The sequence below is a fragment of the Winogradskyella psychrotolerans genome (assembly GCF_018860545.1).
In the GTDB taxonomy this organism is placed as follows: Bacteria; Bacteroidota; Bacteroidia; order Flavobacteriales; family Flavobacteriaceae; genus Winogradskyella; species Winogradskyella psychrotolerans_A.
On sequence record NZ_JAHKPN010000005.1, the window covers coordinates 1 to 57671 of the forward strand.

The window sequence follows — 57671 nt, forward strand, 5'->3', positions numbered from 1 at the left end:
CGAAGGCAGGAATCCATAATTAGCAAAAAAAAGTAGATTCCTGCTTTCGCAGGAATGACAGAAATGAGCAAAAAAAAAGTACTAATCGTAACCTATTATTGGCCACCAGCTGGAGGTCCAGGCGTACAGCGTTGGTTAAAATTTGTGAAGTACTTGCCTGAGTTTGGTATTGAACCTGTAGTCTATTGCCCTGAAAATCCAAACTATCCTATAAGGGATGAAAGTTTGGTGCATGACATCCCGAAAGCTATTACCGTTTTAAAACAACCGATAAATGAACCTTATGGTTTAGCGAGTCTGTTTTCAAAAGAGAAATCTAAAAAAATAAGTTCTGGCGTGATTCCTAAAGCTAAAAAGCAATCTTTTATAGAAAAAGCGATGCTTTATGTACGAGGGAATTTCTTTATTCCCGATGCTCGTAAAAATTGGATACAACCATCGGTTAAATTTCTTTCAAGTTATATAAAAGAGCATCAGATTGAAACGATAATTACGACTGGTCCACCGCACAGTTTACATCTTATAGGTTTACAATTAAAGGCAGGATTAGGTGTCAAATGGTTTGCTGATTTTAGAGACCCTTGGACAACGATTGGCTATCATAAAGAGTTAAAACTTACGAAGGCTTCAAAAGCAAAACATATCGATTTAGAACATAAGGTTTTAAATGCTGCTGATGACATTATAGTAACGAGTAATCATACCAAAAACGAGTTTCAAACTAAAACGCGTCAACCTATTTCGGTTATTACTAATGGTTATGATGTTCATAGTATAAGCGTAAAAGAAAAAGACGAGAAGTTTACGTTATCACATATAGGCTCGTTATTATCGGAGCGAAATCCTGTAGTGCTATGGAAAACACTTTCAGAATTAATACAAGAAAATGAATCATTTTCAAAAGCTTTTAAATTACAATTAATAGGAGTTGTGAGTGATGATGTGATTGAGTCTATACATCAGAACGGGTTACAAAGTCATGTGGATGTAGTTGGCTACGTTAGCCATGATGACGCGTTAAGGTTTCAAATGAAATCACAATTATTATTGTTAATTGAAATTGATTCAGACGACACTAAAGCCATCATTCCAGGAAAAGTTTTTGAATATCTCATTTCTGAAACACCAATTTTAGCCATTGGCCCAAGAGATTCAGATGTAGAACAAATTATCAAATCCACCAATACAGGAACGTATTTTAATTACCATCAAAAAGCGGAATTAAAAACGCAACTCGTAAGCTATTTTGAAGCGTTTCAAAACAATACACTAAGAGTACATGCTATCGGTTTACAACCATATAGCAGAAAAGCTCTGACGCAAAAATTAGCTCAGAGGATTTTAAACACTTAAATGACTTTTAATAAGGTTGTTAATGTAAAAATCTTTAGAGTAATTATTAGCAAATGTGAGGTTGTCCCCTTGAAGATTAGTGAGAAATAAAATGTTTTTTAGTTTGATGCTACCGAACGAAACTCTTAGGGTTGTGTATTCTAAAATCATTTTGGAATTTGATATTTTAAAGTTGTTATTTGTAAAGCTATGGGAATCGTATTAAACCAATCATTTAAAAACACCATCACAACCTATTTGGGTTTTGGGATTGGAGCTATTAATACACTCTTTCTTTACACCAATTTTTTATCAGATCAATATTATGGTTTAGTTGCGTTTTTATTGTCTGCAGCTAATATTATGATGCCGTTTATGGCCTTTGGTGTTCATAACGCGATTGTTAAATTCTATTCGTCTTTTAAATCTAAGAGCAGTATCAATAGTTTTTTAACGCTGATGCTGTTTCTGCCATTGGTGTTTATAATTCCCACAGGATTTATAGGTTATTTTGCCTATGATTCCATTGTCCGTTGGCTTGCTGGAGAGAACCAAATTGTAGAGAATTATGTCTGGCATATTTTTATTCTAGCCATTGCTATGGCTTATTTCGAAATCTTTTTTGCGTGGACAAAGGTGCAAATGCAAACGGTTTTTGGAAATGTAATGAAAGAGATATTTCACCGTGTAGGTATTATGATATTACTTTTTGCGGTGTATTTAGAGTGGTTAACAGTAGACAATTTTATAGTTGCAATGGTTGGAGTTTATGTTTTACGACTTCTAATTATGAAACTATATGCGTATTCGGTAAGATTCCCAACCTTAAAGTTTCGGAGATTAGAAAATCGTTTTTCCATATTAAAATATTCAGCCTTAATGATTATTGCTGGTTCTGTGGCGATGCTTATTTTGGATATTGATAAGTTTATGATCGGATTAATAGTACCCGATATTGAGCAAGTGGCTTACTATAGTGTAGCCATTTTTATAGCTACAGTTATTGCTGTTCCGCAACGCGCTATGCATCAAATTATGCTGCCACTAACGGCTAAATATCTTAACGAAAAGGACAATTTCGCTTTAGAAGATTTATACAAGCGAAGTTCTATGACGCTTTTAGCAGTGAGTGGTTTTATTTTTTTACTTATTATTTTAAATATCAATCAGCTTTATGAAATCCTTCCAGAAGAGTTTACAGGAGGACTTTTTGTAGTACTCATAGTAAGTCTAGCTAAGCTTTACGATAATGGTTTAGGAAATAATAATGCCATCCTATTTAATAGCGATTATTATAGAATGGTTTTATTTTTTGGAGTTATATTGGCACTAATGGCTATTGTACTGAATGCTGTTTTTATTCCTATTTATGGTATTGAAGGCTCCGCTTTTGCTACATTTTTGGCAGTATGTATTTACAATACAATTAAAATTATATTCGTAAAACAGAAATTTAATATGTTGCCATTTACTATAGGCTCAGCTAAAGTTATGCTAATATTAGTTGTATTATCTATGGTGTTCTACTTTTGGGAATTTCCATTTCATCCCATAGCTAATATCATTTTAAAATCTTTATTAATTGGTATCGTATATCTCATTCTTATTTATAAACTGAATGTGTCTGAAGATATTTCAGAACAAATAAAAAAGTACCTAAAACTTTAGGTACTTATAAAAACAAGAAATTCCCGTAAGGTGCTTTGAGGCATACGACAAACGGGAACTTCTAACCAACCAAAAAAACTTTTTATCCTCTAGATCGACTTGAGCTAGATCTTGTAGAACTTTGATTGCTAGTTCTACTACTTGCGTTTGATCTTGCTTTTACAGCCGACGACTTTGCTTTAGTAGATATACGAGAATTAGTTGTACTCGGTTTTCTAACGGATGAACTATTTCTTGTTACTGTTCTATTAGACACAGAAGAACTGCTTCTGGTCACATTAGAATTTGAACTTCTTGTAGGCGTTACATTTGTAGAGCGTTGCGTCTGAGTTCTACTAGGTGTAACGGTTCTAGTCGTTGTTCGTGTTGCGGTGCTTGTTCTTGTTGTTCTAGCCGGAGTTGAACTTCTTGTTGTTGAACGCGTTGGTGTTGCAGTACTTCTTGTCGATGTAGACCTTGTATTGGCGTTGCTTAAACGGTTTGCTCTTGTGCTCGTTATGGTTGTGTTTCTACGTTGTACTTGTGTTCTAATAGTACGTTCAGCACTGTTTCTCGGAGTTTGCGCATAACTAACATTTCTTCTAGTGGTAGTTGTTGTTCTTCTTACTGCATAACCATTGTCACGTCTTCCAATGTTATAATGTCTTACATTGTTAGTGTATGGTCTGTAATATATATGTCTTACTGGTGTATAATATTGTCTGTATGGGTTGATGTGAACAACACTAAAGTTCGCATGTGGTACCGCATAAAATCTGTGCCATGGTCTGTAAACGTACGATCTGTTGTAGATATTAATGAAGCCATCATATCTGTAGAATACATTGTTTCTGTAATATACATTTAATCCACCAACACGACTTATTCTACCAAAACTGTTATAATTGATAAAGATGTTTCCAATTTGGTTAACACGTCCATAATAATCATAATAGATAGGTGTGTTTTCAATTTGAATGATAGCACCAAATTCATCATATTGTACGTAAGGATTGTAATCATACCCTGTATTAAAACTCAAACTAAAACCAGGAGTATTAATTCCAACGCTTACATCTGGACCATAATTAGGTAAGTAAAAATCGAACTGACCATCAGCGAACACAGAAAATTCAATTCCTGCTTCATTAAATATGAAAGAATTACCATAACCTCTCACGTAGTTATTAATTGAAGACTCTGCTTCAGACGATGTTGTGTTGGTTGCGAATGCAGTTGTGCTTATAGCGACTAAAGTTGCAAATAAATATATAATTCGTTTCATAATAATTGGGTTTTAAATTAAACTCGGTTAGTATAAAACAAACAGCGTGCCAAAAATATAAATCTTTGATTGTTAGTGTATTCAAATTAAAGGTGACCGAAATAACTACAATTGGTGGTATGTGTTTTAGTATTAATACCTGAGATGTTGTAAATTTTATTACTTTTAAACCAAGACCAACAATTAACCATGAAACCGAATCAAATACATTGCCAGAATTGTGAACAACCTTTTGATGACAATTTTCAATTCTGTCCGCATTGTGGTCAAAAAGCAAATGATGAACTTACCATAGGTGTATTATTTTATAATACCATTAGCAATTACTTTTCATTTGATGCACGTTTCTTTAAAAGCTTTGTGCCTTTAATGTTTAAACCTGGGTATCTGCCTAAAGAATTTATAAAAGGAAAGCGTTTAATGTATTTGCATCCTGCACAGATGTATTTGTTTATTTCTGTATTATTCTTTTTTATTTTTTCGTTTACAGTTAGAGAACAAGTTTCTGATCTCAACAATAATTTTCTAGAGATTTTTGATAAAGATGGAACTATTGTTTTAGATTCTGTGCAAACAAGAAAAAGAGATTCGTTAAAGCATATAAATGATTCCATAGCTAGAAAGGAAGTTGCTCTTGCACTTAAGAAGAATAAATTTATTACTGGTATGAGTGATAAAGAAATAGATTCTATCACAAATCAAGAAAACCTTTACAAGCGGAAAGATGATTTCTTTGGTATTGATGAGTCACAAATCGATTCTTTAATAGGTGTAAATGCTTCTGATAAAGATATTTATATAGCCATGGGATTAGAAGAAGATGATGGTTGGTTAACGCGAAAAATATATACGCAGGTTCTTAAATTCTATAAAGACAAAGATGCAGGTAATATTTTAAGTAGATTTTACGATACTATACCGATTGCCTTATTTTTTGTACTACCAATTTTTGCATTAATACTTAAACTATTCTATATTGTTAGAGGGAGGTATGCACATCATTTGGTATTTAGTTTTTATTATTTCTCGTTTATTTTTACCGTTTTGAGTATCATATTTGGCATCAATTTAATTTATGAAATACCAGATTGGATAGATCTCTTAATTACTTTATCTTGTTTTATATACTTTTTTATCGCTATAAAACGCTTTTACCGTCAAGGTTGGTTTTTAAGTTTTATTAAAACGTCTTTAGTTACAATGCTCTTTTTTCCGGTGGTTTTAATTTCTACAATAACAATAATGGTATTTGCCTTTTTGTTTTATTAACCGTTAATAGAACCAGCATGCCAAATTGGAACATTTAAAAATGTACTCAACATCTCAGCATCTTTAATAATAGATTTTAAATTACCATGATCAACGACGTTTCTTCTAGAAGCATCATCTAAAACTAAGTTGAGCTCAAAACTTTTGTAGGAACCGTCATCACTTTGAACGTGCTCGCCAATAATTTGAATTGCAATAATTGATTTTAAAGGTAGATAGTCTTCAGAGTGTTGCCGTCTCGATTTATGTAGTTTGAATTGGTAAGTCGTGTAATAAAGCCCTTGTTGCTTGTCGAATACTCTTGGTTTGTAAAATATATAAAACATAAAACCACCAGCTCCAGCAAATAGTAACCCAAAAAGGATGAGAAACCAATTGATTGAAACGGTCTCAATATTACTTTTAAATATGGGTAATATGGCAAAAAATAAAACTCCGAAGCCTACAGCAAAAAATACAAAACTGAAGATAGCGGCCCCAATGGAAGGTTTGTATATTAATTTAGACGGGTTTGCTTGAATTAAAACATTGGTTTTAAAACTTGCTCCACCATATTTTAAAGGAGCCGTTGAAACTTTAGATTTTATGGTGTCAGTAGGACTAAATGAATTTTCTCCAGCTTCAATAACTTCGTCGTGAAAACCTTCAGGTAAATCCATCTTATAATTTCTCTTTTAAATATTTACCTGTGACTGAATTTTTGTTTTTTATAATCTCTTCAGGTGTTCCGGAAGCTACGAGTTGTCCGCCATGTTTTCCGCCTTCAGGACCTAAATCAATGATGTAATCGGCACATTTAATCAAATCAATATTGTGTTCAATGACAATAATTGAATGGCCTTTGGCAATTAACGCTTGAAAGGATTTCAATAACTTTTTAATATCGTGAAAATGAAGTCCTGTGGTTGGTTCATCAAATATAAAAAGGGCATTATCACTTTTACTACCTTTTCCTAAAAATGTCGCCAGTTTTATGCGTTGTGCTTCACCACCAGAAAGGGTAGAAGAGGATTGTCCTAAAGTTACATAACCTAAACCAACATCTTGAAGTGGTTGTAATTTACCTTGAATTTTAGTTTGCTTATGGCTTTTGAAAAAATCAATAGCATCATCAATCGTAAGGTTTAGAATGTCATCAATAGATTTACCTTCAAATTTGACTTCTAAGACTTCTTTTTTAAAGCGTTTGCCGCCACAAGTATCGCAAGTTAAATGCACATCGGCCATAAACTGCATTTCAATAGTAACTTCTCCTTCACCTTTACAAGTTTCACAACGTCCACCATCGACATTGAAACTAAAATGTTTTGCCGCATAATTTCGGATGTTACTCAGTTTTTGAGACGCGAATAAGGCGCGTATATCATCATAAGCTTTAATATAGGTCACAGGATTAGAACGGGAAGAGCGACCAATAGGATTCTGATCTACAAATTCGACATGTTGAATATTGCTATGATTGCCTTTTATTTCAGACACCTGACCAATTTTATCACTAAATCCTGTGAGCTTCTTTTGAATAGCAGGAAACAAAATCTTTTTGACCAATGTACTTTTTCCACTTCCAGAAACTCCCGTAATAACCGTTAGCATTTCTAAGGGAAATGTAACATCTACATTTTTTAAATTATTCTCACGAGCACCAACAATTTCAATATTATATTTTGAAGTTCTTCGTTTTTTAGGGACTTCAATTTCTAAGTCACCATTTAAGTAATTTGCTGTGAGTGTATCTGCGGATAAAATGTCTTCAAAATTTCCAACAGCAACGACTTCACCACCGAGAGTTCCAGCTTCTGGTCCTATATCAATAATAGAATCAGCAGCTTTCATAATATCCTCATCATGTTCTACGACGATGACTGTATTTCCTAAATCTCGTAACGATTTTAACACCTCGATTAAACGTTCGGTATCTTTGGGGTGTAGGCCAATGCTAGGTTCGTCTAAAATATACATAGACCCAACAAGACTGCTGCCTAATGATGTTGCTAAGTTGATGCGCTGACTTTCTCCTCCGGAAAGTGTATTCGATTTTCGGTTTAAGGTTAGATAATTTAAACCCACATTAGATAAAAATCCTAGGCGAGTGTTGATTTCTGTTAACAAACGTTTTGCTATTTTAGTATCACTATCACTTAACGTCAAATTTTTAAAAAACACCGTTAATTCATCTATTGGTAAGTCGACTAAATCTGTAATAGTCGCATTATCAATTCTAACATAACTAGCCTCTACACGTAAGCGTTTGCCTTTACACACGCTACATTTTGTTTTACCACGATACCGTGATAACATCACACGATTCTGAATTTTGTAAGCCTTTGATTCGAGTTCCGCAAAGAAATCATCTAAGCCTTCAAAATATGTATTGCCTTTCCAAATGAGCGCTTTGTGTTCATCACTTAATTGAAAATAGGGTTTATGAATTGGAAAATCGAACTGATGTGAGTTATTTACTAATTGATCTCTATACCAACTCATACTGTCGCCTCTCCAAGGGAAAATGGCATTTTCAAAAACAGACAAGGCTGTATTTGGAATGACTAGATCATCATCAATACCAATAACATCTCCATAGCCTTCACATTTAGGACAGGCGCCATACGGATTATTAAAGCTGAACAAATGGGCATTCGGTTCCAAAAAAGACATGCCATCTAATTCAAACTTATTATTAAACGTCGTTTGTTTTTTATCGGCAAGCGATTCTATAATACAAGTGCCAACACCTTCGTAAAAAGCAGTTCCTACAGCATCTGCCAAGCGGTTAAGGAAATCTTCATCATTTTTGAATACAATTCTATCGACAACTAAGAATAGATTTTTATCTGATTTAATAGTTTGTTTTAAGGCATCATCAATTCTTACAACGTCGTCCTTTACCTTAATACGCGCATAACCTTGCTGTTGCAGTGTTTGCAACTTGTTTTCAACAGTTCGTCCTTCTTCTAAAATAATAGGTGCTAAAAGCAGTAGTTTACTACCTTCTTCAAATTTTGAAATGAAATTAATCACATCAGAAACCGTATGTTTTTTTACTTCTTCACCCGAAATAGGCGAGTAGGTCTTACCGATTCTTGCGAATAATAATTTAAGATAATCGTAAATTTCTGTTGTAGTACCAACTGTAGAACGTGGATTTGTAGAATTCACTTTTTGCTCAATCGCAATAGCAGGTGCAATACCTTTAATGTAATCTACTTTTGGTTTGTTGAGTCGACCTAAAAACTGACGTGCATAACTACTTAAACTTTCTACATAACGTCTTTGACCTTCTGCATATAAGGTATCAAATGCTAAACTAGACTTTCCAGAACCAGATAAGCCTGTAATAACCACCAATTTATTTCTAGGAATGACAACATCAATATTTTTAAGGTTATGCAATTTTGCACCTTTAATAATGATATTTTCCTTTGGGCTAACGTCTAAAACAGTTGTATTCATAGGTAATATTAAGTTCTAAGTTTGCAAAGATACTATATAGCTCGTAAAGATTTAACTATGTTGTATAATTCATCTCTGATGATAAGGATGGTGACTTTTTATTTGAAAAAAGACCGTTGAATTGATAGATAGTGGAATTATTATTTAACCCTTTCATAGTGCAAGCGGATTTCAATTAAATGATCCAGTTTAAAAATGCTGAGAAAGGTTTTGAGCTCAATTATTTCACGTTGTTTGTTAGCTTGATCAGGCTTCCATTTTAAGAATAAAGCGTTTAATAATCATATTCTTAACAATAATGTAGCCTATAATCACTTTTTTCATCCATTAAAGGCGCACTTTATCCGATAAAATGTTAAATTTTAGTACTTTTTTTTGTTTAATTGGAATGATTGTTGTTATATTTGAAACTTATTCATAATTCAAAAACCATCTGCGTATAGCATAATATTACTTTTAGAACACAGCTAGTAACCCCAAACTTAGTAAGCAACTACTAAGGACTAAAGTAATTATTATGAGAAAAGAACTTATCCAAGACGCAACGTTGGTCAGCAACTACATTAACGGTGACGAGAGCGCACTTTCAGTTTTAATTGAAAGGCATAAGCAAAAAATTTATAGTTTTATTTATTCTAAGGTCTATGATAGAGATGTTACTGAAGATGTTTTTCAGGATACGTTTATCAAGGTCATCAAGAACTTAAAACGCGGTAAATATAATGAAGAAGGTAAGTTTTTGCCTTGGGTTATGCGTATTGCTCATAATTTAGTTATTGACCATTTTAGAAAAAATAGTCGTATGCCAAAATTTGATAATGCTGGTGAATTTAGTATTTTCTCTGTACTAAGTGATTCAACTTTAAATGCTGAGAAAGTACTGATTAAAGATCAGGTTGAATCTGATGTGAGACGTATTATTGAAGAATTACCAGATGACCAAAAGCAAGTGCTTTTAATGCGTATGTACCAAGATATGAGTTTTAAAGAAATCTCAGAGCGGACAGGTGTAAGTATTAATACCGCTTTAGGTAGAATGCGTTACGCACTAATTAATATGCGTAAGGTAATTGAACAAAATAATATTATTTTGACTAATTGATACAATAAAGGATATTCTATTACGTTTTTGCTATATATAAACTTATAAATAGCTAAAATGGCAAAAATTTACTCTAGTACTTCCCCAAGAAATAATAATTTATTACCAAAAGATGAAACTATAAGTTTCCTTTTGAATTACTCAAAGGCTTTAAGTGTTATAGATTATAATAAATTGAAGTTTGAAGCACTTCTAAATTAATTAAAGGAAAAATCCTGATGTGAAAGCTTCAGGATTTTTTTGTAAAGAGCAACGCTTCATAATTTTGAGTTGTTAGATATTCTTGTTTTAAATCTTTTAGATATTCTATTGTCTTTTCTCTTAAAGGATGCTTATCTAATAAGCAATTTTTAATATCCTCATCAAAAACGGTCAATATAATATACCAATGACCGGTTCTGTTTGAATAATTACCTTCAAACAAACGAGAATTTCCATTACTTTCCCGTTTAGCATCAATTAAAGCTAAGGGAAGATTCACGTTTTTATCCGTTCGTTCGGCTTCATGATAGGATAAATAAAGTGTTTGGCCTTCCAGTTCAAAAGGGACATTGTAGCCCACGTCAATATTATTTAGATTGTATTTTTTGTTGATGTAATTATAAAATTCTTCAGCATCTTTAGAGTCTTTAAAAATGAAAGCCGTTTCTCTTGGCATTTGTTTCTGAAACTTCCTTGCTTGCATAATTTTATAATCCTGATTCTTAAATTTTGGAGCAACCTATACAGGAATACAAGCGGTTACTATAATTACTAATAGTAGAATAATCAATTTTTTCATGGATGATTGATTTCAGCAAAGGCCTCAATAATTGTACCACTACAACTTGTGTTAGTGCTATGAAGTTATAAGCTGCAATCTATATACTCAATTACTGCATACTGCAATTGACCATTATTTCTTCTTCTTTTTATAATACTCATCTAAAACTGATTTTCTTCCAATGGTTTTAGTAATAATATCTTTTTCTAAATCCCAACCACGAGCAGGTGAATATTGTCTGCCGTACCAAATAATCTGGAGGTGTAAATCATTCCAAAGTTCTTCTGGGAATATGCGTTTGGCGTCTTTTTCGGTTTGTACTACATTTTTGCCATTGGTTAAATTCCAACGGTACATTAAGCGATGAATATGCGTGTCTACAGGAAACGCAGGTATGCCAAATGCTTGTGATAAAACTACTGCAGCCGTTTTATGTCCAACAGCTGGTAATTCTTCTAATGCTTCGTAGGTTTTAGGAACGTCTCCATTATGCTTATCAATCAATATTTGAGATAAGCCGTGAATCCCTTTACTTTTCATCGGAGATAAGCCAACAGGTTTGATGATCTCTCTGATTTCTTCGACACTTAATTTAATCATGTCGTACGGATTATCGGCACGTTCAAACAACAACGGAGTGATTTTATTCACGCGTACATCTGTACTTTGTGCCGACATTAAAACGGCGATTAATAAGGTATAAGGATCCTTATGATCTAATGGAATTGGAATTTCGGGATAGAGTTTATACAATGTATTTATAACGAAATTTACTTTTTCTTGTTTAGTCATTTTGTATTTTTACCTAATAAGAGATTTAATACAAATTTACGCAATTATGACACATTTAAAAGTAGGAGATAAGGCACCAAATTTTTCGGCTAACGATGAACAAGGCAATGTAATTTCATTATCCGATTATAAAGGGAAAAAATTAGTTGTTTTCTTTTATCCAAAAGCAAGTACTCCAGGTTGTACAGCAGAAGCTTGTAATCTTAATGACAGTTACGAACGTTTTAAAGCGCAAGGCTATGAGATTTTGGGAGTCAGTGCAGATAGTGCAAAAAGACAAACAAATTTTAAGACAAAATACGGATTTCAATATCCATTATTAGCAGACGAAGACAAAGCGGTTATTGAAGCTTTTGGTGTTTGGGGACCTAAGAAATTTATGGGTAAAGAATATGATGGTATTCACAGAACCACTTTTGTAATAAATGAAGATGGTGTGATTGAAGATGTTATTTCAAAAGTAAAAACCAAGGCTCATACTGAGCAGATTTTAGGCGAATAACAACCTATTAAGCAAAAAAAAAGCGACTATTACCTACCAAATGTAGAATAATAGTCGCTTTTTTATGTTTTAATCGTTTCTCAATTTTTATGCATCACCTCTTCAGATTCGCAACCAAATAAGCTCTTTTCCTTAATTAGTTTTGAAACTCCTTCCGGTAACATAGCTTCCCAACCGTCTTCGTTATTAGCAATCATTTTAAGAACGGTTCTAGAAAACACAGTAAGGTTGGAGGAATTGTAATCTGTAATATCGACAACTTTTCCATTGTATTTAAAGAATTTGTATAATTCTTTCATACGTGGATGCACTTTAAGGTTTTCACTGTCGGTTACACTACCATCTTCATTTTCCATAGGATATAAGTACACCCGTAAATCTTTGTAGAACAATTTTCCAAAGGCTTCTAAAATACCTCCACTTAAATGGCGGTAATATTTCTCGTCAAAAATATCGACAAGATTATTTACTCCCATAGCTAATCCCATTCTTGCTCTAGAATATTGAGAGAAGTACTCAACTAGCTTGTAATATTCTTGGAAGTTAGAAATTAATACCGTTTGTCCTAAAGAACACAATAATTTTGCACGATCCATAAAATCTTGCTCATCAATTTCACCTTCTGCTCTTAGATTAGATAATGTGATTTCGAAAATTACTTGTGTTTTATCCTTGTCAACTTTATTTTCTTTTATGAACATTTCGTAAGATTTCTCAAACATATCCATGTTGACTTTCGTTACAGGTCTAAAACTACCTCTAAGCGTTAAGATATTCTTTTTGTAAAGTACACGTGCTGGCAATACATTATTACCATCAGGTGCAAACATTACCGCATCAGTCATTCCGTTTTTAACCAATTGTAAACTCATTAGGCGATTATCGACGTTTTCAAAAACAGGACCTGAAAAATTAATCGTATCAATTTCTAGTTGGTCTTTATCTAAATGGTCGTATAAATAACGTAATAATTTACGAGGTTGGTTGTATTTATAAAAGGCACCATAAATTAAGTTAGTTCCTAATTTACCTAAGGTTTCTTGTTGTAAACGTGCATCAGTTTCTTTAAAACGAACGTGGATTATAATATCGTTATACTCCTCACTAGGCGCAACTTGATATTTAATACCAACCCAACCATGACCTTTAAATTTTTTTGCAAAATCTATGGTAGCAACGGTATTGGCATACGAGAAAAATATTTTGTTTGGATGCTTATCTCTAGTGATACGCTTTTCCATCAAGTTAACCTCGTGATTCAGCATCTTACGAAGTCTGGCTTCTGTAACATAACGTTTGTCATCTTCAATCCCATAAATCGCATCACTAAAATCTTTGTCGTAAGCAGACATAGCTTTGGCAATAGTTCCAGAAGCTCCTCCGGCTCTAAAAAACTGCCGTACAGTTTCTTGTCCAGCTCCAATTTCAGAGAATGTACCGTAAATATCTTTATTAAGGTTTATTCGTAAAGCTTTATCTGCTAGAGATGGAATATTTTCAAAATCAGAATCGCCTGTGTACGTTATGTCCTTCATAGATATTGGGTTTGCATCGTTTTAGCAAAGGTACTATTTTACTATTGCAAACAAAAAAATAAGTTTATTTTTGTGAATGCAATTCTGAATTGAAAATATAATAAATGTAACCCGTGTTTTTTTTCTTTATAATGAAATTGAAAGAAAAATAGAGCGTTTTTTTACGAGTATTACAATTTAGAGTCACATAAGAAATTCTATAGTTTTGAAAATTACGTTTTTAGGTACAGGTACATCGCAAGGAATTCCAATAATTGGGAGTGATCACCCGGTGTGTTTAAGTGAAAATCCTAAGGATAAACGTCTGCGTGTTTCTGTGTTAGTGGAATGGGACGATTTTAAGTTTGTGGTAGATTGTGGCCCTGATTTTAGACAGCAAATGCTTAGGGCTAAAGTCTCTAAAATTGATGGTATAATTTTTACTCATGAGCATGCCGATCATACCATGGGATTAGATGATATTCGACCTTTTTTTTTCCGACAAGGAGATATTGCCTTGTATGCACACCAGCGTGTGTTTAAATCTTTAGAGAAGCGTTTCGATTATATTTTTACTACTGAAGATAAATATCCTGGAGTTCCGAGTGTAACGACCACAGAAATTACGAATAATCCATTTGTGGTAGGACATCTTAAAGTAGTTCCAATTGAAGGCTTGCATTATAAGCTTCCAGTTTTTGGTTTCCGTTTTCATAAGTTTGCTTACTTAACAGATATGAAAACGATTGCTGATTCTGAAACTGAAAAACTTCAAAATTTAGAGGTTTTAGTGGTGAATGCCTTAAGAATTAAACCACATATTTCACATTTCAATTTAGAAGAAGCTTTAGAATTTATAGCTAAAGTAAAACCTAAACGTGCCTATTTAACACATATTAGCCATCTATTAGGTTTTCATGATGATGTGGAACAACTATTACCAGAAAACGTTTTTTTAGCATACGATAACTTAAAAATTAACATTTAGATATGAAGAGTAAAATTTTAATGTATTTATTTATTTTTTCAGTACTGTTGCTTATTTTTCAGTATGTGAATTCAAAAAATATTATTGATAAATATGAAGAAGATATTGTTAAAATAAAAGACAAAGTCGTTGAAAAAGATAAGGTCATTAAAGCTTTAGAGGAGCAGAATTTTGAATTAAGTTATTTTAATATTGATAGAAACGAAGATGCTTTATCGTATTTTGAAGCACTAGGTTACGATACTGAACAGTTGATTCCTGCTATAATTGATGGACTTTATAGTATGAATGATTATGAAGGGGAAGATCATCCAATCGTTCCTTACGTATCTATGACAGATTCTAAATTACTGATTAATAAAGTTAGAATTATGAATCATAAATGGATTGTTGCTAACTTTACGGATGGAGAATTTTGGGGTGAAATTTTTGTAACGTATACTATTGACGAAAACAACGACCTAAAGTATAAATTAGTGGAGTATTTCCTATATCCGAAGATTGGCTAAACCTCACCAAGATTTTATTTAGTTCAATTATGCAGAAGTTCTTTTTTTGTAATTTCTGCCATACCATAAGAGAATACCTGTAACTGGTAATGTTGCCGTTATTAAACTGATTAGGAAAGCGATAATTTTACCAACAATTCCACCAATGGCACCAATATGGATGTCATAATTCATTCGTAATATTTTATCTGCAAATTTTGCATCCTTATATTTTCCATAGATGGCAGGGGTTTCAATTTCTTTTAAAGTGTGTTGATCAAAAAAACGATAATCAGCATCGTAATAAAGTCCTTCACTGTTAGAAACTTCTACATAAATACTCTCGTCTTCCGTTTCTGGGTAATGTAACTCATAAGAAACCGCATTAGGTTCTTCCTTTTGAAGTTTTACAATAAGGTAATCCATAGGAACAGTACCATTGTCGCTCAAGGCTTCACTTTCGTTTTCAGGAATAATAAAAGCCGGTACTTTGTCACCGTCTGCAGCGATATAAACCACATATTTTAACCAATTGTAAGATATTACAGAACCAGTAAAGGCTATGATTAATGCAAAAGAACAGATATAAAATCCAACAACCGTATGTAAATCGAAGTTTTTACGTTTCCAACGTGTTGTTTTTTTCCAATCAAATTTTATACGTTGTTTTAAGTTTTTACGCTTTTTAGGTATCCATAAAATAAAACCTGAAATTATAATCAAAATAAAAATTAAGATCGAAGCAGCCACAACTTGTTCTCCTATCTCTTTTGGTAGCCAAAGTCGCATATGACCCTTAAGTATAAATGCAAAAAAGCCGGTTAGATGATTATCGACTTGTATAACTTCTCCGTTGTAAGGGTTTAAAAATACACTTTGGTAAAATTCTGGTTCAGCATCATAAAAAATAACTTCAATAGCATCTGTTTTCTTTTTGAAAATAGTGCCATGAATAGAATTATCAGGAAAAACTACACTCGCGTAATGCTTTGCTTCAGTCGGTGTAAGTAGAGGAGCATCTTGTGGTGTTACATATTTGTAATCATCGTAAGTTGCTTCTATTTCTTCTCTAAATGCCCAACAACAACCCGTTATAGCAACGACGAAAACAACAATTCCTGTTGCTAATCCTAAGATTTTATGTAGTTGAAAGATTATTTTTTTAGTTGTCATAAATTAATTGTTATTAAAAAAAGAGCAAACTTACAATTAAGCTTGCTCTTTCCATTATGGCTATTTAGAATTTATAAGTAAACGTACCAAGTAGCGATCGTGTTTGCTGTGGTGTTATTGTACTCCATCCAGAAAAATAGGTTTCATCACTAAGGTTATTTCCTTTTACACTTACTCTAAATGTATCAGTCTCATAATATAATGACGCATTAAAGATCGTATAAGCAGGAATATAGAAACTACCAGTTACCGATTGGTAATCCGTCATGGTATCATATTTAGATTGTCCATTAAATCCTGCGCCTACACCAAAGTTTTTAAAGAATTTGTAATCAGCCCAGAAGTTGTATGTGAACTCTGCACCAGATTCTCCGTAACGATTGCCTTCTAAAAATCTTGCTGAAGGCGAGTCTGTAATTTCAGAATCATTATAACTAAAGCCAGAGTGAATATTTAAGTTTGAAATAGGATTAGCATTAACCTCTAACTCAATTCCTTGACTATTAATTTCTAAATCTTGAGTTTGTGTTGCCCAGTAATACTTGTTGTCTACAGTAATGTTGTAATAACTTAATGTCGCTTCTAATTTATTATTAAAAAGGTTGGTTTTTGCTCCAACTTCAAATTGATTAGCTTGTTCAACATCAAAAGATTCTAGCGTTGTTGTTGGCTCACCTAAATCATCATAAGTTGTAACATATTGTGGGTTTACATAAGAAAAACCGTTTTGATAATTCGCAAAAATGGATAATTCGTTTAAAATTGGTTGATAAACAATTCCGAATTTTGGAGAAAACGTAGACTCGGTATATTCCGAATAGTCATCAGCATTAGTTTGTCGGTCTCCTTGATAATCAAATCTGTCATAACGCACACTTCCCATAACGGATAATGATGGTAAAATATTAATGACATCAGACACATAAGCACCAAAAATATTTTGACGAATGTCGCTATCTACATTTCCTATTCCGGATAAGGCAGCACTTAAATTTTCTTCATTCATTTCAGGTTCGCCGTAAATTAAATCACCATCAATATTTATAGTGTGTAAGTAGCCCCAATTAGAGCTGTTGTCAATAATATTATAGTCTAAGTAATCTACACCAACTAACAATTTGTTTTCTAAATCTCCAAGTTTAAATGTACCGGTAAAGTTTTGTTGTAGGTTGATGGTTTTAGTTTTAGAATCAGTGTCTTGTGCGTATAATGCAAAGTTTTCGGTACCAACAACTACAGGAAAGTTACTGTAATCTGCCGTATTCCATAAATAGGTATAGTAGCCTAAGGATTCTGCTAAACCTCCAGAAATTAAGGTTTGGGAAGACCACTGATCAGAGATTTTCCAAGCCACTTCTCCACGGTAATTTTGGGTAAGGTTGCTAATAGTCACATCGTTGCTTGTAAACGATAAGTTCGTATCATAACCTAATTCGTCTATAGAGTCAAAAGCTAACGTGCCGTAGCGATTTAAGAATAAAAACGTTTCGTTTGTTTGTTCATTATCTGATGCTTCATAAGAAAAGTTAAGCGTAAGATTATTGTTAACCTTGTACGAGATAGAGGGTGCAATGAAAACTGATTTTTTCAATCCAGCATCTTGAAAACTATGTTCTTGCTGAAAACCTGTATTTATACGAAATGATAATTTATCATTTGCACTGACATTAACGTCTGCATTGAATTTTGCAAAATCGTTAGACCCACCAGAAAACGTAATTTCGCCACCTGTTCCGCTATATGGTTTTTTTGTAATTATGTTTATAAGTCCACCATATGACGTTACAGAACTTCCAAATAAAGTGCCTGATGGGCCTTTAATGACTTCCACACGTTCTACATTAGACGGATTAATAAATCCATTAGTAATACCAGCAACACCATTTACTAATTGTGGTTGCACAGCAAAACCACGACTAGAGTAATACCCGGCACCATCACCACTTCTTCCAGTTGATGACCATAATTTGGTAACACCAGCGGCATTTTTTAAAGCGTCTTCAAAAGTATTTACAGATTGAGAGACTAATAATTGATTGGTAATTGTATTGTAAACTTGCGAGTTTTCAATATTCTTTAAAGGCATTTTAGAAACATATGCACTCGCTTTTCTTGAAAATTTGTTTTTCCGATTCACATCTAAAACAACTTCTTCTAAAATTTCATTTCCTTCGTAAAGAATTACAGTCGCTACATCTACATTTTGATTATCTGCAATTGTAACAGTTACTTCTTTAGTTTTAAAACCTATATAAGAAATCAAAAGTGTGTAATCTCCGTTTTCAATGGCATTAATTTGGAATTTTCCGTTGTCGTCAGTTTGTGCGCCTTTCGTCGTGTTTTTTATTGAAATATTGACTCCTACAAGAGCTATATTATTAATATCAGTAACGGTTCCATTTATAGTGGCATTTTGAGCAAACGCTATATGCGTAAATAGTAAAACCGTTAAAGTTGCTAATAGGTGTTTCATCTGTTTTTATTTAGACTTGATATAAATAGTTAAATTTTCGACAAATGTATCGTCGCGATATGACATATGCAAATTATTTATAACAAATCTAAATAAGAAAATAGAGCAGAATGATTATTCAGTTCTAAATGTGTTAATTATGGTCAATTATAACTCTAAATATAGTTATTCAACCAAGCCTTTAAATCATAAAAATTCTGAGGAGCAACTCCATGCCCAACAGGATATTCTGAATACACATGATTAATATCTAAAGCCTTTAAAAATACAGGTGCTTTTTGTGCCCAATCCACCGGTATAACTTGGTCTACAGAACCGTGAGAACAAAAGAAATTAAGATGCGAAACATCATCTTTATTGACGGATGTTGGTATAATGTCTTCATTAATATAACCACTTAAAGCGATGATGTTTTTTACTTTTTTAGGGTATGTCAATGCTACAGCGTAACTTAAAATGGTCCCTTGGCTAAAACCTAAAAGAGTAATGTTATTTGAATCTACTGCATAAGTTCCACAAGCGTAATCAATAAATTCAGCGATTAAATCTACGGATTTTTTGGCTTGTTCATTATCGCTCCATTTACCTTTTTCTGCATCAAAATTAATAGCGTACCAAGCATTTCCATAAGGTTGCATAGTGTAAGGTGCTCTTAATGAGATCACCATTAATTCTTCTGGTAATTCTGCAGCAAAGGAAAATAAATCATTTTCATCGCTACCATATCCATGGCACATAATTAAAAGTGGGGCATTTTCTTTGAGCGAAGACGGTCTAGTGATGTAGTGTAATTTCGACATAATTATTATCCAATAGAATTAAATACTTTTTGAAAGTAATCACCAAGTAAAGGGATTTTATTTTGCTTACCTGTAATAGCACCGTAAATGCCATAAAGATAGAGCACTGAAAAGAATATCCAAAAGGACATACTTATCATTATGCTATCAAAACTAGTAATAACAAAAGCGATAAGGATGTAAGTTATGCCCAATCCCAAAGCTTGTCTAATATGAAAAAAAGTAAATGGATTTTTTTTGTCTTGGTTCATAAAAAAGGCAATCAATGTACCAAATAAAGTGAGGTAGGCGACTAATCCTAAAGTTTTACCTTCGTCTATTGTATTCTGAGTCATTATTTTAAAGCAATTTTGTTATTGGCTATGATGCCATAAGTTTCACCTTTAAGTTTTGATCCTAAAAACATACTATTCTTAGAGCGTGATGAAATATGATTTGTATTAAACTCATAAGTTTTATCCGGGTTAAACAATGCTAAATCAGCAATTTCTCCTACGTTGATCACACGTTCTGAAACATTAAATCGAGACTTGCCTTGAGTTAAAAGGCTAATCGATTTTTTTGTCGTAAATAAAGTTTGAAGCGCTCCAAAAGCTGATTCTAGACCAATAGTGCCGTATTTAGCAAAATCGAATTCAATCTTTTTGTCTTCAATATCAATAGGGTTGTGGTCTGTAGTTACCATATCTATGGTACCGTCTTTTAACCCTTCAATCAAAGCATCACAATCGGTTTGTGTTCTAAGCGATGGAAGTACCTTATAATTGGTGTCAAATTCGGTTAAAACATCATCTGTAAATATTAAGTTATGTATCGCAACACTACAAGTAATATTCAGTTTCTTCGCTTTGGCAGCTCTAATTAATTCTACAGATTTTGCCGTTGAAATTGTAGGAATATGAAGTTTACCTTCCGTATATTCCAATATGAATAAATCTCTAGCCACTTGTAATTCTTCAGCTAACGCCGGGTTTCCCTTTAATCCAAGTTTTGTACTATTGATATGTTCATTGACGACACCTAGTCCAGAAATTTTAGATTCCTCAGGAAAAGAACACACCAAACCGTCAAAATTACTCGCGTATTGCAGCGCAATTTTCATTAGGTTAGGATTGCTAATCGGTTTTTGGTAATCGTAAAAAGCAACAGCTCCAGCATTCGTCATATCAAAGAGTTCTGCTAAGTCTTCACTTTGGCTACCTTGTGTTAAAGCGCCAATAGGATAGAGGCTAACCGCATGATCTTGAGCTTTCGATTTTACAAAGGTAATATCAGCATAAGAATCAATAGTAGGATTAGAATTCGCATTTAAAGCCACGGCAGTAAAGCCTGAATTTGCAGCAGTTTTTAACCCATTGCTAATAATTTCTCGCTCTTCATAGCCAGGTTCTCCAAAAGAGACACTGCTATCAAACCAACCTTGCGACACATGCAAATTGTTTAGTTTGATTTCTTTGTAATTATTGGAATTGGGAATCTGTTTTGAAATCTTGGAGATGCGACCTTTTTCAATTAAAATATCAACCGTTTCATTGTGAAAATCACTTTTAGAATCAACGATGGTTGCAGATTTTATGAGTGCGTTCATTGGGTTCTTACAGTTTGTTGCGGTTATTAATTGTTTTGTTATTAGTTGGTTACGATCAAACGATTAAATAGTTTATTTCTAGTTATTTAATTATTCAAGCAGTCTAAATAACGCATTAACTTAATCACTTTTTAAATTTTGAAATACTTATTTTAAATATTTCAATAGTAGCATTTCTAGGATTAAAAATACTAATGCAAAAATAACAAACCATTTCCATAACGCATTAATACTTGTGTTACTTTTTATGGTATTAATTGTGGTTGCTAAGCTCGTATCTACAGATACATTATTTAAAGTGCTTAAATCATAATAACTGAGGTTACTTTCAGCTCTATCGTAATTAAAACTTAAATTTTGAAGTATCTGTTCCTTATTCTTAACATTTAAAATTCCAGCAGTATTTGGATAATCTTCTGTCTCTAAAATCACAGATTTACTATATGTTTTTTGAAGAGGAATAACTGAAGTGTCTTCTGACGCTAAGGTTAATATATCATCCTGGCCTATTAAAGTTTGGATGGCAATAGAATTTGGCTGGCCAATAGTATAATATAACTGAGATAGTTTCAAACTCTGTAATCCCATATTATAGAGCACAGGAATAATTAATTGTGAATTTTTAAAGTTTGAATTATCCGAATTTAAAGCAGAAGAAAACGCATATGTATGTGTATTACCAGCTAAAAAAGGGGTACCATCTTCATAAGATAACACAGCATTAGAATTTGACGAAAATCGATATGGTTTTTCAACTTTGGGATATTGAAAATTTGTTACTTTAGAGTAAAACACATTGGCCAATAGTGGATGGTTATAGTTGATGCTCGTTATTCGTTTTTCATTAGTATTATCATTACCAAATGTAGGTAATGATAAGTCTTTTAAAATTTGATTATAAGAGTTTACGTCGATTTTATCTGCAGGGATAATGACTAGTTTTCCTCCATCATTTTTATAGGCAATTAGAGCCGTTTTCAAAGCATTTGATAGGGTTTCTAGCTCATTGAGTAGAATCAAATTTTGCTCAGGAATTAAGTTAAAATTTAGTGTGTTTAATTTGAAACTATTATAGTCGAATTCATCCGCTGTGTAAATACGTTTTAAAAACGAATCGTCTGCATTTTCATTAATCGCTAAGACCTTAATTTTTGGTTTTAAATTAATATTAAAATAAAAGGTATTGTCATATTGTAAGCCAAGATCATCAATAACCAACTTTCCATTAATCACTTTATTGTTGGCAATTGTAAAGGTTGTTTCAGCTTCTTTATCAATATCTACAGCACTTTTAGTCAGTAATACGTCGTTATTAAATAAGGAAATAGACACATTATCTATAGGTTCAGCTGCGTTCGATAATTTTACATTTAAATCTATAGTTTCAGTTGTTCTATTAGTAACATAAAGACTATCAATACTAATGTTTGATGTGAGTGTTGATTTCGGTTGCACTAATTTTAGTTGAACCGTTGAATCTTTTTCAAAATTTAGAAGACTTCCTTTTTGTTGAAAATCGGATACTAAAACTAAGTTCTTTGTTGCAGCACCTGTATTAGAAAACAATTGCTTCCCTTTTAAATATACAGCATCATAATTGAGTTGTGTTGGTGAATGAGCTAACTGAATTAAATCGTTTTTTAAGACTTTAACGGTTGTGTTTCTATAGGTTTGGTTGTTCGTAAACAAAGTGATTTTTTCGTCTTCAGGTAAGGTGTTGATGATGTCTTGAATGGCTTCATTTAATAATGTACCATTACGACCTTTAGCTTCCATACTAAAGGAATTATCTAGGTAAATCACGGTGTCTTGGGTGTCGTTAAAGTCTTCAGTATTTGGAATGAAAGGTTGAGCAAATACCATAATTATACAGGCTAAAAGTAGCATTCGGGTGACTAGTGTTACCCACTTTTTTAGTTGAGAACTCTTTCGTGTTTGAAGCTTTACCGATTTTAAAAACTTAACATTGGTAAATTCAACGTTCTGAAAACGACGTAGCTGAAATAAATGTATAAGAATTGGAATGATCAGCAAAAATAGGGCGTAAAGTAATTCGGGGTTTTTAAACTGCATTCTTTATTTTTAAGGTTTACGCAACTGTCATTTTAAACGCAGTTTAGTTCTCAATTAATTTATAAAATTTATATCGTCTAGCAACAATAATAAATTTATTAGTTGTTTGTGTTTGTTCTATCGGTTCTCCATCGCTATCCACATTAATAATAGTATAACTGCCACCAAAATTAAAATTGTAATTAAATTCTTTTAGAAAAACTGAGTATGGGTTATTCTGATCATCATTGTTCTCATTTACTTCAGTTACATTCTTAAAAGCCTCAATGACTTTGTTTTTACCATGCTTAAGGAAAAGCGTTTCTATTTTGATCACATCTCGTCTATTACAATCTCCACCATAATTACATCCATTTATTGAATCTAATATTTTTAAAGAAAGATTGTAATTTTTCTTTTTATTCGCAATTTGAGCTTCTAAAAGTTCTATGGAACTATAAGCACTTGCCCATGCATTACCACAAAAACCAAAATTACTATTTTTCGCTTTTACTAAATATTCTTCAGCTTTTTCTATCTTATTCTTTTTAAAAGATTTTTCAGCTTTTGATATGAAATTGTATCCATCTTTATAGTCATACTTTGTAGTTTGTGACCATCCAAAGAACGCCATAAAAAAAAGAAATAAAATTACGAATTTTAATTTCATATGTATTAGAGTAACTACTGCCATAGTTTTTTTACAGACCTTTTAGAGTTTAAATGGTTCCAAGGTCTCAATACTTCAAATATATAGAATACAAAGAGATTACCTCGTTTCGCTTTTGAGAATTTTAACAGAAAAAGAAATAATCCGTCATCGCTTGCATATTTTGAGTTTCAAAATATTGTGTAATTTCTTCTTGAGCTTTTGTATTAGCAACAGTAACGATACTTTGAGGGTTTTTAAGTTCAGCGAGATAGTCAAAATTATAAAGTACTTGATCGTAAATGTGTTTTCCTATTTTCTTTGGGTTATCGCAAATCCAGAAAAACGGAATATTTTGTTTCAAGAGTATTTTGGCTAATGTTTTGCCTTTGAGTCCTGCTCCCCAAATTGCTAATGGTCTTGTTGAATCATAGTTTAACTCTAAAAAATAGTTTACTTTAAGGTCTAGAAAAGAATTCTCAGCATAATGCTCGTGTGTTCTAGAGGTTCTTGTGCTATAATCTCTCCAATGCAGTAATACTTTATCACAAGGAATACAGGTATATCCAGCTTTATAAAACCGGAAAGCTAAATCATAATCTTCAGGATAAATATCAGAATTGAAACCATCACAGGCATCAAAATCTTCGCGATGTAGCATCCAACAAGGAGATGGAATGACGCATTCTTTATAAATTTCAGAATAGTTTTTACCTTCAACCGTTAACGAGTTTAACCATTGCTCATAACGTGCAAAGCCATCACTTAACCCATCGGCTCTAAAGTATTTAACTTGTCCGACAGCTAAATGTTTTTTACCATGTTTTTCAAGATTAGAAACCATGGTTTCTAGTCGGATAGGTGTCATTAAATCATCACTATCCATTCTTGTGATGTAGGCTCCAGAAGAATAATCATAACCTGTTTTTAAAGCTTCAATAATGCCATTCCCCAAATTATTTAATAGGTTAACTCTTTTATCCTTTTTGGAAAAGCGTTCCACTATTTGAATTGAGTCGTCAGTAGAATTATCATTAACAAAAATAGCTTCCCAATTATTATAGTTTTGATTCACAATAGAATCGAGACATTGGTGAATGTATATTTCAGTATTTTTAAAAGGGACTATAATACTGATTAGGTTCTCTTGCATTTTTATTAGTTTTACAAAGCAAAATATGAATAATTTTATGAATAAAGTTTTTATTTTTCTTTTATTAATATGCTTCTGTTATTCTAATTCTCAGACTCAAATTGGAGAAGATATCGATGGAGAAGCTTCAGAAAATAGTTTTGGTCAAAGTGTTAGTATTTCTTCAGATGGTTCAATATTAGCAATTGGAGGTTATAATAATAGCGGCAATGGTATCTGGTCTGGGCATGTGAGAGTATATCAAAATGTTGATAATGATTGGGTACAGATAGGTCAAGATATAGACGGAGAAAACGCTAATGATCAATTAGGTTATTCAGTAAGCCTTAATTCAAATGGTAGCGTAGTAGCAATAGGTGCCTCACTTAGCTTTCTGAGTTATGTAAAAGTTTACCAAAACTTAGATGGAGATTGGGTACAAATAGGCACTACGATATTCGGGGAAGACATAGGTGATAATTCAGGTTATTCTTTATCGCTTAGTGGTAGTGGTAATATTTTGGCAATTGGTGAACCTGGTCATGATAGCAGTAATGGTTTTGATTCCGGTCAAGTAAGAGTTTATGAGAACCAAGATGATAATTGGGTTCAAATAGGAAATTCTATTATTGGCGAGGGAGTTAGTGATAGGTTTGGACATTCCCTTCAATTTAGTAATGATGGCTCTATTTTGGCTGTTGGAGCCATTCAGAATTTCGAGTCTGGCTATGTTAAAGTATATGAGAATCAGAGTGGTGATTGGGTACAATTGGGGTCTAATATTTTTGGTGAAGCTGCAGGCGATAATTGTGGTTTTTCAGAGGGCTTAAATTCTAGTGGAACGATCTTGGCTCTTGGATCAGAAAATGCAAATGTCAATACTGGTCATGTGAGGGTTTACGAATATGAATCGAATGTATGGGAGCAAATCGGTAGTAATATTGATGCAGAAGCAACGGGTGATGGGTTTGGGTATTCCTTAAGCCTAAATAACAATGGAGATGTTTTAGCTGTAGGAGCACAAGGTAATAACGGAAATGGTCCTGGAGCAGGACATGTAAGGGTGTTTCTAGATAAAGGAGGGACTTGGATACAGGTGGGCTCTGATATTGACGGTGAAGCCTCTGGTGATTTATCCGGACGTTCAGTTTGCCTAAGTCCTGATGGTTTCGTTTTAGCTATAGGCGCACCTTATAATGATGGTGTTAATGGTTCAGCTTCTGGCCATGTTCGGGTGTATGATTTAAAAGAGGCTCTATCGGTAAATAATCATGCTATAAACAATAACTTCAAAATTTATCCAAATCCAGTAGTTAACCTATTAAAAATTCACTTAGAAGAAGGGCAAACTCTTAAACAAATTGAACTATTCGATACTTCTGGCCAACGGGTTCTTGTTTCTAAAAATACTGATGTAAGCTTAACTGGTATCGAATCAGGTGTTTATGTTATGAAAACCTATACCAATAGAGGAATGAGTATTACGAAAATTTTAGTGAATTAGTCAATTTGTTTTTTTTAAACGAATTAACAACGAGGTATTTATTTGTGTTTTTAACAAAACCTTTAGGTTTTTAATAGTAACACATTGTAGATTTGTGCGTCTTAAAAAAAAATAAAAATTTAAACATGAGGAATTATTTAGCCATTCTTGGCTTAAGTATCGTTTTAGTAGGTTGTGGATCTGCAAAAACAACAGTAGATGATTTAGCAGTAAGCAATCCAATTTATACAGCTTTAGATTTAACAGCAGTGAGTAATGATAGAGTACCAGTAACAATTAATCCTGGTCGTTTTACTGCTCAAACGGTTACTTATAGATTACCAAGAGTTGTACAAGGCACTTATTCAATTGGTGATTACGGAAAATATATTGACGATTTTAAAGCCTTAGATTATGATGGAAATGAACTTGCTACAACAAAAGTAGATGACAATACATGGACTATTGCAAATGCTGAAAAATTAGATCAGCTTCAGTATTATGTTAATGATACTTTTGATATTGAAAGTGTTGGTGGTATTGGTGGTGAAGAGCCATTTTCTCCTGCAGGCACAAATATTGAAGAAGATAATTTTGTATTAAATCTGCACGGATTTATTGGATATTTTGATGCATTAAAGAATGCTCAATATGCTGTAGATGTAACAGCACCCTCTGGTTTCGTACGAACTTCTGCATTAGAAGATAAAGGAACGACGCTTAGTGAAGATGGTAAGTCTATGACCACTAGCTATTTTGGTCAGCGTTATTTTGATATTACAGATAATCCAATGATGTATGGAAATCTAGATGTTGAGGAGTTTATGGTTGGTGATATTAAAATTGTCTTAAGTCTTTATTCTCCTACGGGTAAACATACAGCAGCAAGTTTAAAAGAGACGGTTTATACAATGATGGAGGCTCAAAAACAGTATTTAGGTGATGTCAATAGCACACCTCGCTATGATATCTATTTGTACTTATCCAGAGGTGGAGAAGAAGATCCTAAAGGTTTTGGTGCATTAGAGCATCATACGTCTACAGTAGGTGTATTTGCCGAAGATGAAAGTTCAGAAAGTCTTAAAGAGGCGATAATTGATGTTATTGCTCATGAATTTTTTCATATTGTAACTCCGTTATCGGTTCATTCTGAAGATGTTCATTATTTTGATTATAACAAACCAACGTTTTCTAAACATTTATGGATGTATGAAGGTGTGACTGAGTATTTTGCGCAACATTTTCAAGTGTATGAAGGTTTAATTGATAACAGTAAGTTTTACAATACGATGTATTCTAAAATTAAAACCTCTAAGCGTTGGGATGATGCTATGAGTTTCACAATTATGAGTGAAAATGTTTTAAACGAACCTTATGCCACTAATTATTATAATGTCTATTATAAAGGAGCATTAATAGGTATGTGTATTGATATATTAATGCGAAAAGAAAGTAATGGTAATAGAAGTATGTTATCCTTAATGAAAGAATTGTCTGCTAAATACGGAAAAGAAAAACCTTTTGTTGATGATAGTCTTATTGCTGAAATTACTGCAATGACCTATCCAAGTGTTGGTGAATTCTTAAGAACGCATGTTCAAGGTGATTTACCAATTAATTACAATGATTATTTAGCAATAGTTGGTTTAACTTTAGGTGAAACAGCCATGGAAACTAATTATATTTTTGCTGGTGAACAAAATATTATTTTTGATGGTGACCAACTTGAAGGAACGATTTTCTTTTCACCAATGGTATTAAATAACTCCTTTTGGAAAGCGCAAGGTGTTATTGCTGGTGATGTGATTAAGAAAGTAAATGGCAGGGAATTAACATTGTATAACGCTAATGACGTGATAAGTGGAATGTTTGAATGGAAAGAAGGACAAGAGATTACAATGGATTTAGAGCGTGATGGTAAGCCAATAGAAATAAAGACAAAACTAACTAAGGCTTACGCACCATCTGAATCTATAATTGAGGATGAGAATGCTACTGAAGCTCAAAAAGAAGTAAGAGCAGCTTGGTTGAAAGGGTAGTTTAAATATTTATATATCGTCCTAAATTAATTTAGGTTGACAGTTTAAATTAAACCAGAGAATTAATGTTCTCTGGTTTTTTTGTTTGGATTTTTGAAGATGCTAAAACGGTTATTAACTTCATGCCATTTTTTTAGATAATAATCAAAAAAAAAGGAAGACTTCTGTCAATAGACGTAGTCTTCCTTTAAAAATTTATAGTTACAAAATTACTTCTTTTTTTTAGGATTAAACACTGGTAATAACTGTGTTTTAACCTGTCCAAAACCAATGCGTATATCATCGTTTTGGCAATAACCTCTCATTATAACGGTATCGTAATCATTGATGAATTTACGTTCCGTTCCATCTTTCATTTTTAAAGGTTTTGTGCCTTTCCAGCTTAGCTCTAGCATAGAACCGTAAGAATCTGGTGTTGGCCCAGAAATAGTTCCACTGCCCATCATATCTCCAGAATTTACAGGACAACCATTAACTGTATGGTGTGCTAATTGCTGCGCCATATTCCAATACATATATTTAAAATTCGATTTACTAACCGTCGTTTCTTTTGAGCCTTTAGGTTGAATAGCCGCTTCTAAATTAATATCAAAACTCTTCTTTCCTTCTGTTTGAAGATATTCTAATGGTTTTGGATCTTGCTTAGGACTTTCAGTTCTAAAGGGTTCTAAGGCATCTAAAGTGACAATCCAAGGTGACATTGAAGAGGCAAAGCTTTTCCCTAAGAAAGGTCCAAGTGGCACATATTCCCATTTCTGAATATCGCGAGCAGACCAATCATTAAATAAAACGAGTCCGAAGATGTATTCTTCAGATTCTTCAATAGGAATTGGTTCTCCTAAATCATTAGCATCTGTTGTAATAAACGCCATTTCCAGTTCAAAATCGACTAATTTTGATGGGCCAAAAACAGGCGCATCTGCATCTGCAGGTAAAATTTGACCTTGTGGACGATGAATCGGAATTTCAGACGGAATAATTGATGAGCTACGACCGTGATAACCCACTGGCATATGTACCCAATTAGGCATTAATGCATTATCTGGATCTCTAAACATAGTCCCAACGTTAGTCGCGTGCTCTTTACTCGCATAGAAATCAGTATAATCACCAACTTGAATAGGTAATTGCATTTCAATTTCATCTAAACGAAACAGAATCGTCTCTTTATGCGGAACGTTATTTTTTAATGCATCATTTTCCGAATCAAATATCTCAGCAATTCGGTTTCTAACTAAACGCCACGTTTTTCTGCCGTCAGCAATAAAATCATTTAATGTGTCTTGAAGAAAGATATCGTCAGTTAACGGAATCCCTTCAAAGTAACCTAATTGATGCAAAGCACCAAGATCAATGGCAGTATCACCAATTCTAGTTCCAATCGTTATAATGTCGTCTCTAGTTAAGAAAACACCAAAAGGAATGTTCTGAATTGGGAAATCTGAGTTTTTACCGACATGTAACCATGAGGTACGATCTGGATTGTTAGCGGATAATGGCATAGAGTTATTGTTGATTAATTGTTCATTAAATTCATTCAAACCTACATAATTTTTGATATTTAAACTAATGTATTCACTATTTTTGTATCGATTTAACAAACACTTTATTTATGCAACGCGACGAACAAATATTTGAACTCATACAAGCTGAAAAAGAACGCCAGATTGATGGTATAGAATTAATAGCATCAGAAAATTTTGTTAGCGACCAAGTTATGGAAGCTGCAGGTTCTGTATTAACTAACAAGTATGCCGAGGGTTATCCTGGTAAACGTTATTACGGTGGCTGTGAGGTTGTCGATGAAGTTGAGCAAATTGCTATCGATCGTGCTAAAACTTTATTTGGTGCTGCGTATGTGAACGTACAACCCCATTCTGGTAGTCAGGCAAACACAGCTGCATTTCATGCTTGTTTAAGTCCTGGAGATACTATATTAGGTTTCGATTTGTCACACGGAGGGCATTTAACGCATGGTTCTCCTGTAAATTTTTCAGGTAAATTATACCGTCCTACTTTTTATGGTGTAAAGAAAGATACGGGCTACATAGATTACGATATGTTAGCAGACCAAGCGCAAAAAGAAAAGCCAAAATTAATTATTGCTGGGGCTTCGGCGTATTCTCGTGATATTGATTTTGAAAAATTTAGAGAAGTTGCTGATAGTGTTGGAGCGGTTTTATTAGCGGATATTTCACATCCTGCTGGATTAATTGCTAAAGGTATTTTGAATGACCCAATGCCACATTGCCATGTGGTTACCACAACCACGCACAAGACTTTACGTGGACCTAGAGGTGGTATGATTATGATGGGTGAAAATATTGAAAACCCATTCGGTATTACATTAAAGAATGGTAAGCTTCGTAAAATGTCTGGTTTATTGGATTCTGCTGTATTCCCAGGAAATCAAGGCGGACCATTAGAGCATATTATAGCAGCTAAAGCGATTGCGTTTGGTGAAGCCTTAACGGATGATTTTATGTATTATATGTTACAAGTAAAACACAATGCAGCTGCTATGGCAAAAGCTTTTGTTGCTAAAGATTATAATTTAATTTCTGGAGGTACGGATAATCATATGATGTTAATTGACCTTAGAAATAAAAATATTACGGGTAAAGATGCTGAAAACGCTTTAGTAAAAGCAGATATTACTGTGAACAAAAATATGGTCCCTTTTGATACCGAATCTCCTTTTGTAACGTCTGGAATTAGAATAGGAACTGCTGCAGTGACGACGAGAGGTTTAAAAGAAAGCGATATGTCTTATATCGTAGATTTAGTAGATGAAGCACTTACTAATCATGAAAACGAAACGGTTTTAGCAGGTGTTGCTGAAAAAGTTAATACGTTAATGGGTGGACGTGCATTATTTAATGCGTAGGTCTTAAAATAAACATCTCTAGCAGATGTTGGTGACTACGTGTAGTCAGACTAAAAACCTGAAGAGTCTATAATAAAAGTAAGAAAGCCTTTCAATTAATTTTGAAAGGCTTTTTTATTTGCAGATTAATTTAAAAAAGTTAACACTAAGCTGTGTTTTAGTGACATTTATCATATGTTACCATAGTTGCTTTGTGGTAATTTTACAGTTTTAAAGATTATTTCAAATGGAAAACAAATATAATACATGGTTTCACCCTTATAAACCAGTAACAAAGTACAAGAAGAAAGTTGCTTATTTCAGTATGGAATTTGGAATTGATCAATCTTTTAATATTTACTCCGGAGGACTCGGGTTCTTAGCAGGTTCGCACATGCGATCTGGTTTTGAATTAAAGCAAAACATGATTGGTATTGGTATGCTTTGGAAATACGGCTACTATGATCAAGCGAGAAATGATGACCAAACGTTGAGAACAGAATTTAACGAGAAGCATTTTGATTTTCTTGAAGATACAGGAATAGAAGTAGAGGTGAAGCTACACGATAACCCACATGTAAAAGTGAGAGCTTATGTTTTAAAACCTGAAGTTTTTGGAACCGTACCCATGTACTTTTTAAGTACCGATGTTGAAGGTAATGATCATTTATCTCGTACGATTACGAATCATTTATACGACAACAATCCTGTGACACGAATTTCGCAAAGTATCATTTTAGGAATTGGTGGAGCTAAAGTTGTGGAGGCTTTAGGAGGAGCAGACACATATCATCTTAATGAAGGACATGCCTTGCCTGCCTTTTATTATTTAAGAGATAAAGGGGTGAAGAAAGATCAAATGGTTTTCACAACACATACACCAGAAAAAGCAGGAAATGAAGAGCGAGAAGCGAGACATTTAAACAGATGCGGCTTTTTTGGACGAACACTCTCTGAAGAGGAATTGCAACAGGAAACTGTGAATGGCGGCATGATTAATTATACGATTGCTGCACTGCGCATGGCTAAAAAAGCCAATGGTGTTTCAAAGTTGCATGCGAAAGTGGCGAATGATATGTGGAAGAATTATGATGGCGTAAGTGATATTATACCAATTACTAACGCACAAAATCAGAAATTTTGGCAAGATACTAGTATTAAAAAAGCTTGGACGAATAAAAAAGCCAAAGCCTATAAGACCAGAAAAACCATTCTGAAAAAGGAATTGTTTGATGAAGTTTATAAACAAACCGGAAAAATATTTGATCCTAAAGTGTTGACGTTTGTTTGGGCAAGACGATTTGCTGGTTATAAAAGAGCCGATTTATTATTACATGATATAGAACGCTTTAAACGATTAATTTCTAACGAAAAGTATCCGGTTCAAATTATTTGGGTAGGGAAACCATATCCGTTTGATTATCAAGCCATCGATGTTTTTAATTATTTAGTAAATCAATCTAAAGGTGAACACAATTTAGCGGTACTCATAGGTTATGAAATTGATTTATCTAAAAAATTGAAATGTGGATCTGATGTTTGGTTAAACACACCACGTATTACAAGAGAAGCCTCTGGAACGAGCGGAATGACAGCGGCTATGAATGGTTCTGTAAATGTATCGACTAATGATGGTTGGATTCCTGAATTTGAAAAAGACGGAGAGAATTGTTTTGTTTTACCTGAATTGGATTATCGTTTACCAGTTTGGGATCAAGATAAAATTGATGCCGATAATTTATATGATATTTTAGAAAACAAAGTAATCCCAACGTATTACGATGAACCTAAAAAATGGCAGGATATAGTTTTTAGTGCTATGGATGGTGTGATACCAGAGTTTACAAGTCGAAGAATGGCCGATGATTATTATAAGAAGTTATTTTAAATAAACCAGATATGTTTTTGGTGACTGAGCATAATCGACGCAGTTTAAACCTATTCGATCATTATAAAGAAAGCCTTTCAATTTAGTCTGAAAGGCTTTCTATATTCATAATCACTTATTATAATTTAGCAAATATGTCATTTAAAGACTTAAAATTTCTTCGCTTAAAATTGGTAAAATCTCTTTCGTTTATATAATTTATCAGATCTTTCTTTGGTCCAGAAGACCAAAAGCTCCATGTGTCTGTTAGTGTGTTATTTTCTTTAATGATTATTCGTCCAACTAATAAATCGTCAAGTAGCTTATTAGAAGAATCATATACAGTAACTAAAGATTCATTTTGATAGATTAATCTGTATAATCGTTCATCACTATTCAGATTTATAAACTTGGTTTCTGTCAGATTTTTATTTTCAGTATGTTCTAAGTGAACTTCTTTAATTAAGGCGTTATCAATAGGGGCGTAGTTCTTATCAATATTCAAAATAGTAATCATTTTATTCTCGAAAGGTTGATTAACAGCAATTTTACCAGTGTAAACAGTACTGTCTTTTAAGATAATTTTTCCTTCATAAAAAGGTTGATTCATATTTAGTGTATTACAACAGTCGCAACCATTATTTACGCTATTTAATAAACTTAAGCTTGCACTAATCAGGTCTGAATTTTGAGCCTTTAAACTGGAGTAAAATGATGAAAAAAGAATTAAGGCTAAAAGCAGGTGTATTTTTTTTAAAATCATGACTTATGCGTTATATGAGTTTCAAGTTTAAAGCATCAATAATTATTCCAATTCTAGAATTTAATTAGCTTTATAAAGTCAGATAATTTAGTTTGAAAGGCTTTTGTTTTCATTCATAAACGTTAATACACGTTCAAAATACGCATCACCACCAACTTTCCATACATTAGAGTGATTGGCAGAATCAATTTCTATAAATTCTTTTTTAGAACTTGGTATTTTTGAAAAATTAGCTCTCGCATATTTTATATTAATGCGTTCGTCTTCATTACCATGTACAATTAATATCGGTTGATTTATGTTTTTGCAATATGCAATTGGAGAAGCATCATTAGAATCAAATTCTGCAATTTGCCCAGCTCTATTAACCAAATAATTAGAAAAAGGGGTATAACTGAAACCAGCATGGAGATCAAAATAATCATTAACAATGGTTCTGAACTCTGAAAAAGCACTTTCAATAATACCAAACTCAATTCTATGGTCGTAACCCATAGCTTGCAAACCAATTGCTCCACCTAAAGATTGTCCCCAGACACCAAAATGATTTAGGTTTTCATTTAAAGATAAATAATCAATAAGGGATTTAACGTCTTTTTTCTCATTAACACCAAAAGAACAAAAATTCCCTTCGCTTTTTCCGTGAGCTCTAGAATCTAGTGCTACGGAGTTAAAACCGTTTTCGGATAAGAAATAGCTTAATTCCTTAAAATGGTCTTTATTAGAACGAATGCCATGTAACAGAATAACCGTTCCTTTTGCTGAGTCTAAGCTGGAATACGTCAATCGTGCAGATAACTTAAGGCCGTCAAAAGAACTAAAGACGACTTCTTTTTGTTTTAAATTTGAATCTTTTATAGTCGCAGCATCGAAGCTACTATTTTTGTTCCTTTTTATTAAACCCACGACAGGATTCCGGATTTCAGAAATAAGTCGAGGTACAAAGAAGTGTACAACTAAAAACCCAAGAATTAGTATAACTATTGAAACACCTTTTAGAAGTTTTACACGTTTCTTAGTTAGCATAATTAGTCTTCATCAAATACAACACTTTGGTAAGCTCCAGCATCTGGAGAAGCAGTTCTACTTATTTCTAAAATATCATAAGGCACTTGAGCCGCAAAAGTAGATAGTCCGATGCCGTTTGCACCAGAATCGTCACCAATACGCATCATATTCTCAGAAGTGTTTTCAAAATAGGGCTGTTCATTAAATACATTGCCCAAATAAAATGACTCGTCTTCAAAATCATAATTACCACTGCCGGAAAGGTCGTTATTATTGAATCTTAATAAGCAATTTGTAAATTTAAAATTAAATTCATCGGCTTCATTTTCAAGTGAAAATTCAGGATTATCATTACCATAAATAATACAATTGTTAAAATTAGCTTCTATTAATGCATTTGTGTAAACAGTATTATTTTCATCAAGAACATAATCATTTATGAGTAGGGCAGGGTATTCTCTAAAACTACTATTCCAGTAGTTAGCAATGGTAGAATGGGTCACGTTGTATTTTCCACCATACGTTGCCGCAAATGAAGATTGACCTGCATTATTAATAACTAGATTTTCTGCGCTTATAGATGTAGCTCGTCCTAATATTCCAAAACTACTGACATTATAAATTTGAGAATTCCTTATCGTTAATTTATCGCTTGGTGCATCCTGATTTCCTTCAGACAATATACCAATGGTAGCATTTTTAATCGTCGCATAATTAATCGTATTATTTTCACTGCCGTTATACAACCAAATGGTGCCCCATTGTCCAGGGATATCCTCGTATAGTGGCTCTAAGCGATCACCTTCTAAAATCACTTCATTTTCTAAGGTTTCTTGATCTGTACTTAATGCACCATTAATATTTAGTGAGCCATTATCGGTTATTATAATTCCAGAATCCGCATGAAAGTGCACACGAGCACCTGCTTCCATGGTTAGGGTTTTTCCTGCGCCAACACCTGCATAGCCATAAATAACATAAGGTTTTTCGTTGGTAAATGTCAATTCATCATCTGTAAGAAAACGACCTTCTAATGTGGTTTCGTCTGGTGTTCCATCACCATCAACATCAAAACTTAGGGTTTCAACAATACCTGTGGTGTCATCTTTACTGGGATAGATAAAAACAGCGTCTTTAACTAAGGTCACTACATCAATGTCTTGTTGGTTATTTCCAGAATCGAATAGGATTTTGTCGGTATATAAAAACTGATTTTCTAAAGCTCCTAAAGTTGAAATATCAATAGTAGTTTCAATAAAAATGAATAAACTATCCTTCGCTAATAACTCTACATCTTCAAAGAATTTACCTTCTTGAGCATCTTCTAATCCTGTATTACCATCAATATTCATTCTATAACGTGAATTTACACCATTTTCAAATTGTATGGTCGGAATCACAATATCATCATCACTGCGATTATACACCTTTAGATTATAAGTGCTAGAGCCAATGTTGGTGAAAACGGTATCTAAATAAATGGTGTCCTGGGCAAACTCAAGATTTCCTTTGCTTGGTGTAAATTCAAAATCGTTACGACAAGAACTCCATAATAGTAAAATTCCAAAACAAAGTAAGAATGATAGCAATCGCTTCATAAGTGATAAATATAATTAAGGTTTAAAAATATAACTTTTGAAGTTAGGATTTATTATAGTTACCTATAAATATATGAAGATTGTTATTCTTGTCTTCTCAGGATTGAGAGTGGTTAATCTTTATTTTTCTTAACGCTCTTGTCACCATATTCTTCTAAAAGTATTAAGAATAGCTGACTGCTTACCACTAATTCTTCTAAGAATTGCATTTTATTCTCTTCTTTAAGTAATTTCGAACTCATTTGCTTGGCCTCGCAAAAATCAAAAAAGAGATATTTTTTGTCTTTTGGAATTTTTAAATTATCAGTTAATAATTGTGTGTTGAAAAAGGAACTCTTACTAAATAACGAATCCATTTGCGTATAGGTAATTGGTTGGTAAGTTGGTGCAATGTATTTGTCCTTCTTTTTAAGAAGATTAGCAACTAAACCAATAATGGCAAAGATATCTGGACCGTAAGTGGCACCTGCAGGTTTGTATTTTTCAGGATGATTTTTTATGTCTTCTTGAATCATATTTTTAAGTTCAAGATTATAGGTTTCTTCCACAAACACCAGTTCTTCAGGTGCTGCCATGATTTCAACTTCGTCGAGCTCTGTAAGTATTTCTTTGAGTTCAAAAACAACAGTGCCTTCAAAATGACTTTTGTTTAATACCACGGCTTTTGGGTGATAAAATAAGGATTCAAAAAGAATCGTGTCATTTACAGCAGCATTGATGGTAAAGTCTCCATTTTTATTTGTTACCGTTACACTGTTTTGAGTGTCATTAAAGACTTTAATGTTTTCTAAGGTTGTTTTGCTATCATAGATTTTACCTTTTAAAACTTGGGCAATTAGACCTAAAGGTAAGGCTAATAAAAAGATGAGAATTATGAATTGACGCATGCTTGATTTGATTGATGCGTTAAAGTAAAGGGATTAAGTTGAAAGGAATCTGGGTTTTAAATAAACTTTAACCTAACAAAATGTTAATTAAAAAGCTCAGCAATTTTTGGATCTATACGCGTTGGTCGTTGCGTCTTAGCATCAATTAAACACCATTTAGCTTTTGATTTTACAATTAATTGATTGGTGCTAGCATTTAAGATTTCAACATGCCTTGTGGTTGTCACGCCTTCTACTTTAGGGACATAAGTCTTTAGAAGTAATTTATCTCCAAGTAACGCTTGATTCTTGTATTCTATAAAGTGGTTAACTAAAAACCAAGCATAATTTTCTGTGAGCTCATCAGTCGCATAGGTTAACCAGTGATCCTTAGCAATATCTTGAACCCATTGCACATACCGTACATTGTTGACATGATTAAGATCGTCTATGTCATCTTTAGTAACAGTAATGGTTTTTTCAAATACTTGCACAGTGCTACTATTATTTCGTTATTTCGACCTCAAAAATCTTGTCCCAATTTTTACCAGTTACAAAAATAGTTTTACGTTCTGGGTGGTATGCAATACCATTTAAAACGTCTAATTCAGGATGTTGTGTGACAAGTTTTCTTAAAGGTTTGAAATCTATAACACCTTCAACACCACCTGTTTTTGGGTTGATGATTAGTACGCCATTACGTTGGTAAATGTTGGCGAAAATCTTACCGTCAATCCATTCCATTTCATTTAGATTTGGGATTTTACCTTTTTCAGTGTAAACTTCAATATGGCCTTTTTCGCTGAGATCATCCGGATTTAAAAAATAGATTTTCTCAGTGCCATCAGACTTATATAAGGTGGTACCATCATTACAAATTCCCCAACCTTCTTTACTTGTTCCGTAGTTGAATGTTTTTAACTTTTCAAAAGTATTTACATCATAAACAAACCCAATGCCTGCTTGCCACGTTAATTGATAAATTTGATCATTTAAGATTGTCAGTCCTTCACCAAAATGATCGTCATCTAAATTGATGTTTTTTAAAACCTCTCCAGTTTCAAAATTTACTTTTCTAAGTTTAGATGCTCTTCTTTGCCCTGTACTTTCGTATAATTCGCCATTATAAAATTCTAAACCTTGTGTGTATGATGAAATGTCATGAGGATAAGTGTTTACCACTTCATAGTTGTAATAAGATGGAATAATATTGTTGTAAATCTGAATGGATTTAGATAACGTTTCTGTTTTATCTCCAAAATTAACAATCGCCGTGAGTTCTTTGTGGCCTAAAGTCACGTCATCTAAAACCGTATTGTTTTTAATAGGGTTTCCGTTCAATTGATAGCTAACCTTTATGATTTCAAGTTGTTTAGGGTTGTTTATGGAAAGTTTCAAAGTGTCACCTAGCATTAAGGATTTTGCCGACATATTAATAGATAGGCTTGAAATTTTGGAAGCATTTGTTTCACCACAATTAGATAAAATTAAGCTTAATGCTAAGAGAATGAAATATTTAGAAATATGCATAACGTTGGTTTGAATTTTCAGCAAGTTATTAAATAAAATTCAGTTTAAAAATCTGTAGATAATTATTGTGAAAGTATTAAAAGATTGTATCTTTGCACCCGGCAAGTCCTACACAACCAGCTCCTGTTGAATCCTCCAGGGCGGGAACGCAGCAAAGGTAAATGGTCGTAGCGGTGTGATGTAGGTAGCTTGCCTTTTTTTGTACCCTAAACTCAAATCTTGAAAGCCTTGGCGAATCGAGATTTTTTCAGTTTATAGAGGTGCTAATTAGAGGTTAGAACGCTATAAAAAGTCTCCTAACTTCAGAATTTGTATTTTCGATATCATAATTTATATAAGCGTATGTCTAAAGTTGTATTAATAACAGGTGGTTCTTCCGGTATTGGAAAATCTGTTGGTGAATTTCTTCAAACTAAAGGATTTAAAGTTTATGGTACTAGCAGAAATCCTGATAACTATCCAAATAGTAAATTTCCAATTGTAGCTTTAGATGTTACAAAAGCTGAAACGATTTCTAAATGTATAGCTGAAGTTTTAACACACGAATCTCAAATAGATATCCTTTTAAATAATGCAGGTGCAGGTATTACTGGTCCAATAGAAGAGATTCCAGATGTAGAAATAAAGCGCAATTTTGAAACCAATCTTTTTGGGCCAATCAATGTGATTAAGGCGGTTTTACCGACAATGAGGCGGCAGAATTCTGGTTTAATTATTAATGTAACCTCTATTGCTGGTTATATGGGTTTACCCTACAGAGGAATTTATTCTGCTAGTAAAGGTGCTCTAGAATTAGTAACTGAAGCCTTTAGAATGGAATTAAAGGGATTTAATATTAACATGACTAATGTGGCACCTGGTGATTTTGCAACCAACATAGCGGCTGGTCGTTATCACGCTCCGGCTTTAGAAGATTCTCCATATAAAGCGACTTATGGAAAAACGTTAAGCATGATGGATGAGCACGTGGATGGTGGTAGCGATCCAAAGCAAATGGCAGAAGCGATATATAAAATCATTCAGACTAAAAACCCGAAAATCCATTATAAGGTTGGAGTATTTATGCAGAAATTTTCTATCATTTTAAAGCGTATTCTTCCAGATGCGGTGTATGAGAAATTATTGATGAATCATTATAAGTTATAGATTTCCATTGAACTTGATATTGTTAATATATTCTCAAAAATCATTCCTGTAAATGTGGCTTAAAGTCGTAAATTCGCGCTAATTAAAACACAACAATTCAAAATAAGTTTTTATGAAATTTTTTATCGATACAGCAAACCTAGAGCAGATTAAAGATGCTCAAGATATGGGTATTTTAGATGGTGTAACTACAAATCCATCGTTAATGGCTAAAGAAGGCATTACAGGAACTGATAACATTATGAAACACTACGTTGCGATATGTAATATTGTAGAAGGTGATGTTTCTGCCGAAGTTATTTCTACCGATTTTGAAGGTATGGTGAGAGAAGGTGAGGCTTTAGCTGAATTACATGATCAAATTGTAGTAAAATTGCCAATGATTAAAGATGGTATTAAGGCGTGTAAGTATTTTTCGGATCGCGGTATTAAAACAAATGTGACTCTAGTATTTTCACCTGGGCAGGCGTTATTAGCGGCTAAAGCAGGAGCAACCTATGTATCACCATTTATTGGGCGTTTAGATGATATTTCTACAGATGGTTTAAATCTTATTGCTGAGATTCGTCACATCTATGATAACTATTCTTTTGATACAGAAATATTAGCAGCTTCTGTGCGTCATACTATGCATGTTATTGATTGTGCTAAATTAGGAGCTGATGTTATGACTGGCCCTTTAAGTTCTATCACAGGATTATTAAAACACCCATTAACAGATAGTGGTTTAGAAAAATTCTTAGCAGATTATAATAAAGGTAATTAAGCTAGGCATACATATATAGTTATAAAGTAAATGTCTACTTTAATAACTAAAGATTAAGAGCATCTTGTTTTACAATAAGGTGCTTTTGTTGTAATAAGTCTTCAAGCGTATCAATAAAATTAGAATTGAAGATGTTAGCATTAGGATGTAAAATAATGCCATTTTCATCAACTATAATACATTTGTTTAAGTAGTTTACAGCCAGTATTTTACGGGCTTCTTTTGAGTTCTTGAACTTAAACTCCTTAATTGTTGGGAAGTTGTAGTTATCGATGATTTTTTTCCAAAACTTATCATTATTATCGTTGACATTAATGGATATAAAATCAGTCTGAGGAAAATTTAATTTCAACTTATCCACCATATAATGGCTATTTTTATATTGCGTTTTTGAATTTGAAGACCAGAAATATATAATTGTAGGTTTTGTAATAATCGAATTAATATAATGTTCGGTATCATTATAATTTACAATAGCAATGTTAGGCAACGGATTTCCTTGTCGCAATAATTTTAAAGACAACACCAAATCTTTCATATAGGTTTTATCTTCTTCGTTAGTGCTTTTTTCTAAGTAATACTCAAGGATGTCATTTGCTTCATTCTCTGTATGATTATAACTGATGTATTCTTTAGCCTTATATTTCAATAAATTATTTTTAATAATAGGGTCTGACACAATACTGTCAATTAAATCTAATTTAGACTTATTGTAATCCATGGCGTGCCTATTAAATTTACTGTGATAGGCGTTATTCTTATAGTAATCATGAATGGCTAAATTGTCTATATGAGAAAATAGAAACCGGTTATAAGCAAAGAATCGACTTAAATGCGTGGCATTATAATCGATATGTTTTCTATGTTCGAAAAAATTCTCAGGTAAATCCTTAATGTGGATGAGTTTATTGTTTCCAAAATACGCAAATGGATAAATCTCCTTATCTGCGTATGAATTGTAATTTATATTAGCTTCTACAATAGACTTAAAGAATTCAGATTCTTCATTACGTCTTAAAAACTCATGAAATTTATTCAATTCCTTTTGTCGGCGCTTTTCAACAAAGGTGTTAAATGCTTCTGGTTCCATTTTAGAATATTTCACTAACTGCTTCGCTTCTTTTTCGTTAGATAAATAGGTTTTAAGGAGATAATTATTTTTACGAGCTCCATGTCCGGTAAATACTAAAGACTCATCAAAATCATAAGTATTTAGTCGAAGCATAATACTGTCATTAGGCTCTAATAATAGCATCTGATATTCACCTCCATGAGTCAAAGAATACAATCCTGCGTCTAGATTATCTATTTTATAAATAAATCTATTATTAAGATCTAAGGTAATGGAATCTATTATTTGCCCTTTCGTATTGTAGAGAACAACACTATTATTTTTAGGGTTAATAATTTCACCGCCTATATACGCATAGTCACTAGTGTTATTACCTTTGAATTGACATCCAAAAACAGTAGATAACAGAGCAACAGTAAAAGCGATACGTAGCGTTAGCATATATAAAATATAATAGTTAGAAAACAAAAATATAAGATGCTTAGGGTAAGTGTTGTTAATACCTCGTTAAATGTTGTAAATGGCTTTAATTATTTCAGCTAAAGGCAAAAATCTTAGATATGTTGCAGTTATTATTTTCGTAAATTTTTAATTTTTTTAGATTCAGTTTTTACTTTGAAGATATAAAACCTTTTAGAATTTTAAATTTTAAGATTATTTTAAAATTCATCCTATTGGAAAATAGCAGATTTTAGGTTTAATTTTCTACTTTTGCACTCTCAAAAATTCGCCTCAATAGTTATGGAGGTTAATTGACTAAAATTATAAAAACATGTTATCAGTTTCTAATCTTTCGGTTCAATTCGGAAAACGTATACTTTTTGATGAAGTAAGTACAACATTCAATAATGGTAATTGCTACGGAATTATTGGTGCCAATGGTGCTGGAAAATCTACGTTTCTAAAAATTATTGCAGGTAAAATGGATCCTACTTCTGGGAGTGTGCATTTAGAACCGGGCAAACGTATGTCTGTTTTAGAACAGAATCACAATAAACATGATGACGATACGGTTTTAGATACCATTTTAAAAGGAAACAAACCGTTATATAAATTGAAGACTCAGATTGATGCGCTTTACGCTGATTATACGGATGAAAATGCGGAAAAGATAGGGGAGCTTCAAGTACAGTTTGAAGAAATGAACGGTTGGAATGCCGATAGTGATGCTGCAGCCATGTTATCTAACTTAGGCATTAAGGAAGATTTACATTATACCTTAATGAAAGATTTAGATGGTAAACAAAAAGTACGTGTGCTTTTAGCGCAGGCACTTTTTGGAAATCCAGATTTATTAATCATGGATGAGCCTACCAATGATTTGGATTACGAAACCATTTCTTGGTTAGAAAATTTCTTAGCGAATTACGAAAACTGTGTGATTGTGGTATCTCACGATAGACACTTTTTAGATTCGGTTTGTACACATATTTCGGATATTGACTTCGGAAAAATTAATCATTTCTCAGGGAACTATACATTTTGGTATGAGTCTTCTCAGTTAGCAGCAAGACAACATGCACAACAGAATAAAAAGGCTGAAGAAAAGAAGAAAGAATTGGAAGACTTTATTCGTCGTTTCTCTGCTAACGTTGCAAAATCTAAACAAGCTACGAGTAGAAAGAAGATGATTGATAAATTAAATATTTCTGAAATTAAACGTTCTAGTCGTCGCTATCCAGCCATTATATTTGAACGCGACCGTGAAGCTGGAGATCAGATTTTAAACGTACAAGGATTATCGGCTAGTATTGAAAATGAAGTTTTATTTAAAGATATTGATATCAACTTAAATAAAGGAGATAAAGTCGTTGTCTATTCTAAAGACTCTAGAGCTACAACGGCATTTTATCAAATATTAAATGGTAACGAACAAGCGGATTCAGGTAAGTTTGATTGGGGAGTGACCACAACGCAATCGTATTTACCATTAGACAATAGTGCATTTTTTAATAATAAATTGACTTTGGTCGATTGGTTACGTCAATGGGCACAAACAGAGGAAGAACGCGAAGAAGTCAACATTAGAGGTTTCCTTGGTAAGATGATTTTTAGTGGTGAAGAAGCGTTAAAGACATCAGATGTGTTGTCTGGAGGTGAGAAGGTACGCTGTATGTTAAGTCGTATGATGATGACCAGAGCCAATGTATTAATGTTAGATGAACCTACAAATCACCTCGATTTAGAGAGTATTACAGCATTTAACAATTCCCTTAAAAACTTTAAAGGCACCATTCTATTAACTACTCACGATCATGAGTTTGCACAAACCGTTGGTAACCGTATTATAGAGTTAACACCAAATGGAGTGATTGACCGTTACATGACTTTTGATGAATATATGAGTGATAAAAAGATTAAAGAACAACGTGAAAAGATGTATGGTATGCCTGTATAGTCTAATCGTAACTATATATAATATAAAAGCTAGTATTTTTTAATACTAGCTTTTTTTTGTTTAATACGTTGACTAAAAAATTCTAAGAAGCGGCTTCCATATCTCCCTTAACCCGATTGACAATCACCATAGCTTTATCTAATTCATCATTATGAACATAAACCTCTTGAAAACCTTGGTTCATTGAAGCATATCCTGCTAAACGTTGTGATTCACCTTCATCCTTAATAATAGGAACAATGCCTGCATGTTCCAATTCATCTTTTACACGTGTTACTAAAATAAAATTTCCGTAATAAACTTTTGTATATTCTGTAGTGCTCATAATAATTAGGTTTAAATATTTTAGAAAAGTTACGAAATTATTTTGAAATAAAATACTAAATAACTCCTAAAATTATTGAGTAAATCTATTAAGTATTTTTTAACGATAGTTTTTGGTTATTGAAATATTAAATAATAAAATATGATAAATTCTAACAGAAAATCATTATTTTATATTTTTATCGAAGAAACAAAGTAAAAATTATTATATATGGAAAAATTAACCCACGATTCTGCTGATCCAATACATGCGGAAAATGAAGAATTAAATCCACATGGTGGATCAGGTACTGGCAAATGTCCTTTTATGCAAGGTGCCATTACAACAACCGAAACATCAGTAACCGATTGGTGGCCCAATACCCTTAATTTGGATATTTTACATCAACACGATACTAAAACGAATCCTTTAGGAGCTGATTTTGACTATCAGGAAGAACTCAAAAAATTAGATGTCGATGCGCTTAAAAAAGATCTTCACGATTTTATGACCGATTCTCAAGATTGGTGGCCTGCAGATTGGGGACACTATGGTGGCTTAATGATTAGAATGGCTTGGCATGCGGCTGGATCTTACAGATTAGCTGATGGACGAGGAGGTGGAGGCACCGGTAACCAACGTTTTGCACCATTAAATTCTTGGCCAGATAACGTGAGTTTAGATAAGGCTAGACGTTTATTGTGGCCAATCAAGAAAAAATATGGCAATAAAGTAAGTTGGGCCGATTTAATTATTCTTGCCGGAACCATTGCTTACGAGAGTATGGGATTAAAAATATACGGTTTTGCTTTTGGTCGTCAGGATATTTGGCATCCAGAAAAAGATGTGTATTGGGGAGCTGAAAAAGAATGGTTAGCACCTAGTGATGAGCGTTACGGAAATGTTGATAAGCCAGATACTATGGAAAATCCATTAGCAGCCGTACAAATGGGATTAATTTATGTAAATCCAGAAGGGGTTAATGGTAAACAAGATCCATTAAAAACAGCTGAACAAGTTCGTGAGACGTTTAAGCGTATGGCGATGAATGATGAAGAAACGGTGGCTTTAACAGCAGGTGGACATACCGTTGGAAAAACACACGGTAATGGCGATGCAAGTATTTTAGGACCAGATCCGGAAAGTGCCGATGTTGACGCGCAAGGTCTAGGCTGGGCTAATCCTACAAAATCTGGAAAAGGTAGATATACCGTAACCAGTGGATTGGAAGGTGCTTGGACGACGCATCCAACTAAATGGGATAATGGTTTTTTTGAAATGTTATTCAACCATGAGTGGGAATCTAGAAAAAGTCCTGCAGGTGCCGATCAATGGGAACCAGTTAGTATTAAAGAAGAAGATAAGCCTGTAGATGTAGAGGATTTAACTACAAAGCATAATCCCATGATGACGGATGCGGATATGGCCATGAAAATGGATCCTATTTATAGAGAGATTTCATTGAAATTCATGAATGATTTCGATTATTTCTCTGATACATTTGCGGGTGCTTGGTTTAAATTAACACATCGTGATATGGGACCAAAAGACCGTTGGTTTGGACCAGATGTGCCACAAGAAGATTTAATTTGGCAAGATCCAATTCCAAAAGGTAATTATGAATATGATGTTGATGCTGTAAAAGCTAAAATTGCCAGTACAGAGTTAACAATTTCAGAATTAGTGTCTACAGCTTGGGATAGTGCAAGAACGTATAGAGGATCTGATTTTAGAGGTGGAACTAACGGAGCACGTATTCGTTTAGAACCTCAAAATGCTTGGGAAGCTAATGAGCCTGTACAATTACAAAAAGTACTAGGGGGTTTAGAACCTATTGCTGCTGAATTCAATATCAGCGTGGCAGATACAATTGTATTAGCGGGTAATGTTGGTGTGGAAAAAGCCATTAAAAATGCAGGAATGTCTGTGAATGTACCTTTTACAACAGGTAGAGGCGATGCGACGCAAGACATGACCGATGTGGAGTCTTTTGAATCTTTAGAACCACTTGCTGATGGTTATAGAAACTATCAGAAACAAGAATATGTAGTGAGTCCTGAAGAACTATTATTAGACAAAACACAATTACTAGGTTTAACAGCAGCAGAAATGACTGTTTTAGTTGGTGGTATGCGTGTTATGGGCACCAATTATGGTGGCACAAAACATGGTGTATTTACCGAAAATGAAGGAGCGCTTACTAATGATTTCTTTGTAAATCTTACGGATATGATTTACGAATGGAAATCTCAAGACGATGGGACATATCAAATTACAAACCGTCATACAGGTGAAGTGAAGTACACAGCAACACGTGTTGATTTAGTATTTGGATCGAATTCTATATTGCGTGCGTATTCAGAATTATACGCACAAGACGATAGTAAAGAGAAATTTGTTACCGATTTTGTTGCCGCATGGGCAAAAGTGATGAACTTAGGTCGTTTTGATATTTAAAAAATTGTGAACACTGATATTTTGAAAAGGAATGGACTTTAAAACGTGCATTCCTTTTTATTTAAAACATTATAAATTATGAAAAAAGATACAGATGTTTTCTTTGAAGCCATTAAAGTAGGTGATAAGGATCGGTTGAAAGCACTGATGTGTATAAATCCTAAATTGATCAATGAGAAAGATGCTCGTGGGTTTACACCACTTATTTTAGCAACGTATTTTGACAATGAAGAAGCGACAAGCCTTCTTATTGAGAATAATGCAGAACTTAATGCTAAAGATGGCTCAGGTAATACAGCGTTGATTGGTGTAAGCTTCAAAGGAAATACGTCCTTAGCAACGACATTATTAGCAAATGGTGCAGATATTAATGCAGTTAACAAAGATGGAACTACGGCTCTAAGTTTTGCTACCCAGTACAACAAAATAGATATTGTAAAATTGCTTTTAGAACATAAGGCAGATACTAGTATTACAGATACAGCTGGTAAAACAGCTTTAGACTATGCTAAAGACAAGAAATTTACTGAACTTGTTGAACTTTTAAGTTAATGCGTACGTTTCCATAAATTAAAAACTGAGTTTAAAAATTAGCTTATTATGGCTTTTTTTGATGTCATTTGTTTTGTAATTAAAGTTTGGAGCGTGCTTTATTAGTGTTTTCGACGTGTTAAGTCTTGTTTTATGCTGAATCTAACAGGTTATAAGGTTATTTAACCATACTATTAGCATGCTATTACCACCCTATAATCTGTTTGATTTGTCGATTTCGGTTCCCACGAATATGGAAAAGTGGATTCATAAAAGTTATTGTAATACCTTTTATGTTAATAGATTGTCCTGCGGAAGATATTGTTCCTTCTCCGTTTAAAATTAGGGAAATTTTGTAAAAATCCCTTCGGTTGGTCGGTAAAGAAGTTGAGTCGCAAGCAAATTCCTCACGCCTATGAATATTGAACTGTCCTTTTTTTTCTGATTATGTTGAGCGTAAAAGTCCTCAATCGTTTCTTTTGATTTCATTTAACAAAGTTATGAAATTCAAATAATATTTTCCGAATGTATGTTATTTAGTTCGAATGTTCGTATAGGAGTGTTGCTAACGGTTTTGTGTATGAAATGTAGCGTATTAAAAACACTTCCGTTTCGATTTAAAACATAGCTAAATATAAATTTTTCACTTTCATTTTTCCGTCAAAAGCTAAATTTTATATTTGGCGGACTTTATAAATAATCACAAAACTTTGGTTTTAGCGATTACTAGATATATTTTATACATTTTGTTGGCAACTTGTTTTTTTATACATAATGAGATTTTCATTTTTTTATAAATACTTTCTCTTAAATAAAATAGAAAAATCATTATTGCCGTTAAAGTTTAGTAAGATCTAGTCTAAAATTTATTACCAATAAATGTTAATTTTGTTGTTTAATTATTTGTCTAAAAATAGCATCATTTACTTTTACAAAATAAAGACCACGAGTAAGTGTACTTATGTCGATAGAATAGTTAAAACTATTAGGTTTTAAAGACATAACGCGTTGTCCTAAACTGTTGAATATTTCGACGGTTGATATCTCTGTAGTACTGGTAGAAATATATAGTTTTTGACTTGCTGGGTTGGGATATACTTTGATAACTAAATTAGAATCTACTAAATCTTCTATGGATAATAAATCATTTGTTATTTCAAATTCGTTTAAAAAATAACTTTTAAGTGAGTGACCAGCACCAGAAGTAACAAAAGTTTTGCCTGTTGTATAGATATAATTATTTACAATAGCCATGTCTTGAATTGCGGAATTATTGATAGTGTTTATAGCTAAAAATTCTATTTCTTCTCCCTCAAAATCATAAATAGCAATAAAGCCAACACGTTCATTGGTGCCTTCTATTACAGATGCTCCAAAGGTTCTTGTTTGCCCTGTGAATTGCCCACCTACATATATATGATTATCTGAAAATGCAATCGTGTTATAAGCCGTATTAAGTCCTATGCCTGTAATATCTTTCACCCACATTAGCTTTCCTTCTGGATTATATTTTGCTATAAATGCAGAGGTATTTCCTGTACTAGAAGTTAAAACGTCTGAAACATCATTATAGTCAGGATCAAAATCAACGCTACTTCCTTCAAAATATCCGACTACGTAGACATTACCTTGACTATCGCTCTTTATTTCTCTACTATGAATATTTTCACCAGAAATATGCTTTACCCACTGGGTTACATTATCGCCATTATATTTAACTAAGCAAATATCTGGTTTTTGGCTTATAAACTCAAAATACCCTTGTGACTCGTACAATTGTCCATTTTCTTCTAGAGATATAGTACCACTAAATGTTATGGCTACGTATTTATTTTCATTTGTAATCGTATTCTGAATAGAATTAATGCCATGATAGTAGAAATTATTTGCATCAAGTCCTCCTATTTTTAGGGTGTTTAAAAAATCACCATTCTTATTGTATTCAGTAAGAAAACCAGTACCTGCAAATGAGAAATTTATAATATCTCTATCATCATTGTAATTATTATCTATGTCAAAATCAAAGTCATAATCACCCCCAATAACAGAGTAGTAAACGTTCCCACTTAGATAAATTTTTTCATCAACTAAACTCAAATTAAGGTCTACTAAATTTGATTTGTTATATAATACCTTAGACCATAAATATTCACCATTAGAACTGTATTTAACAAGGAATAAGAAGTTTGATCCACTATAACCCCAAGCATCACCGCTATAGGTTAAAAAATCTAAAAAAGAGGGTGTCTCTGGGTTCTCTAGGTCAAAATCTATGTTTTGGAAACTCGGATTTATTTGACCTGTAACATAAATATTGTCATCATCATCCACAACAACATCATATGCTATATCATTAACAGGAACAGATGTATCATGATTATAAAGCCCTGGAAATATACCGCTTTCACTATAGAAGTTTGTACCTCCCACGTTTTTTAACCAAAGTAAATTATCATTGTTATCATACTTAGCAATTAATATATTTTTATTACTGTCGCTAGTTTGTTGTGTGCCATTAGGAAAATCGACAGCAACCCCTTCAAATGTACCTGCTACAATTTTATTAGCTTCACTATCTAATACTAGATTATATTTGTCAATAGAGTAGCTAGGTGTGATTGTTTGGCCTATGGGTTGCTCTGTAAAGTTATTTTGTATTAATTGGGCCGAACTTTCATTTGAAATAAAAATGATAGATAGGAATAAAAGCGTTTTTATAAATTTCATGGTTATGAATAGCTTATTTTTTGTTTTGCATTTTTCAATGCGAATTAAAGACGAAGAAAAGTTTAGTTTAAATATTTGTAATTAATCTTTCTGTTATTGATCTTGACTTTTCGATGAGTTCGTTTGATTTAAATATCTGACTTTCTATAATTGAACTTTCAAACAGTAAATAAATATGATCCGCTAATAGTTCATCTTTTATATGTTCTCTAAAGTAGTTTCTTAAATCGGTTTTACTATTTTGAATAGCTCTGCGTATTTCTTCTTGCTCTTCTGATATCTCTGAAATAATATTTAAAAAACTACAACCTCTATAGTTTTCTCTCTTATTCATAAAAATCAAAAAATTAAAAGAATTTAATATTTTATCCTTTGGATTATTATACTCAGATGTGAATTTATGCAGTTCACTAACCCAATAATTATGTCTGTTATTCAAGAATTCAACACATAAATCATCTTTTGATTTAAAATGGTAGTAAAAAGTTGCTTTGGCTACTTTTGCCTCTTCTATTATTTGGTTAATGCCTGTTTTGTTATACCCTTGATAATGGAATAAATTGGCAGTAATATCTATTATTCTTTCTCTTGCGGAAATCATATTTTTCAAATTTTTTTGCAAATATAGGGTATTTTAACGCACAGACAGGTCTGTATGTTATAAATGTTGTAAAAAAAAATAAGTTGAAAGTTTCTTTTAATATTTTAGATTAGGAGTTTGTTTTTTAAAATTAACTTATAGTAAAGTGAGGTTCTTCTTTCAGCTTGTTGCCAACTCGTTATATCAATCATTAAACAGCTTATGTCCCTCTTAAAAAACAGGTAACACTTTTTAGTTATTTATCCCCATCTAGAAGATGAGCTAGTTACATACTAATGCACTCCCTTTTCACAAATTACTAAAGCTTTTTTTATTCCTTTAATTTTATAGGCTAGGAGAGTTTAACATTGTTACATAATATTAGTTGTGTGGTTAAGCTTGTAATTTAGCAAGTGAATACGGAATTGACTACAGTATAACAAACTGGCTCCCCAAAACCGCGATAAATGTTATTTTGGTATACCAACAGAACCATTTGACGAGGGTTGAAGTTCATAGATAAAATCAGGATGGATGTTAGCCTCATCACGATGGGCCACAAATAAGATACTGGTCTCACTTTCTTTGGCAATTTTGTTTATTAACGTGGAAATAAGTGCTCTGCCTTCATCATCTACATTAATTAATGGTTCATCTAAAATCAATAAAGGCGGATGCTTAATCATCGCTCTTGCAATTAATATTAAGCGTTGAACAGCTGGCGATAATTTGAGAAACGAGGTGTTTTTTTGGTCGCTTAAATTTAAGACGTTCATCCACTGAGCAGCGGCACGTATTTGTGCAGTCGACGGTGTTTGATATAAGCCAATACTATCATAAAAGCCCGAAATAATCATTTGCTCTACAGTATAGCTACGTTTAAATAATTCTAACATGGCAGGGCTAATATAGCCGATTTTTTGTTTGATATCCCAAACGCTTTCACCAGAACCTTTTTTTTGACCAAAGAGATATAGCTCTTGACCATACCCTTTGGTGTTGTTTCCATAAATCATTGAAAGTAAGGTGGTTTTTCCAGAGCCATTTGGGCCTATTAAATGCCAGAATTCCTTTTTTTTGATGGTCCAGTTGATATCTTTTAGAATGGAACGATCCTCATAATGCACATTGACATTCTTAAGTTCTATGAGCACTTCTGGAATATTGGAGTAGGTTGTTATCGCCGAAGGGATGACTTTATCAAAAACGAACGTACTTCTTTTAAAAGAGTAGTTTTCAATAGGTACCACGGCTTTAAGCTCTGTATTTTCAAATGTAATGACATGTGTCATTACGGGTAACAGATCATCTTGCCTGTTGAAAATTAATACAATAGGCATGCTTTTAGACAACGACATTAATTCTTCTTTTAATACGGATACAGACGCTTTATCTAGCGCTTCGTAAGGATTATTTAAGACGATGAAATCTGGTTTTTGTTGAAGTAAATGTGACAGCAATGCTTTTTTTTGCTCACCTGAAGATAATGTTCTAAGGCTTCTGTTCAGTCCTGATGTTAACTCAAAATTATCGTGCTTTTCTTCCTCTTCAATATATTTTTCTAAAACAGAATTTGAAAATAGAGCCCCTCGTTTGCCTTCTATTTCTGGTAATTTATAGGCGCCATTAAGTAAGTTAGATAACCAATGTGCCTGTGGTGAACGCGTCGTGTCTTCAATGGCGTAATGCTGATGTGATGGTGTCATTAGTCTAGTTAGAAGTGTTTTAATAGTTGAGCTGTTCCTAATCCTAATTCATGTGAATAGTCATTGTTCTTTAACGCTGACTCAATGGCTGTGACCGTTGCGAGCAAATTATTAATGGTTTTCTCGATTTCATTTATGACTTGCTGTTGTTTATTCAATGATTTTATTTTTTTGATTGTTAATGGTTACTAAAATTCTAGTGTTCTACTTTTGATTTATTCTTTAATTTATTTTCAATGAAAGGATATAGGTTGTACGTTGGATAAATTTCTGTTGTAAAAGCTTTCCAAGCGGTTCTTTCAATTGCTAAATTCACAGCTGATAATTTTGAGGCAGGAAGTTCTAATACCACCATTTGACCAAGTCCCATAACCACAAACCAATTCACTACAGAAGTCCCTTCTGGAGGGATATTTTCATAAAAGCCTTGATCTGTTCTTATTTTTTCAATCTCATTTAGAGTTATACTTTGATCGTGTTTAAGAAAGACGGTTAATAACAATTTGTCATCTTCTTTTTCAGAACTGGGTGTTGCATCTAGCGTCACTTTTGACTTGTTTTTCAATTTGTGTTCTATGATAGGATACAAATTATACGTGGTATAAAATTCTGTTTTAAAAGCTTTCCAAGCCGTTTTCTCAAGCGCCACATTCACCGTTCTTAATTTGGAAGCAGGCAGTTCTAATACTACCATCTGACCAATTCCCATTACCACATACCAATCCACAACTGATACACCTTCTGATGGGAAATTTTCATAAAATGCTTGATCGGTTTTTATCTTTTCAATCTCATTTAAATTCATACTTTGATCGTGTTTAAGAAAGATGGTTAATAACAACTTGTCATCCACTTTTTCAATGCTGGTAAGGGTATCAGTCGATTGTGCATGAACAATCATTTGTAGTAAGAATAATGGGAGTAATACGGCGTATTTCATGTTTTATAAATTTTAGTGTCAAATTTTAGACTTGATTCTGCTTAATGTTTCATGTGATATATTGATATAAGAGGCTACAATTTTGTTTGGTAAACGCTTCACAATGTTTGGATTGATCTTGAATAATTGCTTGTATCTTTCTGAGGCATCTAGTGTGGTAAAAGAGATTAATCTCTTCGCATTATTGACATAAGCTTTTTCTAAATAGATGCTATAAAAATCTTTCCATTTAGGAACAATGGTCATAAGATGTCTAAAATCATCGTGGGTGATGTAAAGAAGTTCACTGTTTTCAATCACCTGAATTGTTTCTTGTGCAGGTTCATTGGTAATGAAACTTACTAGTTCTGTCGCAAATTGATTTTCGAAGGCGATGTAACGCGTGACGTCTTTTCCTTCCTCATTGATGTAAAAAAGCCTTAAACAGCCTTTTCTTACGAAATAACTCACCTGACTATTCTTTCCATGGGACAGCAAAATATCGTTTTTCTTTTTTTTAATTGTTTTAAAATAAGACAACACGATTGTTAAATCTTCATCATCAATATTTATATTCTTTTTTATGAAATTAGTGAGTTCTATAGTGTCTGTCATCTATTTGTAGTCTCTTACAAATTTACGATAATGAATAATATCTTGAATAGATAGTACTATTAAATTATGCTCATCTGCAAAGTCTAAAATGGTATTCATTTTTGCCATGGTTCCATCATCGTTCATTAATTCACACAGTACAGCTTCTGGTTGTAAGCCTGCTAATTTCATTAAATCTACGCTTCCTTCCGTATGTCCTTTTCTTTCAAAAACACCATTGTTTTTCGCTCTTAAAGGAAAGATATGACCGGGTTTTGCTAAATCGTTGCTTGTCGCATTTTCTTTACAAGCTGCTTTAATGGTTGTTAGCCTATCTTTAGCAGAAACCCCTGTAGTAACGCCTTCTTTTGCTTCAATTGAAATGGTAAAAGGGGTTTGATAACTACTGGTGTTTTCTTTGACCATATAAGGTAATTCTAACGCATCTGCTTTTTTATTCGGTAAACAAAGACAGACAATACCACTGCATTTTCTAATCATGAGTGCCATTTGGTTATTCGTCATGTGATGCGCAGAGAATATTAAATCTCCTTCATTTTCTCTGTCTTCATCATCCATTAGGATTATTCCATTTCCGTTTTGTAGGTGTATTAGGGCTTTTTCTAACCGATGTTGACTGTCTTTATTAAATGTTGTTAACGTCTCTATTTCTGTAAGTACCATTTTTGTTTTTATTATTGATAGGCAAAACTAATACTGTCTAAAATCAGATTATTTGACTTAAGTCAATAAATCGATTTTTTATTACTATACGTTGTATGCTTTGGTCTCATTTGACTTCAGACATGCTATAAGCTTGTTTTAAGCATTTTATAAGCATGCTATAACCACGCTATAACCTGTATTATAATTTTTTGTATATTGCTGGATTGTAGGCGTTTAACTTAAAATATGGTACTATGGCACAACAGACCGGGATTATCCCTTTAGTAGGGACATTAAATGGTATTAATTTTTATTATTTGCATGGCAAACCGATTGCACGACGAGCGGGTGGTGGGTTTACTAGAAAACGGATAAAGACGAAAGCTAGTATGGAACGCGTGCGTGAGAATGCCAATGAGTTTGGGCATTGTTCTGCGGTGAATAAAACTTTTAGATCTGCTTTGGTTCCGTTTTATAGGGGTTACACGTTTACGCATTTTCATAGTCGTTTGATGGGCTTGTTTACGCGTATTAAGGCTTTAGATACGATCAACAAACGCGGTAAACGACTTGTTGCTGAAGGTATAGGGCAGGCGCAAGGGCTGCAATTATTAGAGCAGTTTAGCTATACGCCAGCTTGCAAGGTAGGGCAGGTTTTGCCTTTTGAGTTTGGTATTACTACTACGGATTATACGTTGACCATTTCTGATTTTAACATAGCGCAGGTGGGCTTTGCGGATGGTGCTACTCATATGGCGCTGACTTATGGTGTTTTGGATTTTGATTTTGAGCATTTGAATTATGCCTTGCATTTGGCTCCTCCTTTGGTTTTAGATCGTTCTTATGCTGGTTCTACGGTGACTTTAGAGCCTACTACTTTGCCTAGTGGTCTTGGTACAGCGCTCTGTGTGCTTGGTGTGCGGTTTTATCAGGAGGTTGATGGGGCTTTGTATGTTTTAAATGCTAAAGATAGTGTTGGGATTGCGGTTTTGAAATGTTTGTAGTGGTTTATAGAAATTTCATAACCCTTAAAAGCTACTATGCTCTTTTTTAAATGTTAACTCATTAACAATTGATTGTTTTTACTTAATTCTTTGTTTTTTTGCAGTCTTTTTACTTTTATCTAACCCAAAAAAAATAGAAATAAAAAATAGTCTTATGGGTTAAGCTATACCTATCGTTATCGGATTTATTGGTGGTTGGATTTTTCTAATACTCTAAAAAATTCTTTATCAAAAATTTCAAAATATGTCTTTGCATCAAAGATTTCGTAATACGGAATAAATTTTCTAAGATTTTTCCTTACATCCTCGTCGTAGGCTCTGAGGTAATCCATTTTCATTCTAGCAACATCTGCAATGTTGATCTGAACTGTTGGCTCAGGCATACCATCAATTCCATACATCTTATTAGCCATATCACTTGGGCTAGGGTATCCCCATTTTTTCATTTTTGCACCTAACCAATTATCAACAATTTCTCGTTCCATGTGGTCTGTATATACGGATTGGTATATCTTTTCTATTTCTAACGCTCCATTTTCAAAAAGGTCCTTGACTAATTGGCTAATAAATATATGGTCGGGGTGTCCATAGCCACCTTTCACATTGTCGAGCGTAAAAATAACCGATGGCTTAAATTCATTTACTTTGTTTAAAATGGCAGTAGCAACTTTTTTGGTAAGAAATTGCGCGCTAATATCTTGATAGGGTATAGGTAGATATTGATTTTTTATGGTGTCTAAGCCGATACGATATAAACCATCTTTTAGAAGACGTTCATTACCTTCACAAATAATATCTGCTGGATTTTTCCCTGTTTTTTCGATAATATGACTTTGCAGACTTAGTTGTTTAATTTTCCAGCCATTTACTTTAAGCTTGGCAATTGTCCCAGACATTGCGCAGTCATCATCATCATGTGCTACTATAATAACGGCACGTTTATTACTGACTGTATCTAAAAATACATCTGCAGGGTACTTTTCTGTAGGAACAAATCTTTTTAGATCTTCAGTGGACACCTTCTCATTACAGCTGAATAGACTATAAATGATAAGTATAGCTATGATTAAATTTGTTTTTTTCATTTAGTAAGATTTTTATTTTAATTGATTATTATATGTGTTTGATGGTTAGTTTTTGCTTGTGATCATCCGCATTTTATTTGTCATTATAAGTTTGTAACGTTATGGAGCGTTTGGGTATTTATACACGTGACTTTACATCGGTTTTTAAACATTAGTTTTATTGTCTCTGTTTATTTTTTGACGTCATATAAGTATCTCGCATATTTATGGTCTCCCCAATTGGCATACCTAAAGGCTTCCCGGTGGCGATAGTTCCAAAGGTCTATATTGTCCTCATTTGCAAAGTCGGTTTTCATAGCGACTAGTGTTTTTAGTTTCTTTTTCCAATGGTTGATTCCTGAAATGCTTAGGTCTGTAAATGCATAGTTTAATCCTAAATTGGCTAGTACTTTTGCTAAATGGGTATTATTAGGTTTAAGGGTGTCTGTATATGCCGTGTCCATTATCCATTGCGAAAAGTAGACGTATAAATGGCCATTTTTTGTTAACCCATTCATCGCTTTTTCTATGGTGTCTTGTAAATTATCTGCATAATAAAGTGTGTCTAAAAATAAGATGGCATCATAAGTGTTGGTGAAATCTATATGATTTAAGTTTCCTTCTTTGAACAGCAGTGCGTTGTTTCCTTCTGTTCGTTGATTTGCCAGTTTTATACCTTGATGCGAAATGTCAATACCAGTTATATGTGCTTGTATTT

50 protein-coding genes and 1 other RNA gene (1 of these 51 running past the window's edge) are annotated in these 57671 nt (G+C 33.2%); 19 read left to right on the plus strand and 32 right to left on the minus strand.

Annotation, left to right across the window (positions count from 1 at the left end):
* Positions 1–63 precede the first annotated feature (63 nt).
* Together KO515_RS02270 and KO515_RS02275 are read left to right on the plus strand one after the other, a co-directional pair.
* Positions 64–1353, plus strand: coding sequence for a glycosyltransferase (locus tag KO515_RS02270; protein WP_215934766.1), 1290 nt, complete (start codon positions 64–66; stop codon positions 1351–1353).
* 189 nt (positions 1354–1542) lie between these two features.
* Positions 1543–3000 carry an oligosaccharide flippase family protein gene (locus KO515_RS02275; RefSeq protein ID WP_215934767.1) on the plus strand — a complete coding sequence of 486 codons (1458 nt, stop codon included), beginning with the start codon at positions 1543–1545 and terminating at the stop codon, positions 2998–3000.
* Between the two features lie 82 nt (positions 3001–3082).
* Here KO515_RS02275 and KO515_RS02280 read toward each other — a convergent pair whose 3' ends face one another.
* Positions 3083–4264, minus strand: a complete 1182-nt coding sequence (locus KO515_RS02280) for a hypothetical protein (RefSeq protein ID WP_215934768.1) — start codon at positions 4262–4264, stop codon at positions 3083–3085.
* 189 nt (positions 4265–4453) lie between these two features.
* Between KO515_RS02280 and KO515_RS02285 the strand changes: the two genes are divergently transcribed.
* Positions 4454–5533, plus strand: coding sequence for a DUF3667 domain-containing protein (locus KO515_RS02285; protein ID WP_215934769.1), 1080 nt, complete (start codon positions 4454–4456; stop codon positions 5531–5533).
* Here the strand turns inward: KO515_RS02285 and KO515_RS02290 are convergent.
* Together KO515_RS02290 and uvrA are read right to left on the minus strand one after the other, a co-directional pair.
* A complete protein-coding gene (locus KO515_RS02290; protein ID WP_215934770.1) occupies positions 5530–6192 on the minus strand; it encodes a hypothetical protein in 663 nt (220 codons plus the stop codon). The genes KO515_RS02285 and KO515_RS02290 overlap by 4 nt on opposite strands.
* A 1-nt stretch (position 6193) precedes the next feature.
* Positions 6194–8983 carry an excinuclease ABC subunit UvrA gene (gene uvrA / locus KO515_RS02295; protein WP_215934771.1) on the minus strand — a complete coding sequence of 930 codons (2790 nt, stop codon included), beginning with the start codon at positions 8981–8983 and terminating at the stop codon, positions 6194–6196.
* Between the two features lie 517 nt (positions 8984–9500).
* Here uvrA and KO515_RS02300 point away from each other — a divergent pair.
* Positions 9501–10085, plus strand: coding sequence for an RNA polymerase sigma factor (locus tag KO515_RS02300; protein ID WP_215934772.1), 585 nt, complete (start codon positions 9501–9503; stop codon positions 10083–10085).
* Positions 10086–10142: 57 nt separating this feature from the next.
* Complete coding sequence (locus tag KO515_RS02305; protein ID WP_215934773.1) at positions 10143–10286, plus strand: hypothetical protein; 144 nt, start codon at positions 10143–10145, stop codon at positions 10284–10286.
* A gap of 28 nt (positions 10287–10314) precedes the next feature.
* Here the strand turns inward: KO515_RS02305 and KO515_RS02310 are convergent, their stop codons facing one another.
* Positions 10315–10770, minus strand: coding sequence for a hypothetical protein (locus tag KO515_RS02310; protein ID WP_215934774.1), 456 nt, complete (start codon positions 10768–10770; stop codon positions 10315–10317).
* 210 nt (positions 10771–10980) lie between these two features.
* The gene (locus tag KO515_RS02315; RefSeq protein WP_215934775.1) at positions 10981–11640 is read right to left on the minus strand and encodes an endonuclease III domain-containing protein; all 660 of its coding nucleotides are present in this window, start codon (positions 11638–11640) and stop codon (positions 10981–10983) included.
* A gap of 46 nt (positions 11641–11686) precedes the next feature.
* Here KO515_RS02315 and bcp point away from each other — a divergent pair, with 46 nt between their 5' ends.
* Positions 11687–12142 carry a thioredoxin-dependent thiol peroxidase gene (gene bcp, locus KO515_RS02320; protein ID WP_215934776.1) on the plus strand — a complete coding sequence of 152 codons (456 nt, stop codon included), beginning with the start codon at positions 11687–11689 and terminating at the stop codon, positions 12140–12142.
* Between the two features lie 80 nt (positions 12143–12222).
* On the opposite strand, the gene KO515_RS02325 is transcribed toward bcp, so the two are convergent.
* A complete protein-coding gene (locus tag KO515_RS02325; protein ID WP_215934777.1) occupies positions 12223–13677 on the minus strand; it encodes a TonB-dependent receptor in 1455 nt (484 codons plus the stop codon).
* 205 nt (positions 13678–13882) lie between these two features.
* Between KO515_RS02325 and KO515_RS02330 the strand changes: the two genes are divergently transcribed.
* Complete coding sequence (locus tag KO515_RS02330; RefSeq protein WP_215934778.1) at positions 13883–14644, plus strand: MBL fold metallo-hydrolase; 762 nt, start codon at positions 13883–13885, stop codon at positions 14642–14644.
* A 2-nt stretch (positions 14645–14646) separates the two neighbouring features.
* Positions 14647–15153 carry a hydrolase gene (locus KO515_RS02335; protein ID WP_252723762.1) on the plus strand — a complete coding sequence of 169 codons (507 nt, stop codon included), beginning with the start codon at positions 14647–14649 and terminating at the stop codon, positions 15151–15153.
* 27 nt (positions 15154–15180) lie between these two features.
* Here KO515_RS02335 and KO515_RS02340 read toward each other — a convergent pair whose 3' ends face one another.
* The 8 genes from KO515_RS02340 to KO515_RS02375 all read right to left on the minus strand — a co-directional run bounded on the left by KO515_RS02340 (position 15181) and on the right by KO515_RS02375 (position 25020).
* Entirely contained in the window at positions 15181–16305 is a 1125-nt protein-coding gene (locus tag KO515_RS02340) for a PepSY-associated TM helix domain-containing protein (RefSeq protein ID WP_215934779.1), read from the minus strand.
* Positions 16306–16369: 64 nt separating this feature from the next.
* Entirely contained in the window at positions 16370–18778 is a 2409-nt protein-coding gene (locus KO515_RS02345; protein WP_215934780.1) for a TonB-dependent receptor, read from the minus strand.
* A gap of 155 nt (positions 18779–18933) precedes the next feature.
* Entirely contained in the window at positions 18934–19578 is a 645-nt protein-coding gene (locus KO515_RS02350) for an alpha/beta hydrolase (RefSeq protein ID WP_215934781.1), read from the minus strand.
* A gap of 5 nt (positions 19579–19583) precedes the next feature.
* The gene (locus tag KO515_RS02355; RefSeq protein WP_178985103.1) at positions 19584–19913 is read right to left on the minus strand and encodes a hypothetical protein; all 330 of its coding nucleotides are present in this window, start codon (positions 19911–19913) and stop codon (positions 19584–19586) included.
* A complete protein-coding gene (locus KO515_RS02360; RefSeq protein WP_215934782.1) occupies positions 19913–21166 on the minus strand; it encodes a dihydroorotase in 1254 nt (417 codons plus the stop codon). The genes KO515_RS02355 and KO515_RS02360 overlap by 1 nt, the downstream gene beginning before the upstream one ends.
* 147 nt (positions 21167–21313) lie before the next feature.
* Positions 21314–23239, minus strand: a complete 1926-nt coding sequence (locus tag KO515_RS02365; RefSeq protein ID WP_215934783.1) for a BatA domain-containing protein — start codon at positions 23237–23239, stop codon at positions 21314–21316.
* Between the two features lie 43 nt (positions 23240–23282).
* Positions 23283–23912, minus strand: coding sequence for a hypothetical protein (locus KO515_RS02370; RefSeq protein WP_215934784.1), 630 nt, complete (start codon positions 23910–23912; stop codon positions 23283–23285).
* 100 nt (positions 23913–24012) lie between these two features.
* The gene (locus KO515_RS02375) at positions 24013–25020 is read right to left on the minus strand and encodes a glycosyltransferase family 2 protein (RefSeq protein WP_215934785.1); all 1008 of its coding nucleotides are present in this window, start codon (positions 25018–25020) and stop codon (positions 24013–24015) included.
* Positions 25021–25057: 37 nt separating this feature from the next.
* Here KO515_RS02375 and KO515_RS02380 point away from each other — a divergent pair, with 37 nt between their 5' ends.
* Both KO515_RS02380 and KO515_RS02385 read left to right on the plus strand, forming a co-directional pair.
* Positions 25058–26503: a T9SS type A sorting domain-containing protein gene (locus KO515_RS02380; protein WP_215934786.1), complete on the plus strand. Its 1446-nt coding sequence runs from the start codon at positions 25058–25060 to the stop codon at positions 26501–26503.
* 125 nt (positions 26504–26628) lie between these two features.
* Complete coding sequence (locus KO515_RS02385; RefSeq protein ID WP_215934787.1) at positions 26629–28521, plus strand: peptidase M61; 1893 nt, start codon at positions 26629–26631, stop codon at positions 28519–28521.
* Between the two features lie 209 nt (positions 28522–28730).
* Here KO515_RS02385 and fahA read toward each other — a convergent pair whose 3' ends face one another.
* Entirely contained in the window at positions 28731–30023 is a 1293-nt protein-coding gene (gene fahA / locus KO515_RS02390; RefSeq protein WP_215934830.1) for a fumarylacetoacetase, read from the minus strand.
* Between the two features lie 110 nt (positions 30024–30133).
* Between fahA and glyA the strand changes: the two genes are divergently transcribed.
* Both glyA and glgP read left to right on the plus strand, forming a co-directional pair.
* On the plus strand, positions 30134–31408 hold the full coding sequence (gene glyA / locus KO515_RS02395) for a serine hydroxymethyltransferase (RefSeq protein ID WP_215934788.1): 1275 nt from the start codon (positions 30134–30136) through the stop codon (positions 31406–31408).
* Positions 31409–31634: 226 nt separating this feature from the next.
* On the plus strand, positions 31635–33275 hold the full coding sequence (glgP, locus tag KO515_RS02400; RefSeq protein WP_215934789.1) for an alpha-glucan family phosphorylase: 1641 nt from the start codon (positions 31635–31637) through the stop codon (positions 33273–33275).
* A 118-nt stretch (positions 33276–33393) separates the two neighbouring features.
* Here glgP and KO515_RS02405 read toward each other — a convergent pair whose 3' ends face one another.
* The 6 genes from KO515_RS02405 to KO515_RS02430 all read right to left on the minus strand — a co-directional run bounded on the left by KO515_RS02405 (position 33394) and on the right by KO515_RS02430 (position 39019).
* A complete protein-coding gene (locus tag KO515_RS02405; protein ID WP_215934790.1) occupies positions 33394–33864 on the minus strand; it encodes a hypothetical protein in 471 nt (156 codons plus the stop codon).
* A 240-nt stretch (positions 33865–34104) separates the two neighbouring features.
* A complete protein-coding gene (locus tag KO515_RS02410) occupies positions 34105–35043 on the minus strand; it encodes an alpha/beta hydrolase (RefSeq protein WP_215934791.1) in 939 nt (312 codons plus the stop codon).
* Between the two features lie 2 nt (positions 35044–35045).
* A complete protein-coding gene (locus KO515_RS02415) occupies positions 35046–36623 on the minus strand; it encodes a right-handed parallel beta-helix repeat-containing protein (protein WP_215934792.1) in 1578 nt (525 codons plus the stop codon).
* A gap of 113 nt (positions 36624–36736) precedes the next feature.
* Complete coding sequence (locus KO515_RS02420) at positions 36737–37510, minus strand: carboxypeptidase-like regulatory domain-containing protein (RefSeq protein WP_215934793.1); 774 nt, start codon at positions 37508–37510, stop codon at positions 36737–36739.
* 83 nt (positions 37511–37593) lie between these two features.
* Positions 37594–37983, minus strand: coding sequence for an acyl-CoA thioesterase (locus KO515_RS02425; protein ID WP_215934794.1), 390 nt, complete (start codon positions 37981–37983; stop codon positions 37594–37596).
* 10 nt (positions 37984–37993) lie between these two features.
* Positions 37994–39019, minus strand: a complete 1026-nt coding sequence (locus KO515_RS02430; protein ID WP_215934795.1) for a glutaminyl-peptide cyclotransferase — start codon at positions 39017–39019, stop codon at positions 37994–37996.
* A gap of 99 nt (positions 39020–39118) precedes the next feature.
* On the opposite strand from KO515_RS02430, the gene ffs reads away from it, so the two are divergent.
* From ffs to fsa, 3 genes are all read left to right on the plus strand, one after another.
* Positions 39119–39217, plus strand: an RNA gene (ffs, locus tag KO515_RS02435) — signal recognition particle sRNA small type.
* 144 nt (positions 39218–39361) lie between these two features.
* Positions 39362–40165 carry an SDR family oxidoreductase gene (locus KO515_RS02440; protein ID WP_215934796.1) on the plus strand — a complete coding sequence of 268 codons (804 nt, stop codon included), beginning with the start codon at positions 39362–39364 and terminating at the stop codon, positions 40163–40165.
* Positions 40166–40277: 112 nt separating this feature from the next.
* Positions 40278–40931: a fructose-6-phosphate aldolase gene (gene fsa, locus KO515_RS02445; RefSeq protein ID WP_215934797.1), complete on the plus strand. Its 654-nt coding sequence runs from the start codon at positions 40278–40280 to the stop codon at positions 40929–40931.
* Positions 40932–40977: 46 nt separating this feature from the next.
* Here fsa and KO515_RS02450 read toward each other — a convergent pair whose 3' ends face one another.
* Complete coding sequence (locus tag KO515_RS02450) at positions 40978–42444, minus strand: TlpA family protein disulfide reductase (RefSeq protein ID WP_215934798.1); 1467 nt, start codon at positions 42442–42444, stop codon at positions 40978–40980.
* A 331-nt stretch (positions 42445–42775) separates the two neighbouring features.
* On the opposite strand from KO515_RS02450, the gene KO515_RS02455 reads away from it, so the two are divergent.
* Positions 42776–44401 carry an ABC-F family ATP-binding cassette domain-containing protein gene (locus KO515_RS02455; RefSeq protein WP_215934799.1) on the plus strand — a complete coding sequence of 542 codons (1626 nt, stop codon included), beginning with the start codon at positions 42776–42778 and terminating at the stop codon, positions 44399–44401.
* A gap of 82 nt (positions 44402–44483) precedes the next feature.
* On the opposite strand, the gene KO515_RS02460 is transcribed toward KO515_RS02455, so the two are convergent.
* Complete coding sequence (locus KO515_RS02460) at positions 44484–44726, minus strand: putative signal transducing protein (RefSeq protein WP_215934800.1); 243 nt, start codon at positions 44724–44726, stop codon at positions 44484–44486.
* Between the two features lie 210 nt (positions 44727–44936).
* Here KO515_RS02460 and katG point away from each other — a divergent pair, with 210 nt between their 5' ends.
* On the plus strand, positions 44937–47162 hold the full coding sequence (katG, locus tag KO515_RS02465; RefSeq protein WP_215934801.1) for a catalase/peroxidase HPI: 2226 nt from the start codon (positions 44937–44939) through the stop codon (positions 47160–47162).
* Positions 47163–47240: 78 nt separating this feature from the next.
* Complete coding sequence (locus KO515_RS02470; RefSeq protein ID WP_215934802.1) at positions 47241–47714, plus strand: ankyrin repeat domain-containing protein; 474 nt, start codon at positions 47241–47243, stop codon at positions 47712–47714.
* A gap of 861 nt (positions 47715–48575) precedes the next feature.
* Here the strand turns inward: KO515_RS02470 and KO515_RS02475 are convergent.
* From KO515_RS02475 to ribB, 7 genes are all read right to left on the minus strand, one after another.
* The gene (locus KO515_RS02475; protein ID WP_215934803.1) at positions 48576–50420 is read right to left on the minus strand and encodes a T9SS type A sorting domain-containing protein; all 1845 of its coding nucleotides are present in this window, start codon (positions 50418–50420) and stop codon (positions 48576–48578) included.
* 67 nt (positions 50421–50487) lie between these two features.
* Positions 50488–51021 carry a TetR/AcrR family transcriptional regulator gene (locus KO515_RS02480; RefSeq protein WP_215934804.1) on the minus strand — a complete coding sequence of 178 codons (534 nt, stop codon included), beginning with the start codon at positions 51019–51021 and terminating at the stop codon, positions 50488–50490.
* 449 nt (positions 51022–51470) lie between these two features.
* Entirely contained in the window at positions 51471–52706 is a 1236-nt protein-coding gene (locus tag KO515_RS02485; protein ID WP_215934805.1) for an ATP-binding cassette domain-containing protein, read from the minus strand.
* Between the two features lie 8 nt (positions 52707–52714).
* Positions 52715–52864, minus strand: a complete 150-nt coding sequence (locus KO515_RS02490; RefSeq protein ID WP_215934806.1) for a hypothetical protein — start codon at positions 52862–52864, stop codon at positions 52715–52717.
* A 38-nt stretch (positions 52865–52902) separates the two neighbouring features.
* Complete coding sequence (locus KO515_RS02495) at positions 52903–53646, minus strand: hypothetical protein (RefSeq protein WP_215934807.1); 744 nt, start codon at positions 53644–53646, stop codon at positions 52903–52905.
* 18 nt (positions 53647–53664) lie between these two features.
* A complete protein-coding gene (locus tag KO515_RS02500; RefSeq protein ID WP_215934808.1) occupies positions 53665–54240 on the minus strand; it encodes a Crp/Fnr family transcriptional regulator in 576 nt (191 codons plus the stop codon).
* Positions 54241–54903 (minus strand): 3,4-dihydroxy-2-butanone-4-phosphate synthase, encoded by a 663-nt coding sequence (gene ribB / locus KO515_RS02505; protein WP_215934809.1) that lies wholly within the window; start codon positions 54901–54903, stop codon positions 54241–54243. It abuts the gene before it with no gap.
* Between the two features lie 236 nt (positions 54904–55139).
* Here ribB and KO515_RS02510 point away from each other — a divergent pair, with 236 nt between their 5' ends.
* Positions 55140–55889 (plus strand): hypothetical protein, encoded by a 750-nt coding sequence (locus KO515_RS02510; RefSeq protein WP_215934810.1) that lies wholly within the window; start codon positions 55140–55142, stop codon positions 55887–55889.
* A gap of 185 nt (positions 55890–56074) precedes the next feature.
* Here the strand turns inward: KO515_RS02510 and KO515_RS02515 are convergent, their stop codons facing one another.
* Both KO515_RS02515 and KO515_RS18905 read right to left on the minus strand, forming a co-directional pair.
* Positions 56075–56974, minus strand: a complete 900-nt coding sequence (locus tag KO515_RS02515; RefSeq protein WP_215934811.1) for a PIG-L deacetylase family protein — start codon at positions 56972–56974, stop codon at positions 56075–56077.
* Between the two features lie 170 nt (positions 56975–57144).
* On the minus strand, positions 57145–57671 hold the 3' portion of the coding sequence (locus KO515_RS18905; RefSeq protein WP_215934812.1) for a class I SAM-dependent methyltransferase. The gene runs 496 nt beyond the window's last position; 527 of the gene's 1023 nt are visible here — the last part of the coding sequence; the start codon falls outside the window, past its right edge; it ends in the stop codon at positions 57145–57147.

Bases quoted from the DNA above. Each gene is read 5' to 3' on its own strand.
- KO515_RS02270 (WP_215934766.1), top strand. From the start codon at position 64: ATGAGCAAAAAAAAAGTACTAATCGTAACCTATTATTGGCCACCAGCT.
- KO515_RS02275 (WP_215934767.1), top strand. From the start codon at position 1,543: ATGGGAATCGTATTAAACCAATCATTTAAAAACACCATCACAACCTAT.
- KO515_RS02280 (WP_215934768.1), bottom strand. From the start codon at position 4,264: ATGAAACGAATTATATATTTATTTGCAACTTTAGTCGCTATAAGCACA.
- KO515_RS02285 (WP_215934769.1), top strand. From the start codon at position 4,454: ATGAAACCGAATCAAATACATTGCCAGAATTGTGAACAACCTTTTGAT.
- KO515_RS02290 (WP_215934770.1), bottom strand. From the start codon at position 6,192: ATGGATTTACCTGAAGGTTTTCACGACGAAGTTATTGAAGCTGGAGAA.
- uvrA (WP_215934771.1), bottom strand. From the start codon at position 8,983: ATGAATACAACTGTTTTAGACGTTAGCCCAAAGGAAAATATCATTATT.
- KO515_RS02300 (WP_215934772.1), top strand. From the start codon at position 9,501: ATGAGAAAAGAACTTATCCAAGACGCAACGTTGGTCAGCAACTACATT.
- KO515_RS02305 (WP_215934773.1), top strand. From the start codon at position 10,143: ATGGCAAAAATTTACTCTAGTACTTCCCCAAGAAATAATAATTTATTA.
- KO515_RS02310 (WP_215934774.1), bottom strand. From the start codon at position 10,770: ATGCAAGCAAGGAAGTTTCAGAAACAAATGCCAAGAGAAACGGCTTTC.
- KO515_RS02315 (WP_215934775.1), bottom strand. From the start codon at position 11,640: ATGACTAAACAAGAAAAAGTAAATTTCGTTATAAATACATTGTATAAA.
- bcp (WP_215934776.1), top strand. From the start codon at position 11,687: ATGACACATTTAAAAGTAGGAGATAAGGCACCAAATTTTTCGGCTAAC.
- KO515_RS02325 (WP_215934777.1), bottom strand. From the start codon at position 13,677: ATGAAGGACATAACGTACACAGGCGATTCTGATTTTGAAAATATTCCA.
- KO515_RS02335 (WP_252723762.1), top strand. From the start codon at position 14,647: ATGAAGAGTAAAATTTTAATGTATTTATTTATTTTTTCAGTACTGTTG.
- KO515_RS02340 (WP_215934779.1), bottom strand. From the start codon at position 16,305: ATGACAACTAAAAAAATAATCTTTCAACTACATAAAATCTTAGGATTA.
- KO515_RS02345 (WP_215934780.1), bottom strand. From the start codon at position 18,778: ATGAAACACCTATTAGCAACTTTAACGGTTTTACTATTTACGCATATA.
- KO515_RS02350 (WP_215934781.1), bottom strand. From the start codon at position 19,578: ATGTCGAAATTACACTACATCACTAGACCGTCTTCGCTCAAAGAAAAT.
- KO515_RS02355 (WP_178985103.1), bottom strand. From the start codon at position 19,913: ATGACTCAGAATACAATAGACGAAGGTAAAACTTTAGGATTAGTCGCC.
- KO515_RS02360 (WP_215934782.1), bottom strand. From the start codon at position 21,166: ATGAACGCACTCATAAAATCTGCAACCATCGTTGATTCTAAAAGTGAT.
- KO515_RS02365 (WP_215934783.1), bottom strand. From the start codon at position 23,239: ATGCAGTTTAAAAACCCCGAATTACTTTACGCCCTATTTTTGCTGATC.
- KO515_RS02370 (WP_215934784.1), bottom strand. From the start codon at position 23,912: ATGGCAGTAGTTACTCTAATACATATGAAATTAAAATTCGTAATTTTA.
- KO515_RS02375 (WP_215934785.1), bottom strand. From the start codon at position 25,020: ATGCAAGAGAACCTAATCAGTATTATAGTCCCTTTTAAAAATACTGAA.
- KO515_RS02380 (WP_215934786.1), top strand. From the start codon at position 25,058: ATGAATAAAGTTTTTATTTTTCTTTTATTAATATGCTTCTGTTATTCT.
- KO515_RS02385 (WP_215934787.1), top strand. From the start codon at position 26,629: ATGAGGAATTATTTAGCCATTCTTGGCTTAAGTATCGTTTTAGTAGGT.
- fahA (WP_215934830.1), bottom strand. From the start codon at position 30,023: ATGCCATTATCCGCTAACAATCCAGATCGTACCTCATGGTTACATGTC.
- glyA (WP_215934788.1), top strand. From the start codon at position 30,134: ATGCAACGCGACGAACAAATATTTGAACTCATACAAGCTGAAAAAGAA.
- glgP (WP_215934789.1), top strand. From the start codon at position 31,635: ATGGAAAACAAATATAATACATGGTTTCACCCTTATAAACCAGTAACA.
- KO515_RS02405 (WP_215934790.1), bottom strand. From the start codon at position 33,864: ATGAATCAACCTTTTTATGAAGGAAAAATTATCTTAAAAGACAGTACT.
- KO515_RS02410 (WP_215934791.1), bottom strand. From the start codon at position 35,043: ATGCTAACTAAGAAACGTGTAAAACTTCTAAAAGGTGTTTCAATAGTT.
- KO515_RS02415 (WP_215934792.1), bottom strand. From the start codon at position 36,623: ATGAAGCGATTGCTATCATTCTTACTTTGTTTTGGAATTTTACTATTA.
- KO515_RS02420 (WP_215934793.1), bottom strand. From the start codon at position 37,510: ATGCGTCAATTCATAATTCTCATCTTTTTATTAGCCTTACCTTTAGGT.
- KO515_RS02430 (WP_215934795.1), bottom strand. From the start codon at position 39,019: ATGCATATTTCTAAATATTTCATTCTCTTAGCATTAAGCTTAATTTTA.
- KO515_RS02440 (WP_215934796.1), top strand. From the start codon at position 39,362: ATGTCTAAAGTTGTATTAATAACAGGTGGTTCTTCCGGTATTGGAAAA.
- fsa (WP_215934797.1), top strand. From the start codon at position 40,278: ATGAAATTTTTTATCGATACAGCAAACCTAGAGCAGATTAAAGATGCT.
- KO515_RS02450 (WP_215934798.1), bottom strand. From the start codon at position 42,444: ATGCTAACGCTACGTATCGCTTTTACTGTTGCTCTGTTATCTACTGTT.
- KO515_RS02455 (WP_215934799.1), top strand. From the start codon at position 42,776: ATGTTATCAGTTTCTAATCTTTCGGTTCAATTCGGAAAACGTATACTT.
- KO515_RS02460 (WP_215934800.1), bottom strand. From the start codon at position 44,726: ATGAGCACTACAGAATATACAAAAGTTTATTACGGAAATTTTATTTTA.
- katG (WP_215934801.1), top strand. From the start codon at position 44,937: ATGGAAAAATTAACCCACGATTCTGCTGATCCAATACATGCGGAAAAT.
- KO515_RS02470 (WP_215934802.1), top strand. From the start codon at position 47,241: ATGAAAAAAGATACAGATGTTTTCTTTGAAGCCATTAAAGTAGGTGAT.
- KO515_RS02475 (WP_215934803.1), bottom strand. From the start codon at position 50,420: ATGAAATTTATAAAAACGCTTTTATTCCTATCTATCATTTTTATTTCA.
- KO515_RS02480 (WP_215934804.1), bottom strand. From the start codon at position 51,021: ATGATTTCCGCAAGAGAAAGAATAATAGATATTACTGCCAATTTATTC.
- KO515_RS02485 (WP_215934805.1), bottom strand. From the start codon at position 52,706: ATGACACCATCACATCAGCATTACGCCATTGAAGACACGACGCGTTCA.
- KO515_RS02495 (WP_215934807.1), bottom strand. From the start codon at position 53,646: ATGAAATACGCCGTATTACTCCCATTATTCTTACTACAAATGATTGTT.
- KO515_RS02500 (WP_215934808.1), bottom strand. From the start codon at position 54,240: ATGACAGACACTATAGAACTCACTAATTTCATAAAAAAGAATATAAAT.
- ribB (WP_215934809.1), bottom strand. From the start codon at position 54,903: ATGGTACTTACAGAAATAGAGACGTTAACAACATTTAATAAAGACAGT.
- KO515_RS02510 (WP_215934810.1), top strand. From the start codon at position 55,140: ATGGCACAACAGACCGGGATTATCCCTTTAGTAGGGACATTAAATGGT.
- KO515_RS02515 (WP_215934811.1), bottom strand. From the start codon at position 56,974: ATGAAAAAAACAAATTTAATCATAGCTATACTTATCATTTATAGTCTA.